This window comes from Pantoea sp. Mhis, from assembly GCF_009830015.1.
The window spans coordinates 57,672-115,342 of record NZ_SZZX01000001.1 but is presented as its reverse complement, the minus strand read 5'-3'; the positions used below and the strand labels follow the sequence as shown (position 1 = coordinate 115,342).

General features: G+C 25.4%; 43 protein-coding genes, 4 tRNA genes and 2 pseudogenes (1 of these 49 only partly in view). 21 read left to right on the top strand and 28 right to left on the bottom strand.

The features are described from left to right. Nucleotides 1-169: 169 nt before the first annotated feature. Nucleotides 170-733, bottom strand: coding sequence for an alkyl hydroperoxide reductase subunit C (gene ahpC, locus FD727_RS00460; RefSeq protein WP_159938210.1), 564 nt, complete (start codon nt 731-733; stop codon nt 170-172). A gap of 617 nt (nt 734-1,350) precedes the next feature. Here ahpC and metG point away from each other — a divergent pair. Then, a pseudogene (metG, locus tag FD727_RS00455) lies at nt 1,351-2,997 on the top strand (methionine--tRNA ligase); the annotation flags it as partial. Between the two features lie 171 nt (nt 2,998-3,168). On the opposite strand, the gene folE reads toward metG, so the two are convergent. The 6 genes from folE to FD727_RS00425 all read right to left on the bottom strand — a co-directional run bounded on the left by folE (nt 3,169) and on the right by FD727_RS00425 (nt 7,062). Further along, entirely contained in the window at nt 3,169-3,837 is a 669-nt protein-coding gene (gene folE / locus FD727_RS00450) for a GTP cyclohydrolase I FolE (protein ID WP_159938208.1), read from the bottom strand. 175 nt (nt 3,838-4,012) lie between these two features. After that, a tRNA-Leu gene (locus FD727_RS00445) sits at nt 4,013-4,097 on the bottom strand. A gap of 15 nt (nt 4,098-4,112) precedes the next feature. Then, nucleotides 4,113-4,183, bottom strand: a tRNA-Cys gene (locus tag FD727_RS00440). 241 nt (nt 4,184-4,424) lie between these two features. Further along, nucleotides 4,425-4,973 (bottom strand): CDP-diacylglycerol--glycerol-3-phosphate 3-phosphatidyltransferase, encoded by a 549-nt coding sequence (gene pgsA / locus FD727_RS00435; RefSeq protein ID WP_159938207.1) that lies wholly within the window; start codon nt 4,971-4,973, stop codon nt 4,425-4,427. A gap of 62 nt (nt 4,974-5,035) precedes the next feature. Then, nucleotides 5,036-6,898: an excinuclease ABC subunit UvrC gene (gene uvrC / locus FD727_RS00430; protein WP_159938206.1), complete on the bottom strand. Its 1,863-nt coding sequence runs from the start codon at nt 6,896-6,898 to the stop codon at nt 5,036-5,038. Nucleotides 6,899-6,977: 79 nt separating this feature from the next. Beyond that, nucleotides 6,978-7,062, bottom strand: a tRNA-Ser gene (locus FD727_RS00425). A gap of 194 nt (nt 7,063-7,256) precedes the next feature. Between FD727_RS00425 and yccA the strand changes: the two genes are divergently transcribed. The 7 genes from yccA to FD727_RS00390 all read left to right on the top strand — a co-directional run bounded on the left by yccA (nt 7,257) and on the right by FD727_RS00390 (nt 14,214). After that, nucleotides 7,257-7,910: an FtsH protease modulator YccA gene (gene yccA, locus FD727_RS00420; protein WP_159938205.1), complete on the top strand. Its 654-nt coding sequence runs from the start codon at nt 7,257-7,259 to the stop codon at nt 7,908-7,910. 42 nt (nt 7,911-7,952) lie between these two features. Then, nucleotides 7,953-8,279: a TusE/DsrC/DsvC family sulfur relay protein gene (locus FD727_RS00415; RefSeq protein ID WP_159938204.1), complete on the top strand. Its 327-nt coding sequence runs from the start codon at nt 7,953-7,955 to the stop codon at nt 8,277-8,279. Between the two features lie 322 nt (nt 8,280-8,601). Continuing rightward, nucleotides 8,602-8,919 (top strand): heat shock protein HspQ, encoded by a 318-nt coding sequence (gene hspQ / locus FD727_RS00410; protein WP_159938203.1) that lies wholly within the window; start codon nt 8,602-8,604, stop codon nt 8,917-8,919. A gap of 775 nt (nt 8,920-9,694) precedes the next feature. Beyond that, nucleotides 9,695-10,777: a porin OmpA gene (ompA, locus tag FD727_RS00405; protein ID WP_159938202.1), complete on the top strand. Its 1,083-nt coding sequence runs from the start codon at nt 9,695-9,697 to the stop codon at nt 10,775-10,777. Nucleotides 10,778-10,894: 117 nt separating this feature from the next. Then, nucleotides 10,895-12,643 (top strand): Lon protease family protein, encoded by a 1,749-nt coding sequence (locus FD727_RS00400; protein WP_159938201.1) that lies wholly within the window; start codon nt 10,895-10,897, stop codon nt 12,641-12,643. Between the two features lie 62 nt (nt 12,644-12,705). Then, nucleotides 12,706-13,224, top strand: coding sequence for a bifunctional 3-hydroxydecanoyl-ACP dehydratase/trans-2-decenoyl-ACP isomerase (gene fabA, locus FD727_RS00395; protein WP_159938200.1), 519 nt, complete (start codon nt 12,706-12,708; stop codon nt 13,222-13,224). A gap of 717 nt (nt 13,225-13,941) precedes the next feature. Further along, complete coding sequence (locus tag FD727_RS00390) at nt 13,942-14,214, top strand: 2Fe-2S iron-sulfur cluster-binding protein (RefSeq protein ID WP_370515947.1); 273 nt, start codon at nt 13,942-13,944, stop codon at nt 14,212-14,214. Nucleotides 14,215-14,311: 97 nt separating this feature from the next. Here the strand turns inward: FD727_RS00390 and pyrD are convergent, their stop codons facing one another. Beyond that, nucleotides 14,312-15,322, bottom strand: a complete 1,011-nt coding sequence (pyrD, locus tag FD727_RS00385) for a quinone-dependent dihydroorotate dehydrogenase (RefSeq protein WP_159938198.1) — start codon at nt 15,320-15,322, stop codon at nt 14,312-14,314. Nucleotides 15,323-16,218: 896 nt separating this feature from the next. On the opposite strand from pyrD, the gene asnS reads away from it, so the two are divergent. After that, on the top strand, nt 16,219-17,619 hold the full coding sequence (gene asnS, locus FD727_RS00380) for an asparagine--tRNA ligase (RefSeq protein WP_159938197.1): 1,401 nt from the start codon (nt 16,219-16,221) through the stop codon (nt 17,617-17,619). Nucleotides 17,620-17,762: 143 nt separating this feature from the next. Next, complete coding sequence (locus FD727_RS00375; protein ID WP_159938196.1) at nt 17,763-18,953, top strand: amino acid aminotransferase; 1,191 nt, start codon at nt 17,763-17,765, stop codon at nt 18,951-18,953. Between the two features lie 40 nt (nt 18,954-18,993). Here the strand turns inward: FD727_RS00375 and FD727_RS00370 are convergent, their stop codons facing one another. From FD727_RS00370 to lrp, 13 genes are all read right to left on the bottom strand, one after another. Further along, nucleotides 18,994-19,629 (bottom strand): MBL fold metallo-hydrolase, encoded by a 636-nt coding sequence (locus FD727_RS00370; protein ID WP_159938195.1) that lies wholly within the window; start codon nt 19,627-19,629, stop codon nt 18,994-18,996. A 275-nt stretch (nt 19,630-19,904) separates the two neighbouring features. After that, nucleotides 19,905-20,675 carry a 3-deoxy-manno-octulosonate cytidylyltransferase gene (gene kdsB / locus FD727_RS00365; protein ID WP_159938194.1) on the bottom strand — a complete coding sequence of 257 codons (771 nt, stop codon included), beginning with the start codon at nt 20,673-20,675 and terminating at the stop codon, nt 19,905-19,907. Continuing rightward, nucleotides 20,672-20,854 (bottom strand): Trm112 family protein, encoded by a 183-nt coding sequence (locus FD727_RS00360; protein ID WP_159938193.1) that lies wholly within the window; start codon nt 20,852-20,854, stop codon nt 20,672-20,674. The genes kdsB and FD727_RS00360 overlap by 4 nt, the downstream gene beginning before the upstream one ends. A 201-nt stretch (nt 20,855-21,055) precedes the next feature. Further along, a complete protein-coding gene (gene lpxK / locus FD727_RS00355) occupies nt 21,056-22,039 on the bottom strand; it encodes a tetraacyldisaccharide 4'-kinase (protein WP_236393551.1) in 984 nt (327 codons plus the stop codon). Next, complete coding sequence (gene msbA, locus FD727_RS00350) at nt 22,029-23,777, bottom strand: lipid A ABC transporter ATP-binding protein/permease MsbA (protein ID WP_159938191.1); 1,749 nt, start codon at nt 23,775-23,777, stop codon at nt 22,029-22,031. The genes lpxK and msbA overlap by 11 nt, the downstream gene beginning before the upstream one ends. A gap of 387 nt (nt 23,778-24,164) precedes the next feature. Then, nucleotides 24,165-24,446, bottom strand: a complete 282-nt coding sequence (gene ihfB, locus FD727_RS00345) for an integration host factor subunit beta (protein ID WP_159938190.1) — start codon at nt 24,444-24,446, stop codon at nt 24,165-24,167. Between the two features lie 35 nt (nt 24,447-24,481). Then, nucleotides 24,482-26,155, bottom strand: coding sequence for a 30S ribosomal protein S1 (gene rpsA, locus FD727_RS00340; protein WP_159938189.1), 1,674 nt, complete (start codon nt 26,153-26,155; stop codon nt 24,482-24,484). A 118-nt stretch (nt 26,156-26,273) separates the two neighbouring features. Next, complete coding sequence (gene cmk / locus FD727_RS00335) at nt 26,274-26,951, bottom strand: (d)CMP kinase (RefSeq protein ID WP_159938276.1); 678 nt, start codon at nt 26,949-26,951, stop codon at nt 26,274-26,276. Between the two features lie 172 nt (nt 26,952-27,123). Continuing rightward, a complete protein-coding gene (aroA, locus tag FD727_RS00330; protein ID WP_159938188.1) occupies nt 27,124-28,410 on the bottom strand; it encodes a 3-phosphoshikimate 1-carboxyvinyltransferase in 1,287 nt (428 codons plus the stop codon). Nucleotides 28,411-28,484: 74 nt separating this feature from the next. Further along, nucleotides 28,485-29,570, bottom strand: a complete 1,086-nt coding sequence (gene serC / locus FD727_RS00325; protein ID WP_159938187.1) for a 3-phosphoserine/phosphohydroxythreonine transaminase — start codon at nt 29,568-29,570, stop codon at nt 28,485-28,487. A gap of 67 nt (nt 29,571-29,637) precedes the next feature. Beyond that, nucleotides 29,638-30,930, bottom strand: a complete 1,293-nt coding sequence (serS, locus tag FD727_RS00320; RefSeq protein WP_159938186.1) for a serine--tRNA ligase — start codon at nt 30,928-30,930, stop codon at nt 29,638-29,640. A gap of 122 nt (nt 30,931-31,052) precedes the next feature. After that, nucleotides 31,053-31,661, bottom strand: a complete 609-nt coding sequence (gene lolA, locus FD727_RS00315) for an outer membrane lipoprotein chaperone LolA (protein WP_159938185.1) — start codon at nt 31,659-31,661, stop codon at nt 31,053-31,055. Nucleotides 31,662-32,581: 920 nt separating this feature from the next. Further along, on the bottom strand, nt 32,582-33,076 hold the full coding sequence (gene lrp, locus FD727_RS00310) for a leucine-responsive transcriptional regulator Lrp (RefSeq protein WP_159938184.1): 495 nt from the start codon (nt 33,074-33,076) through the stop codon (nt 32,582-32,584). 475 nt (nt 33,077-33,551) lie between these two features. On the opposite strand from lrp, the gene trxB reads away from it, so the two are divergent. After that, nucleotides 33,552-34,511: a thioredoxin-disulfide reductase gene (trxB, locus tag FD727_RS00305; RefSeq protein ID WP_159938183.1), complete on the top strand. Its 960-nt coding sequence runs from the start codon at nt 33,552-33,554 to the stop codon at nt 34,509-34,511. A 435-nt stretch (nt 34,512-34,946) separates the two neighbouring features. After that, nucleotides 34,947-35,165: a translation initiation factor IF-1 gene (gene infA / locus FD727_RS00300; protein ID WP_159938182.1), complete on the top strand. Its 219-nt coding sequence runs from the start codon at nt 34,947-34,949 to the stop codon at nt 35,163-35,165. A gap of 1,334 nt (nt 35,166-36,499) precedes the next feature. Here infA and FD727_RS00295 read toward each other — a convergent pair. Continuing rightward, the gene (locus tag FD727_RS00295; protein ID WP_159938181.1) at nt 36,500-36,901 is read right to left on the bottom strand and encodes an H-NS family nucleoid-associated regulatory protein; all 402 of its coding nucleotides are present in this window, start codon (nt 36,899-36,901) and stop codon (nt 36,500-36,502) included. 1,802 nt (nt 36,902-38,703) lie between these two features. Further along, entirely contained in the window at nt 38,704-39,123 is a 420-nt protein-coding gene (gene mntR / locus FD727_RS00290; protein ID WP_370515949.1) for a manganese-binding transcriptional regulator MntR, read from the bottom strand. Between the two features lie 828 nt (nt 39,124-39,951). On the opposite strand from mntR, the gene glnH reads away from it, so the two are divergent. From glnH to glnQ, 3 genes are all read left to right on the top strand, one after another. Beyond that, nucleotides 39,952-40,695, top strand: coding sequence for a glutamine ABC transporter substrate-binding protein GlnH (glnH, locus tag FD727_RS00285; RefSeq protein ID WP_159938179.1), 744 nt, complete (start codon nt 39,952-39,954; stop codon nt 40,693-40,695). A gap of 90 nt (nt 40,696-40,785) precedes the next feature. After that, on the top strand, nt 40,786-41,445 hold the full coding sequence (gene glnP / locus FD727_RS00280; protein WP_159938178.1) for a glutamine ABC transporter permease GlnP: 660 nt from the start codon (nt 40,786-40,788) through the stop codon (nt 41,443-41,445). Further along, nucleotides 41,442-42,164 carry a glutamine ABC transporter ATP-binding protein GlnQ gene (gene glnQ / locus FD727_RS00275; protein WP_159938177.1) on the top strand — a complete coding sequence of 241 codons (723 nt, stop codon included), beginning with the start codon at nt 41,442-41,444 and terminating at the stop codon, nt 42,162-42,164. The genes glnP and glnQ overlap by 4 nt, the downstream gene beginning before the upstream one ends. A gap of 142 nt (nt 42,165-42,306) precedes the next feature. Here the strand turns inward: glnQ and ybiB are convergent, their stop codons facing one another. The 3 genes from ybiB to FD727_RS00260 all read right to left on the bottom strand — a co-directional run bounded on the left by ybiB (nt 42,307) and on the right by FD727_RS00260 (nt 48,215). Then, nucleotides 42,307-43,281 carry a DNA-binding protein YbiB gene (gene ybiB / locus FD727_RS00270; RefSeq protein WP_159938275.1) on the bottom strand — a complete coding sequence of 325 codons (975 nt, stop codon included), beginning with the start codon at nt 43,279-43,281 and terminating at the stop codon, nt 42,307-42,309. 1,290 nt (nt 43,282-44,571) lie between these two features. Further along, on the bottom strand, nt 44,572-46,998 hold the full coding sequence (locus FD727_RS00265; RefSeq protein ID WP_159938176.1) for a mechanosensitive ion channel family protein: 2,427 nt from the start codon (nt 46,996-46,998) through the stop codon (nt 44,572-44,574). A 611-nt stretch (nt 46,999-47,609) separates the two neighbouring features. Next, entirely contained in the window at nt 47,610-48,215 is a 606-nt protein-coding gene (locus FD727_RS00260; protein WP_159938175.1) for a Yip1 family protein, read from the bottom strand. 166 nt (nt 48,216-48,381) lie between these two features. Between FD727_RS00260 and FD727_RS00255 the strand changes: the two genes are divergently transcribed. Together FD727_RS00255 and yvcK are read left to right on the top strand one after the other, a co-directional pair. Then, nucleotides 48,382-48,954 (top strand): DedA family protein, encoded by a 573-nt coding sequence (locus tag FD727_RS00255; protein ID WP_159938174.1) that lies wholly within the window; start codon nt 48,382-48,384, stop codon nt 48,952-48,954. Nucleotides 48,955-50,435: 1,481 nt separating this feature from the next. After that, nucleotides 50,436-51,342 (top strand): annotated as a pseudogene (yvcK, locus tag FD727_RS00250) (uridine diphosphate-N-acetylglucosamine-binding protein YvcK). 12 nt (nt 51,343-51,354) lie between these two features. Here the strand turns inward: yvcK and uvrB are convergent. Then, the gene (gene uvrB, locus FD727_RS00245) at nt 51,355-53,367 is read right to left on the bottom strand and encodes an excinuclease ABC subunit UvrB (RefSeq protein ID WP_159938173.1); all 2,013 of its coding nucleotides are present in this window, start codon (nt 53,365-53,367) and stop codon (nt 51,355-51,357) included. Between the two features lie 448 nt (nt 53,368-53,815). Here uvrB and nfo point away from each other — a divergent pair, with 448 nt between their 5' ends. The 4 genes from nfo (at nt 53,816) to FD727_RS00225 (ending at nt 56,448) form a co-directional block, all read left to right on the top strand. Next, a complete protein-coding gene (gene nfo, locus FD727_RS00240) occupies nt 53,816-54,679 on the top strand; it encodes a deoxyribonuclease IV (RefSeq protein ID WP_159938172.1) in 864 nt (287 codons plus the stop codon). Nucleotides 54,680-55,328: 649 nt separating this feature from the next. Beyond that, nucleotides 55,329-55,913 (top strand): bifunctional murein DD-endopeptidase/murein LD-carboxypeptidase, encoded by a 585-nt coding sequence (gene mepS / locus FD727_RS00235; RefSeq protein WP_159938171.1) that lies wholly within the window; start codon nt 55,329-55,331, stop codon nt 55,911-55,913. A gap of 121 nt (nt 55,914-56,034) precedes the next feature. Then, on the top strand, nt 56,035-56,319 hold the full coding sequence (gene rplY / locus FD727_RS00230; RefSeq protein ID WP_159938170.1) for a 50S ribosomal protein L25: 285 nt from the start codon (nt 56,035-56,037) through the stop codon (nt 56,317-56,319). 55 nt (nt 56,320-56,374) lie between these two features. Beyond that, nucleotides 56,375-56,448, top strand: a tRNA-Pro gene (locus tag FD727_RS00225). A gap of 908 nt (nt 56,449-57,356) precedes the next feature. Here the strand turns inward: FD727_RS00225 and FD727_RS00220 are convergent. Then, nucleotides 57,357-57,671, bottom strand: the 3' portion of a protein-coding gene (locus FD727_RS00220; RefSeq protein ID WP_159938169.1) for a porin. 825 nt of this gene lie beyond the right edge of the window; only the last 315 of its 1,140 coding nucleotides appear in the window; its start codon lies off the right edge, out of view; it ends in the stop codon at nt 57,357-57,359.

Here is a 57,671-nt window from a genome sequence, read left to right as displayed (position 1 = left end):
CAAGAATTTGCTATTCTTGCCAATGATTAAATAACAAAATTACTAATTATAATAGATAGTATTATGCACTTAATTAAGTATTTACATTTATATAAAATATCAATAAACTTTGTAATTATCATATAAAATCATAGTAAATTTAAATAAATTATGTATGTATTTTATACAATCACAATTTACCAACTAAGTTAATTGATGGAACTAATGTCGCATCTCCTTCTTTCCATGTAGCAGGGCAAACTTCATTTGGATGGGATGCAACATATTGAGCTGCTTTTACTTTACGCAATAAATCAGAAGCATCACGTCCTATTCCTTGAGCGGTAATTTCAATAGCTTGTATGATACCTTCTGGATCTATTATAAAAGTACCACGATCAGCTAGACCTTCATTTTCTTGCATAATTTCAAAATTACGAGTTAATGATCCTGTAGGATCTCCAATCATTGTGTATTTAACTTTCTCAAGAGATTTAGAACAACTATGCCAAGCTTTATGGGTAAAATGTGTATCTGTAGAAATAGAATAAATATCTACATTAATCCTTTGAAAATATTCATAATAATTTGCTAGATTACTCAATTCAGTTGGGCAAACAAAGGTAAAATCTGCAGGATAAAAGAAAAAAATATTCCATCTACCATGAATATTTTTTTCAGTTACTTCAATGAATTCACCATCTTTAAAGGCCATATTTTTAAATGATTTAATTTTAGTCTTAATAAGAGACATACTTAATTTCCTTATATAAAAAATTATAAATAATTTTCAGTTTAAATGTAATACATATAGTTATTACTAACTTGATTATATATATATATCCATACTAAAATGAAGTAAATTATTTTAATTTAATATTTTATATTTTAATTCATAAAATGACTAATATAAGCTAACTATCGTAAAATTTAACTAAATTATTAAATATTTAACATATATAATATTAATTATAGTAATTAATATTATAATAAAAATTTATTTTTTATATTTAATTTAAGTAATTAATAATATTTATTTAATATATTTTTATAATGAATAATTAACTGATAAGTTAATAATATTAAATTTTAATATTTTAAAATTTAATATTTTTCAGATAAAATTTATTAAATAATAAAATAAATAATATGATGACTTTATAAATTTTATTTAATTAAATTATATAGTTATATCTATAAGATAAATATTACTTAAATAAAGTTAATCTGTATTTACATATAAGAATATTGTTTAAATAATAAATCAGAATGATTAATAAAAGTATAAAGATAATAATTTTTATAGTTCAATGTAATTTGATTACAACGAATTAATAACTTTTCATAAAAATCGGAAATTTAATAAAATTAATGAACCAACTATCTAAAAAAATTTTAGTAACATGTGCTCTACCATACGCCAATGGACCTATTCATCTTGGTCATTTACTTGAGCATATTCAAGCAGATATTTGGGTACGTTATCAACGGATGCGAGGACACCAAGTATATTTTATATGTGCCGATGATGCTCATGGTACTGCTATTATGTTAAAAGCACAGCAATTAAATATCGAACCTGTACAAATGTTAAATAAGATTAAAAAAGAACATGAAACTGATTTTGCCAATTTTAGCATACAGTATGATAACTACCATTCAACAAATAGCAAAGAAAATCGTCAATTAACTGAATTAATTTATCAACAGTTAAAACAACAAGGTTTAATTACAACTAGTACTATTTGTCAACTTTATGATTCTAAAAAATCAATGTTTCTTCCAGATCGTTTTGTAAAAGGTTCCTGTCCAAAATGTAAATCTTTAAATCAATACGGAGATAATTGTGAAATATGTGGTGCAACCTACACTCCTATGGAATTACTTCAACCTAGATCAATGCTATCAAATAGTGTACCTAAGATACGTACTTCTAAGCATTTTTTCTTTAATCTTCCATTATTTAATGAATTCCTTATACAATGGATACATTCTGGTACGATACAGGATCAAGTATTAAAACCTATTCAAGAATGGTGTAAATCTGGCCTCCAACAATGGAATATTTCACGTGATGCTCCTTATTTTGGTTTTGAAATTCCTAATGAACCAGGTAAATATTTTTATGTGTGGTTAGATGCGCCCATAGGATATATGAGTGCATTCAAAAATTTATGTGCAAAAACACATAATACTATTAGTTTTAATGAATTTTGGGAAAAAGAATCTAGAACTGAACTATACCATTTTATTGGCAAAGATATAGTGTACTTCCATGGTTTATTTTGGCCAGCAATACTAGAAGCAAGTCGATTTCGCAAGCCAACTAACTTATTTGTTCACGGCCATATTAAAGTAAATGGTGTTAAAATGTCAAAATCACGTGGTAACTTTATTACAGCTAGAACTTGGATACAACACTTTGACTCAGATAGTTTACGTTATTATTATGCTACTAAGCTATCATCATCTATTGATGATATTGATTTAAATTTAAAAGATTTTGTGCAACGTGTAAATGCCGATATCGTTAATAAAGTAGTGAATTTGGCAGCACGCAATGCCAGTTTTGTAACTAAACATTTCAATGGAATACTGGCTAATCAATTATCAGATACTGTTCTGTATCAAAGATTTATTAATGAATCCGAAAAAATTGGTAATCATTGGCTCACACGAGAGTTTAATAAAGCTATTAATAACATTATGAATTTAACAAATTTAGCTAATCAGTATATTGATGCTCAAACTCCATGGATATTGGCAAAAGATTCTAAAAATGATATTGAACTACATATGATTTGTTCCATGGGAATCAATTTATTTAAGATAATTATGACTTACTTAAAACCTGTTTTACCTAAATTAAGTCAACTTACTGAAGATTTTTTACAATGCAAATTAAATTGGTCTACAATTCATAATCCATTACTAAATCATACTATTAAAAAATTTCAACCATTATATAGTCGTATCGATATAAGAAAAATTGATGCATTACTTACAATTTCTAAAGAAAATAATTTATTCGATAAATAATAATGTTCAATTTATTAAAGTTATAATATATTTAAGGTATTTTATATAATTTCATTAAATAATATTAATTATATATAATTTTTAATTAAAATTATATATATTTTTTATATAGATATTCTATTTATTGAATTATATTCAAAAAATTCATTTTTATCTGTTATGTATTACACGTAAAAATTCATGACGAGTATCTTGGCTGGTTTTAAATAAACCGCCAAGAGATGTAGTTATAGTAGTACTTGTAGTATCCTTTATACCTCGTGCTTTTACACAATAATGCATTGCATTAATTGAAACTGCAACATTAGTTGTTTGAAGTAATGTTTGAAATGCTATTAGCAATTGCTGAGTTAGGCGTTCTTGTATTTGGGGACGTTTGGCAAAAAATTGTACAATTCGATTGATTTTAGATAACCCAATAACTTTATTTTTAGGTATATAAGCTATAGTTGCTTTGCCATCAATAACTATAAAATGATGTTCACAGAACGTAAGGAGAGTAACATCACGAATAGCTATTATTTCATCTATGTTCATCTTATTATCAATAAGAGTAATCTTAGGAAAATTAATATAATTAAGACCTGAAAAAATTTCATCAATATACATTTTAGCTATTCGATGAGGTGTGTTTATTAGGCTATCATCTTTTAAATTTAAATTCAGAATATTCATAATTTCTGTTATATGACTACTAATTTTATATTTTAGATCAGTAGTATTACATTGATATAAAAAAGGTTCATATAAAGGAGTTTCTAGACCATGTGCTAGTAGCGCTTTATGAACTAAATTAGCTTCTTTACTCAAAGCGCTCATTTTATCTCTCTAATAATAATTATAATATTCATTAATGGTATTAAGAATAAATGTATATTGTATCTAGTAACTGTTAATTAAATTAATTAAGATAACTTGAATGAAATTTCTTATAGATTAATTTTAAAAATTAGATCTTTATTCAAAGATATTTATATCCATGCATATAATATAATGCCCGGAGCGGGACTTGAACCCGCATAGCTAATACAGCTGAGGGATTTTAAGTCCCTTGTGTCTACCAATTTCACCATCCGGGCTTAGCTATTATAAATAGGCGTGTCTCGGAATTGAACCGAGATGAGCGGATTTGCAATCCGCTGCATAACCACTCTGCCAACACGCCTTTAATTTCTTATCTAATTATTAAATAATATTGCATTAATAAATTTAACCTTATATTAATAATATTATTATAATTTATTCTAATTCAAACAACTTAAATATTAATGATTGCATTGCAGCTTAATTGCAAATTTTATTTATTTAATCACAATTATTTTCATCCTACTTATTTTACTAAACTTATATTATGAGTCAATAACATTATTCATATAATATATTTTATTTTTAATACAAAAAACATATTAACAAAAAAAATAATTATATGCTGCAATTATATATTGAAACATCGACCAAAATGTTAGAAATGTAGCTATATATAATGAGATAATACCAATATACACGATTATGGTATCCGGATGCCATAATAATGCTATTAATGATAACATTTGTATCATAGTTTTAATTTTACCAATTAATGAAACCGCTATATTATTACGTTTACCGATTTCTGCCATCCATTCCCGTAATGCAGAAATTATAATTTCACGAGCAATGATAATAACTGATGGTAAGGTTATTAACCACGAATGGAAATATTCAGTTAATAAAATTAATAGACTGCAGATCATAATTTTATCAGCTACTGGGTCTAAAAATGCACCAAAACGTGTAGTCTGTTTCCATCTTCGGGCTAAAAAGCCATCACACCAATCAGTTATAGCAGCAATTAAAAAGATCAATGTAGTGATACTAGATGAGTAATGAAATGGTAAATAAAAGGTTAATATAAAACAAGGAATCAAAATGACTCTAAATAAGGTCAAAAATATTGGAATATTAAATTGCTGCATATGCCAGTTATTACCTGGTAGAGTTTATAAAATATAGGTCATACCTTTATATGTTTAATTTATTAAAGTGATGAATTTTTAAGTGAAAAATAAATTTTTTTTGCTAAAGTACAAGAAATACCAGGTACTTTAACAAGATCTTCAATATTGGCGTTTATTAATGGTTGTAAACCACCCATATATTGTAATAATTGTCGTTTTCTTTTTGGACCAATTCCTTGAATCTTTTCTAGTATATTACTATTCTTTATTTTTGATTGTTTTTTTCGATGACCACAAATAGCATAATTATGAGCGTGGTTACGTATATGCTGAATAATCTGTAATACTAAAGAGTCGTTCGGTAAAGAGATACCTATACCTTTTGATTTTAAAAAAAGAGTTTCTAATCCTTTTTTTCTTTTTTTGTTCTTTGCAATTGCAATTAGTATTGGATGTTTTTTATTCCATATTTTTTCTAAAATAATCATAGTTTTTTGAGCTTGTGCTAATTGTCCTTTACCTCCATCAATTATAATTACATCTGGAATTTTATTTTTTGTTAATATATTTTTATAATGTTGCAATAATACTTGATTAATAGCTGCATAATCATTACCTGGAGTAATATCTTTAATATTATACCTTCGGTATTCAGAGTATAATGGACCATTACGATTAAATACTACGCAAGCTCCAGTAGTATTATCACCCATAGTATGACTAATATCAAAACATTCTATACGGTTAATTTTATTTATTTGAATAAATGATTCTAGGGCCAATATACGTTGTTGTATAATTGAATTTTGTAAAATGCGAGCTTTTAATGCTGCTAAAGCATTAGTATTAGCTAATTGAAGATAGTGTTCTTTTTCATTACTGTTTAATTTATTAATTATAGTAATTTTACGACCAGTTATTATCTCTAATGAATCTTGTAGCAATTTACGTTCTGGTAATTCATCATTTAATAAAATACTAACAGGCACAGTACGAGTATTATTTCCTTGTAAATAATATTGACCTAAAAATGTTTGTATTATTTCAGTAAAATCGGTACTGATGGGTATTTTAGGAAAAAAACTTTGACTACCTAATATTTTATTTTGTCGAATAAATAATAAATGTATACAGGCAATTCCAAAATCATAAGCCATACCTATAACATCAAGATCTTCACATTGACTATCAATATATTGTTTTGTAGTTAATTGACGAATTATTTTGATTTGGTTACGTAATTTTATTGCTTCTTCAAAATGTAATGATGTGCTGGCCTTTTCCATACGTTGTATTAATAACGTAATTATTTGATTATCTCTTCCTGAAAGAAATAAACGTACATATTGCACTTGTTGTGCGTATTCCTTATCACTTACTAGACCTTTTATACAAGGTGCAAGACAGCGATTTATTTGATACAACAAACATGGTCGTGAGCGATTTTGATATACATCGTTTTTACATTGACGAATTGGAAACACTTTTTGAAGTAATTTTAAAGCTTCTTTTATTGCAAAACCATTAGGAAATGGACCAAAAAATTCACCGTTTGGACATTTACCACGATATATAGTTAAACGTGGATGTATGTCATTACTTAAAAAAATATAAGGATAGGATTTATCATCACGTAATAGAACATTATATTTAGGTTGATAAAATTTGATATAATTATGTTCAAGTAATAGAGCTTCAATTTCAGTATGTGTAACGGTAATATCAATGTTTTGAATATAACTTATTAATAATTTAGTTTTTTCATTTTTAGAATTTAAATATGAATAACTGCTTAAGCGTTGTTTAAGATCTTTAGCTTTGCCTACATAAATTACTTTACCTAGTTTATCATACATACGATAAACACCAGGTTGATTAGTCGTACTATTCAAAAATGTTTTAAAATCAAAATTGCTACTTACTAATGGAGTTAATAACTTCATGTGAAATGGACTATAATAAATAATCACCAGTTATACATTCAGCAAATTAATATAGTTAGTTTAATAACTAAAATTAAAATGGAGGAGGAGAGATTCGAACTCTCGAACAGTTGCCCATTGACGGTTTTCAAGACCGTTGCCTTAAACCACTCGGCCACTCCTCCTAATATAATATAATATAAATTTTTCTCATCTCAATATAATGTATGTATTAATTATCTATTTTAAAGCAGTTACAAAATTTAAATTTTTAATTATTTAATTTTATCACATGAATGAAAAAAATCTATTTGCTATCTAGTAGGTAGTGTGTATTATTTAATATAATCTTTATTATATCTAGAATAAGGGGACTATTATGGATAAGATTATTAGTTCTTCACATCAACAATCATTGATTAGTACACATAAGGTACTTCGTAATACTTATTTTTTGCTTGGTTTAACGTTAGCTTTTTCGACTCTTACTGCTACTTTTAGTACATTTTATCATTTACCTCCTCCAGGATTAATTGTGATGTTGGTGGGTTTTTATGGTTTAATGTTTTTGACGAATAGTTTAGCTAATAAACCAAGTGGTATTTTAGCAGCGTTTGCTTTCACGGGTTTTTTAGGCTATTGTTTAGGTCCAATTCTCACTTCCTTATTATCAGCAGATATGGGTAGTGTAATTGCTATTACATTAGGAGCTACAACGCTGATATTTTTTTGCTGTTCTACTTATGTATTAACAACGCGTCGTGATATGTCATTTTTAAGTGGAGTGATGATGGCAGGTTTTATAGTAATATTATCAGCTATTATTGCAAACTTTTTTTTACATTTACCAGCACTCCAATTAACCATTAGTGTATTATTTACTCTTTTTTCTACAACAGCTATTTTATGGGAAACAAGTAATATAATTCATGGTGGAGAAACTAACTATATACGTGCAACTATTAGTTTATATGTATCACTTTATAATATTTTCGTTAGCCTTTTAGGCTTAGGAATAGCTAATAAAGATTAATTACTCATATTGGTTATACTATAAATAATAGGAGATAGTTATGTGATATCCATTGATGAAAATATCAAAACAGATCCAGAAGGATATCTAAAGAATAGTGCAAATTGGAACATAATATGGGCAAAAGCTACTGCTAAACAAGAAGAACTTATTATGAATGAAGAACATTGGGAAATTGTGTATTTTATACGTTCTTTTTATAAAAAGTATAATATAGTTCCTACAATGAGATTTTTAGTAAAAGCTATGATAAAAGAATATGGTAAAGTAAAAGGTAATAGCCATTATCTCTTTTATTTATTTCCTAAAGGTCCTATAAAACAAGCTACTAAAATTGCTGGATTGCCAAAATCAGTTAAATGTCTTTAAATAAACTATAAAATGGGTATTTCCTATGTAACTTATCATTTAGGAGTACCCATTTAGTTTAAAACTATCAAAAAAAATATTTTAAGTTTAAATAATATTTATAATAAATTTGCGTTAAAAATAAAATTCATCAAATCATTTAAATAATAACTATTAAAATTCTTTAGTTATATTAATTTATAGAATTAGAAGGTATATATATATATGGAAATAAATTTTAAAAGTAATTTTTTATCTAAAAAGATTTTATCTATATTTTTCTAATTTTAAAATGCTGTCCTTATCACTATATTGCTTGCAGAGCAAGTCGTGGGAGAACATAATGATTGACACTAAATTTGGAATTGGACAGCAGGTCCGACATCGTCTTTCTGGAGTACTTGGTGTAATTGTGGATGTTGATCCAGAATACTCATTAGATGAACCTAAACTTGAAGAAGTTGATACAACTGAATCATTGCGCACTGTACCTTGGTATCATGTGATTATAGAAGATGCAGAAGGAGAACAGATTCATACTTATGTTGCTGAAATTCAATTAACCGTTGAGACTTTATTTGAACATCCGGAACAACCATCTATGGATGAATTAGCTGCTTTAATTCGTCGGCAACTAAAAATTCCTCGTATGCGTCATTAAACAATGATTAATTATTATTTAATATATGTAATTATTATATATTTATTTTTTAAAATATAAATTCAATATATACATGTATATTTATGTATTAAAGATTCTAATCAAGACCTTAAATAATATTAATATATGTAATAAATATTAAAGGTGGTGTTTTTTAAAAGAATATTGATAATGATACTAAGTAATATTTAATATTAAAATATTTTTTATTTAAAATGACGAATAGTGTTAAAAAATTAAAAATTATATGTGTGAAACAAATAAATAATTTAGTTAATTTTATTTGTTAAATAAATTTAACTTTATATATTTAAATTAATCATTGCTAAAACTAAAATAAAATATAAAATGTTTGTATATCATGATATATTTTATTTAAAATAAAATATATTGAATATAATAAATATATTATAAAGTTTATTTTTATTTGAGAATAAATAAACTTTATAATATAATATGTATCTAGTTATTTTAAACAACAAAAAAATAATCTTTAAATAAATTTATTGATTATTTTAAGTTAATTAGGAAATTGTATAATTTGATTAAGTTTAATTTAAATATTCAGAAATTACATATCTCAATTTTACTGATTAGCATCAAATCATACTTGTAACTTTCCAATCTCGTTATAGAATTTAATTTGCTAGGGTGTTCAATAATCTCTGTTTATTTCGGTAGTTTTATAACTGAGCATTTTAACCCAGCAAAACATTACAACCAAGAGCAGCAACATTTGCTCATTACCTGTGTTTGGATGATAATGAGGCGGAAAATGAATAAAACAGCTATCGCAATTGCAATATCACTAATTGGTTATACTAGTGTTGCTCAATCTATGCCTAAAGATCATATCTGGTACAGCGGTGCTAAATTAAGTTGGTCTCGATACCATGATACTCTTTATTATGGTAATAATTACGAAAACAATGATGGCCCTACTCTTAAATCACAATTAGGTGCCGGTGCATTTTTAGGTTATAAAACAAAACATCGATACTTAGACTTTGAGCTTGGATATGATTGGTTAGGTCGTATGGCTTATAAAGGAGATGATGTTAATGGGGCCTTCAAAGCACAAGGAGTTCAATTAACTACTAAATTGAATTATCCAATTAATAGCAAGTTAGGTGTTTATACTCGTCTAGGTGGTATGGTTTGGCGTGCTGATTCAACCCAAAGTAATTTAGATTACAATCGTATTACTAACCATGACACTGGTATTTCTCCATTAGCCGCTGTTGGCATTGAATATGCATTAAATAAGCATTGGTCAACTCGTTTAGATTATCAATGGGTTAGTGATATAGGTGATATAAATACCGTTGGTACACAGCCTGATAATGGTTCTTTAACTATTGGTATTTCTTATCATTTTAGTAATGATGAAGAAAAAAATCCAATTATTACACCAGCAAGTATACCTGTTGTAAAAAATTCTACAGCAATTGCAAGTGTTAAACCTAAGCATTTTAATTCAAGATCAGATATTTTATTTAAGTTTAATAACACTACCTTAAGCATGAAAGGAAAACAAACTTTAGAAAAAGTATATAATCAATTCAAAACAATGGATTCAAAAAACGTACATATCATGATTGTAGGGTTTTCTGATCGTATTGGATCAAAGATCTATAATCAAAAGTTATCTAAGAAACGTTCGCAATCTGTAGTTAATTATTTAATATCTAAAGGTGTACCTTATAAAAACATTTCTTCAAGTAGCCAGGGTAAAATTAATCCAGTAACTGGTCATATTTGCGATAATATTAAAAGTCGTAACGTTCTGATTAAGTGTTTAGCACCGGATCGGCGTGTTGAAATTAATATGCAAGGTGTTAAAAATGTAGTAACTTAAACTAATGTTTAAGTATGTGTATCTTAAAACCTCGCTTTAGCGAGGTTTTAAGTTCATTTTTAATTTTTAAAATACAACGTATAATTATATTTAATATAGCTAAATAATATTAATATCTTGACTAATAATCGTCTTACATGGCGGGCTCTTCAGCCCAATAGCAGCCTTTACGAATCTACTTTTTCAGATATCTCTTTTTTAGAGCATAAAGATAGTTTTGCTGCAGTTCAACCACGTTTATTTAATGCATTAGCACATTTACATCATCAAACACAAAGTTTTCCACTGTTATTGCTGCGAAGTCAACAAAATAATAATTATTTAAGTTGGATTGCAAAAGCGGCACAACATTTTCTCCCAAGAAAAAAAATTTTATTTGGCGGAGAATATCAAATAATTAGAAATAATGTTAAACTTTTACCACCTAGTGATATTACATGTCCATTTACAACTCAAGGTGGTGTATATTACGCTAATTGGATTGAATCTAAACAATTTCTTGGTTGTATACGTAAATATAAAGACTGTATACAGCCAGAAGCTGGTTTAATTCATCAAGCTAATGGAGGAACTCTCATCTTATCAATAGATACACTATTAGCACAACCTTCTCTTTGGTTACGTTTACGTACATACCTTGAACAAGGTTACTTTAATTGGTATGCAGAAGATGAGTATCGACCATTTCCTATATTTATACCACCCTTACCTTTACAGTTACGTTTAGTACTATGTGGTGATCATAATGCTCTTGCTAATTTTCGAGAGTTGGATCCAGAAATATATAAAATAGCACTATATAGTGAATTCGAAGAAACTTTACAAATATTAGGTAAAAATGAGATGAAAGCCTGGTGTCAATGGACACTATCTCAAATAAAGATTTTAGGTGTTTCTAAACCAACATTAGATTTTTGGCCTGCATTTATTAACGAAGCAGTACGGATGACCGGTGATCAAAAATTATTACCACTTTGTCCTCGCTGGTTATCTCATCAATTACAAGAAACTGCTTTACATGGTATATTAAATTCTCAATCTTTGCAGGAATCACTAGAAACACGTATATGGCGTGAAAACTTTATTAGCGATCGTATATATAATGATATACTTTCTAATCAAATTATGATAGATACTAAAGGTAGTATAGTAGGTCAGATTAATAGTTTATCTGTAGTAGAAATACCAGGTCATCCTCGACCTTGGGGAGAGCCATGTCGTATCACCTGTGTAGTACATCCTGGTGATGGAGAGTGTGTTGATATTGAACGTAAATCTGAATTGGGAGGGGATATACATACAAAAGGCTTATTAATTATGCAATCTTACCTTATTTCAAAACTAAAATTAGGAGAACAACTACCTTTCTCTGCTTCCTTGGTTTTTGAACAATCTTATTCAGAAGTGAATGGAGATAGTGCTTCATTGGCTGAGCTCTGTGTATTAATTAGTGCTTTATCAAATCGACCATTAACACAACAAATTGCAGTAACTGGTTCAGTAGATCAATTTGGGAATGTACAATCTGTAGGTAGTCTCAATGAAAAAATAGAAAGTTTTTTCTATATATGTAACACAAGAGGACTTACTGGTAAACAAGGTGTTATTTTACCATCTAATAATGTATGTCATCTTAGTTTAAATCAAGCTGTGGTAAATGCCGTAAAACAAGAAAAATTTCATATTTGGGCAATTAAAAATGTAGATGAAGCACTATTATTACTTAGTGGTATAGTTTGGCAGAGTCAACAGGATGAATCGTTATTACATATTATTCTTGAACGTATTACTCAAATGAATAAAAATAGTAAAAATCAAAGTTTATGGTCCTTAAATTGTTTTAATTGGTTTAAGCGTCATGTATAACACTTTACTATATATATTTTTGATAATATTTACTTTTATTAATAAAAAGGTATATAAATAATATGCTAGATAGACGTGAATCTTATACTAAAGAGGATCTCATTGCTTCAAGCCATAGTAAATTATTTGGTAAAAATGGTCCTCCTCTTCCATCTGGAAATATGTTAATGATAGATCGCATAATTAAAATGACTCAAAACGGAGGGAAATTTGGAAAGGGATTTATAGAAGCTGAATTAGATATTAGACCTGATCTTTGGTTTTTTGATTGTCATTTTATTGGTGATCCAGTTATGCCAGGTTGTCTTGGTTTAGATGCAATGTGGCAATTAGTAGGATTTTATCTTGGTTGGTTAGGTTCAAAAGGTAAAGGTCGTGCTTTAGGTGTAAATGAAGTAAAATTTATTGGTCAAGTTTTACCAACTATGAAAAAAGTAACGTATAAAATACATTTTAAACGTGTAATTAAACGTAAGTTAGTTATGGGTATAGCAGACGGTGAAGTTTTTGCTGATGGTAATCCAATTTATACTTCTATTGATCTGAAAGTAGGTTTATTTAAAATAGATTATTCTATTTAATACCTTAAGAGATAAATTGCTATAAAAATTTATTTATGTAAATAGTTTTTTAATTGATTTTTATGTTAATAAAAATCAATTACATTTATATAAATAATTTAATCCAATTTTTAATGATCAATTAATTGATATAGTTAATAACTATTAACCTTAAATTATTTATTATACTATAAATATATAGTGATTTATAGTTAAGTTGGTTTTTTAAGTTTAAAAATATTTATTTATGTTTTTAAATAGAATGAGCAAAATTAAAATAATTCTATTATAAATAATTTAATTATTTATAATTATCATATAAATTTATATCCGATGAATATTTAAGTATGTTTAAAAGTAATATAATTATTTTAAGATGATTTATAATCATTTCATTTGTAAAAGTTGATTATTATAAATAATTGTATATTTTACATATATACTAAATATATAATTTTTATAATTTATATAACGTATGTATTATAATAATATTTTTAATAATTTATTTTTTATAAAAATTATAAATTGTATAAAAATATGCTTATTTATAATAATTAGATTATTATATTAATAATTAGTGATTATATTAAGAATACAACCTAACATAGTATATATACTATAATTGATCGCTATTACATATTACACTATTAAAATAATTAATCATAAAACATATGTGTTTAAATAAAACTACTATTTTGTAGTAGACATTATGACTACTCTTTATTTATGAATGACAAAATGTTTGTACCATATGATAATTATCATATGGTGGTTATTACTTATCTAGATAAAAAATTTTTTGGTAATAATCAGCAAATTTTACTTGAACAATTAGAGATACAAGGATTTAATATTCCTTATTCTTGTAGAGCTGGTATTTGTGGAATATGTAAGCTTGCTCTTATTGCAGGAAGAGTAAGAAAATTGACTGAACATTTAATATATAGAGATAATATAATACTTTGTTGTAGTTGTATTCCTGAGAGCGATATTAATTTAATTGAATTTTAAATTATATTATTTAAAATAAATTAAGAATTGTTGATATTGTTTTTTAAAACTATTTAATATTATTAATTAATATTTATAATGTAAAGATTCTTTATATTTAAAGAAAAGATACAATTTTTTTAATTAAAGATGGACCGTGATAAATTAAACCAGAATATATTTGAATTAATGTAGCTCCTGCATCAATTTTTTCACGTGCAGATACTAATGAATCTATACCTCCTACACCGATAATAGGTAATTTTCCTTTTAGTTCTTGAGATAAAAGATGAATAATTTTAGTACTTTTGGACTGTATGGGTCTCCCACTCAATCCTCCTTGTTGTTTAGCATATCTTAATCCTGTTACAAATTTACGATCTAAAGTGCTATTGGTAGCAATTACACCATCTATATGGTAACATACTAAACTATCTGCCAATTTAATTAATTCTTCTTCGCTAAGATCTGGTGCGATCTTTATTACTATTGGAACATATTTAATATATTTTTTCTGAAGTTCCTTTTGTTTTAATTTTATAGATGCAAGTAAATTATCTAAATTTTGACCACATTGTAGCATACGTAAATTTAATGTATTAGGTGAAGAAATATTAATTGCAATATATCCTGCATGCATATATACTTTTTCCATACAAGTTATATAATCTTCTTTCATTTTTTCTAAAGGTGTATTTTTATTTATACCGATATTAATTCCTAAAATACCTTTAAATTTTGATTTACTAATATTTTCTACTAAATAATCTACTCCTTGGTTATTAAATCCCATACTATTTATAATACCTTCTGCTTCTACTAAACGAAATACACGAGGCTTTACATTGCCCAATTGAGGTAATGGAGTTACAGTTCCAACTTCAATAAAACCAAATCCCATAATGCTAAAAATATCAATACATTCACCATTTTTATCTAAGCCAGCAGCAAGACCTAATGCATTAGGAAAATGCAATCCCATGCATTTAATCGGTCGAATAGGTAATGATTGATGAATTAATCTTTCTAGTAATGTACCTTTAATAAAACGTAATTGTTGAAGAATAAATCTATGTGCATGTTCTGGCTCAAGTCTAAATAAAATTGAACGAATTATTGTGTATAACATATCTATTCCTAAGTAGATAAATGATTCAAAATCATATATTATAGAAATTTAAATATAAAAGATGGAAAAATTAATTTTTAGCTATATATAGATATTTTGAAAATATTACATATTAATGTTATGTTATTTAATACTTATAAAGTTTATTATAGTTTATTAATGCAAAATTCATTTATACTGGAATGAATAATGATTATCTTATTTAAGAAGATAAGATATTTATAAAATTTTTAATATTACCATTACTGAATTATATATATATATGTGTGCGTTAACTGCTATGTGTTATTATATTGAGACTTATAATAATTTATGGTATTCATTAACAATTTTATAAAAGTTATGATAGTTTATAATATTAGGTAAAATAAAATTTATATTTATTCTATTATAAAAGAAAATTTAATTAAATTAATATGTAAAGCAATAAATTAAATGATTAAATAGCTTAGTAAGCTAACATGAATACAATATAAAAGATTATATTAAATATATTAAGATGAATAGATTTCTAAATTTTAATTCAAAATTTTTCTTTAACAAATATATGGAATATATCTTTAAACATATAGAATATTAATTATTCTATATTCTAATTTATAATGAATTAATTTTAGATTAAATAATAATAACTAATCTTATAATATAGTTAATCAATTATTTTTTTGTTTATAATGAACAAATTATATAATTAATATTGATACAATTTTTATTACTTATTAGCTAATATAAACATATTTAATTACATTGATAATACATATTAGATAATTAATTAATAGATAAATTTTTTAAAAACTAATTAAAATTAAATTTCAAGATCATATATTTATATTATATATTTTATTATCTATAACATTATAAAAATTATGATTATTTATTAATATAGAGAGATATTTATGAGAATCGTATCTATATCAGATATTATGTCTGGACATATATCTATTAATAGTAAAGTTACTATATGTGGATGGGTACGTAATAGAAGAGATTCTAAAACTGGAGTTTCGTTCATTAGTATTTATGATGGTTCATGTTTGAAGACTATTCAAGCTATAGCTAATAATGATCTAAATAATTATCAAGATGAAATATTAAAATTGACTACTGGTTGTTCAGTAAAGGTCACTGGGGTGATAGTAAACTCATTAGGTAAAGGTCAAACGATTGAATTACAAGCTAATATATTTAAAATAATTGGATGGATAGATGATCCTGAGACATATCCAATATCTGCAAAAAAACATAGTCTTGAATATCTACGTAAAGTAGCACATTTACGTCCACGAACTAATTTAATTAGTGCTATTTCTCGTATACGTCATACTTTAGCGCAAGCATTGCATCGATTTTTTCATGAAAATGGTTATTTTTGGGTACCTACTCCCCTAATTACCTTACTTGATACTGAAGGAACAGGTGAAATGTTTCGTGTTTCAACATTAAATATTAAGGAATTAGCACTTAGTTCACAAAATAATATTAACTTTAAACAAGATTTTTTTGGTAAAGAAGCTTTTTTATCAGTATCTGGACAGCTCAATGCTGAGACATACGCATGTGCATTGTCTAAAATATATACTTTTGGACCTACTTTTCGAGCAGAAAATTCTAATACTAGTCGACATTTAGCTGAATTCTGGATGGTAGAACCAGAAATAGCTTTTGCAACACTGGATGATGTAATCGTCTTAGCAGAAAATATGCTAAAATATGTATTTAAAGCAGCATTAGTAGAACGTATTGAGGATATGAGATTTTTTGCAGAAAATGTAAATAAAAATGTTGTTTCGCGTTTAGAAAAATTTATTGAAACTGATTTCATTCAGATAGAATATACAGACGCTATTAATATACTTTCAAAAAGTGGCCAGGAATTTAAATATCCTATTTCATGGGGCATGAATTTATCTTCTGAATATGAACGTTATTTGGCAGAAAAATATTTTAAAAGACCAGTAATCGTAAAAAATTATCCTAAAAATCTTAAAGCATTTTATATGCGATTAAATCAAGATGGTCAAACAGTAGCTGCAATGGATATTTTAATGCCAGGTATAGGTGAAATTATTGGAGGTTCACAACGTGAAGAACGTTTAGAAATATTAGATGCAAGATTAGTAACAATGGGATTAAATAAAGAAGATTATTGGTGGTATCGTGATTTACGTAGATATGGAACAGTTCCTCATTCAGGTTTTGGTTTAGGTTTTGAACGATTAATTGCTTATGTAAGCGGTGTACATAACGTACGGGATGTTATTCCTTTTCCAAGAACACCGAATAATGCAACTTTTTAATATGAATTAATATAAATTAATGTTTATTTAATAAACATATATAAAATATATTTATATATGTTTATTAAACTTAATTATGTTTACACATAAAAAGACTTATAAATATCTAGATGTATTAAATTTTATCTAAATGGACTTCAATTATGTTTGAATCTATTCCTGCTGCTTTGCCTGATCCTATTCTTAGTTTAGCTAATCTATTTTATGATGATAATCGAAGTACTAAAATTAATTTAGGAGTTGGAGTATATCAAGATGAAAGTAGTAGAACACCAATTCTTAATTGCGTAAGAGAAGCTGAAATAAATATTTTTAAAAAAGAAATCACTAAAAATTATCTTAACATCGATGGTTCCTTTGATTTCGCATATTATACTCAACAACTACTGTTTGGTAAAAACAGTTTATTTATATCTAGAAATCGTGTTTATACAGCACAAGTACCAGGTGGTACGGGAGCTCTACGTATAGCTGCAGATTTCATAGTTAATCAAACAAATGCAAAACGTGTTTGGATTAGTAATCCAAGTTGGCCGAACCATAAAAATATATTTAATGCAGTTGGATTAAAAGTATCCGAATATTTTTATTATAATCCAGATAATCATAGTTTTGATATTGATAGAATGATTAAATCTCTAAAAAACGCAGAAGCTGGTAATGTCATTCTATTTCATGGATGCTGTCATAACCCAACTGGGATTGATCCAACTATTGATCAATGGTATCAATTAGCACAATTATCACAAAAACGAGGTTGGTTACCTTTATTTGATTTTGCTTATCAAGGATTTGCTCATGGCATTGAAGAAGATGCAGAAGGATTACGTATTTTTACAAATTACCATCAAGAATTAATTATTGCTGGTTCTTATTCAAAAAATTTTGGTTTATATAATGAACGTGTAGGTGCATTAACATTAATTGCATCTAGTACTAATATACTTAAAAAAATATCTAGCCAAATAAAATATAGTATTCGTGCTAACTATTCTAATCCACCATCACATGGAGCTGCTATAGTAATAACTATTTTAAGTAGTAAATCATTACGTAATATGTGGGAAGAAGAATTAACTCACATGCGTAAACGTATTAAGTTTATGCGTCAATTATTCGTTAGTACATTAGAACAAAAAGGATGTACAGAAAAATTTGATTTTATTATTAAACAAAATGGTATGTTTTCTTTAAGTGGATTGACTGAAGATCAAGTAATTCTTTTACGTGAAAAGTTTGGTATATACATACTAAATTCTGGTAGAATGAATATAGCTGGTATAACTAAGGAAAATATATCTATGTTATGTGAAGCAGTCATTTCTATAATTTAATTATATATAGTTTTTAAAAATAATATTTTATAGGAATTTATTATTTTAAAAATAAATTATTTTTACGTTCATCTCCTAACGTTGATATCAATCCATGACCAGGTAAAAAAGTTACGTCATCCCCTAAAGGTATTAGTTTATTTTTTATACTATCAATTAATTTATTATAGTTTCCAGATGGAAAATCAGTACGTCCGATGCTTCCGTTGAAAATTACATCACCAGAAATTAATAAACGTCCTATACTATCAAAAAATACAATATGTCCTGGTGTATGTCCTGGACAGTGTAATACCTTCAGTATTATGTCTCTTCCTACATATATTTTCATTCCTTCTGATAACCATTGATTTGATAATATTGGCATACATTCTGGTAAACCAAACGCTTTACTTTGTATTGACAGATTATTTAACCAAAAAGCATCAAGCAAATGAGGGCCAAGAATTGGAATATGATAATAAGAGGATAGTTCATATACGGCACCCACATGATCAAGATGTCCATGAGTAAGCAGAATTTGTGATGGAATTAATTTGCGTTTTATTAAAATATCAATTATTTTTTCTGCATCTCCACCTGGATCAACTAGAGCAGCTTGTTCTTTATTATTGTTATCCCAAATAACGTAACAATTTTGTGAGAAACTAGTAACTGGAATGATGCAATAATTCATATTAACCTTTATTTTAAATAAATCTTGAAATATATTTAAAATACTAGCTATAGTATAAATATATCTAAATATTATGTAGATATTTAATTACTTATCGGAAAATTTAAAATTTGGATGTTAACTAATAATTATATAATAATTATTAGTTAAGTATAATACTTAAAGTGTTTCATTTATAAAATAAATTTATTTAAATTATCTCTTATTTATTGTTTCATATAAATAAAAGGTAATTATTGATTTATAAATATTTATTTTTTAATAAATATTAAGTATTAAAAGTTATTTTGTTGCATTTCTATACGAACACGTTCGAGATCTTCTATTGTATCTACACTTAAACTTGGTAATTTCTGTACTATATCAACATGAATTCTCTCATTATACCATAAAACTCGTAACTGTTCTAATAATTCAATTTGTTCTAACGGACAAGGTTTCCAAATTATATAACGTCGAAGAAAACCAGCACGATAAGCGTAAATACCAATATGACGAAGTAAAATATTTTTAATAAATTTATTATTATATGATTTTATATAGTATTCTTCTGTACTACACCATGGAATAGTTGCACGTGAAAAATAAAGCGCATATCCCTTGCTATTTATTACTACTTTTACCACATTAGGATTCAATGCTTCTTTAGCATTTTTAATAGCTACTGCTAGTGTAGTCATGTTAACATTCATTCGTTCTAAATTATTTGCTACTTGTTGCACTATATTTATTGGAATCATTGGTTCGTCTACTTGTAAATTTACAATGATAGTTTCATCAGAAAATTGATATTTGTTAATAACTTCAGCTATACGTTCAGTTCCAGACTGATGATGAATGCTTGTCATACATACTTCTCCACCAGCCGCATTAATAATCCTTGCTACATTAACATGATCAGTCGCAACAATAACACGATTGGCTCCCGATTTAAATGCACAATGCATAACATGTAAAACCATCGGTTTACCATTAATATCTACTAATGGTTTATTAGACAAACGTGTTGAGGAAAAACGAGCTGGTATAATAACAATAAAATTCATGGATGTATCTCTTCAATAGATAAGTTGCGTGCTTCAAGTTCTAATAAAATTGGAATACCGTTACGTACTGGAAACGCCAAGCCATCAGGTTTACAAATAAGTTCTTGTTTTATTGTATTAAAATATAATTTTCCATTGCAAAGTGGACAAGCAACAATCTCAAGTAAACGGTGATCCACTATCTTCTCCATTATCTTAATTTTATATATATATATATATATATAGTAAAGGTTATTTTAATATTAGAAATATTATTTAAAGAAATACATATATATGCTTAAATAATTTAACACATAATTTAAAATATTTGTAATATCATATTAATTATTTATAATAAGAACATTTGTTGTTATTTAACTCTGATAATTAAATAACAAGATTCATACGCATAATTTTGAAATATTATCCAATAAATCAGTTGCCTTGTTTCCATCATATATACATGCATATACAGGTAAATACCACCAATGAGGATAAGCAAAAGATCGGCATTTCACTGCATCTTTTTCTGTCATTAATAAAGATTCATTGTTTTGTGTAAGATTATATAATTCTGTTGAATCATAATTATAATGATCTTCAAAAGAAATTTCTACTTTTGGAGTAATGCCATGATTTTTAATCATATTAAAAAAACGTTGTGGATTTCCAATACCTGCTATAGCGATAATAGTGGATAATTGTTTTATAGGAACTGTTTGTCCTGTTAATAAATTTACTGCTAATCCAAATTGCAATGTCATACCAATCTCAGAATTTTGTCTTTTACCACCATTAATAATTACTGCATCTACTTCATTTAATCGTGAAATTCTTTCACGCATAGGGCCAGAAGGTAATAACCAACCATTTCCAAATCTACGTATTCCATCAATTACAATAATTTCAAAATCACGTTGTAATGCATAATGTTGTAAACCATCATCCATAATGATTAAATCAAGATCATATACATCCAGTAAGGCTTCTATTGCCAAACGCCTATTAGGCGCTACAGCTAATGCAACTTGTGTACGTTGTACAATTAAAATTGCTTCATCTCCAGCTTGATTAACAGGTGTTTCGTTTGTGACTAATACTGGATAATAGTTAGATTTTCCCTTATAGCCGCGTGATACCACTCCAACATTTAATCCTCGTGCTTTAAGTTGTTGGACGAGCCAAATAACCATTGGCGTTTTTCCACTCCCTCCTACTGTAATATTTCCTACTATAACTATTGGGCAAGGTGCTTGCCATTTTTTAAACCATCCACAATTAAAACTTAATCGAATTATCCATATGGTAAACTCGTATATCAAACTAAAAGGCCATAACAATAACCATAAAGGTAAATTTTTATTCCAAATGTACTTACTGACCAAATTGTAGCTTATGAAGTTGTGCATAAATTCCTCTTTTAAACAACAATAAATCATGAGTGCCTCTCTCAACAATACAACCATTTTCTACCACTATAATTTCATCAGCTTTTTCAATAGTTGATAAGCGATGAGCAATAATTATAGATGTACGATTTTTTTGTAATTTATATAATGCTGATTGAATGGCACGTTCTGATTCAGTATCTAAAGCAGATGTCGCTTCATCAAGAATTAGGATCGGACAATTACGCAATAATGCTCGTGCAATAGCAATACGCTGACGTTGACCACCTGAGAGGAGTACTCCATTTTCACCAATAATAGTATCTAAACCATTATCCATATTTTTAATAAAATCCATAAGATTTGCTATGGTTGCAACTTTCTCAATATTTTCTCGTGTATATTGATGATTTTGAGCATACGCTATATTATTAGCAATAGTATCATTAAATAGATGTACGTTTTGCGAAACTAATGCAATTTGATTACGTAATGAACGTAACGTATATTCACGTAAATCATAACCATCTAGCAAAATACAGCCTTGAGTAACATCGTAAAAACGTGTTATTAAACTTGCAATAGTAGATTTGCCACATCCAGAGCGACCTACTAATGCTATAGTTTTACCTGCTGATAATTGAAAATTAATATTTTGTAATGCTGGAATATATAATCCTGGATACATAAAAGTAACGTTACGAAATTCAATATTGCCTTTTGCACGATCCATGACGCGTACACCATTATCAATCTCTTGTTTACTATCTAATATAGTAAATAATATTTGACATGCGGACATACCGCGTTGAAATTGTGTATTAACGCTAGTTAAAGATTTTAATGGACGCATTAAAGCAATCATTGATGAAAATACTACAGTAATAGTACCTGCACTTAAAGTTTCAATTACTTTTGGAAAACTAGCTGCATACAGTATAAGAGCTAATGATATTGAAGCAATTAACTGAATAATTGTATCTGAAATTGATGATGCAGAAATTAACTTCATACTCTGTTGGCGTATTTTATTACTAATTTCTTTAAATCTCTTTACTTCTAAATCTTGCCCACCAAAAATTAATATTTCTTTATGACCTTTTAGCATTTGTTCAGTACTAGTGGTAATTTGTCCCATAGTGTTTTGCATACTATTACTAATAATACGAAAACGTTTAGAAACAGTAAAAATTGAAAAAGTAACAATAGGAGCTAAAAATATTAAAATAATTGATAGTTGCCAGCTATAATAGAACATCATCAAAAATAATCCAACAATAGAAGCACCTTCTCTTACCACTGTAACTAATGCGCTAGAAGATAAAGAGGCAACTTGTTCCGCATCGTAAGTAATACGTGATAACAATGTACCCGTTGATTGTTGATCAAAAAAAGAAACTGGCATACCCATTATATGAAGGAATAAACGACGACGCATATTCATTACAACATTACCTGATACCCAAGAAATACAATAACTAGATATATAGCTAGTTATACCACGCACTAACATTAAAGTAATAATAGCTATCGGCATCCATAATAAGACAGATTTATCAGTTTTGCCAAAACCATCGTCTAGTAAAGGTTGTAATAAAGAAAGCATTAAAGCATCAACTGCTGCATTGATTAATAGTGCAATAATAGATATAAATAAACCTATCTTGTGCAGTGTAATCATCGGCCATAATCGTTGAAATGTCATCCATGTTGAAATATCTTTATTTTGAAACATTATATAAATATACGCTATTTTAGCTAATTGCTTATTATATTTAATATCATTCGCAAAAATTTAATTTTTAATACCAATATAAATTGGTATGGTTAAGTCTAATTTAACCAAAATGTATTTAAAGTGCAATAATATAGTACTTATAGTAACTATTATAATTCCTAATTAACATACATGAATGATTTTGCTCAAAATACAATTAATTTATTTAAATATAAAATCTACATATATACTTTTTTCAAAAATTGAACTTATAATATTATTTATGTTATGATAAACCTGATAATTAGATAAGAATAAATTTTTAATGATTTGATTAAATTGAAATATAAAAACGACACTAAATTAAAATACGTAGTGCCGTTTTTATTTTTTATAAATGGAGCATTAATAAATATTAGCACGATCGCGTAATTCTTTTCCCGGTTTAAAATGAGGGACAAATTTTCCTTCTAGTTCTACTTTATCACCAGTTTTTGGGTTACGACCAGTACGTGGTGCACGGTAATGTAAAGAAAAGCTACCAAATCCACGAATTTCAATACGTTCTCCTTGAGCTAATGTTGTAACCATATATTCCAGCATTTCTTTAACTGCATCTTCAACAATTTTTGCCGAAATATGAGGATGTTTACTAGACAGCCTTTCAATTAGTTCTGATTTGGTCATGTAATCACACTCCAATTAGCTTTTAGTACTGAGATTTATTCACCTTTAGCTGCCTTGAATGCTTCTACCATAGCATTTGAAAATATGCTATCTTCTTCTTTATCGCTAATAGCATTAATTATTTCCTTTTCATCAAGTTGTTCTCTAACATTTACAGATAAAATTACTATACGGTTCTTACGATCAACTCCTGTGAACTTAGCTTCGATATTATCACCAACATTGGGAAATAAACTAACATCTTCAATGTTACCTATTGATGTTTCAGAAAAACGAATATAACCATCAATATTATCATTCAATTGTACGGTAATACCTTTGCTATCTACTGCAGTAACTACACCATTAACAATATTACCTTTTTTATTTACAGTAATATAATTGTTAAATGGATCATCAACTAATTGCTTAATACCTAAAGAGATACGTTCGCGCTCTGCATCAACTTGCAATACAACTGCAGCAATTTCATCTCCTTTTTTGTATTCGCGAACAGCTTCTTCACCAATCGTATTCCAAGATATATCTGATAGATGAACGAGACCATCTATTCCACCATCCAAACCAATGAAAATGCCAAAATCAGTAATGGATTTAATCTTACCTTCAACTCGATCCCCTTTATTATAAAGTTCTGCAAATTTCTGCCATGGATTAGATTTACATTGTTTTAATCCTAAGGAAATACGCCGTCTTTCTTCATCAATATCTAAAACCATAATTTCAACTACATCACCAATACTTACTACTTTAGAAGGATGAATGTTTTTATTAGTCCAATCCATTTCAGAAACATGAACTAAACCCTCTACACCTTCTTCAATTTCTACAAAACAGCCATAATCAGTTAAATTGGTCACACGACCATTTAATTTTGTAGATTCTGGATATCGTTTAGCAATAGCTATCCATGGATCTTCACCTAGTTGCTTTAATCCTAAAGATACACGAGTCCGTTCGCGATCAAATTTTAATATTTTAATTTTTATTTCATCACCTACACTAACAACTTCACTAGGATGTTTAACACGTTTCCATGCCATATCGGTAATATGCAATAGACCATCAACGCCGCCTAAATCCACAAATGCTCCGTAGTCAGTAAGATTTTTAACGACACCTTTAGCTTCCATTCCTTCTTGTAAATTTTCTAATAATTGATCACGTTCAGCACTATTTTCGGATTCAATTACTGCTCGACGGGATACTACAACATTATTACGTTTTTGATCTAATTTGATTACTTTAAATTCAAGATGCTTCCCTTCTAGATATAAAGTATCACGAACTGGACGTACATCAACTAATGATCCTGGAAGAAAAGCACGTATACCGTTAATTTCTACAGTAAAACCACCTTTAACTTTGCCGTTAATTATTCCAGTAACGCTTTCAATACCTTCATAAGCTTTTTCTAAAGAAATCCAAGCTTCATAACGTTTAGCTTTTTCACGAGATAGCAGAGTTTCTCCAAAACCATCTTCTACTGCATCCAGTGCAACATCAACTTCATCTCCTACCTGGATTTCTAATTCACCAATTATATTTTTAAATTGCTCTACAGGAATTGATGATTCAGATTTTAGGCCTGCATCTACTAAGACAATATCTTTGTCTATATCAATAATAACACCACGAACTATAGAACCAGGGCGAGTTTCAATCTTTTTTAAAGATTCTTCAAAAAGTTGAGCAAAAGATTCAGTCATATTAATTTTTTAAAATTATGCAATTTAACGACCATCTGACATCATGATCGGATGGAGTTGTTTAAAAAATTGTGTGCTATTCCATAGCACACTAAATTTATATAACTTAATTTATAAATTAAGTTATATTTAACTTTTTTTGAATATAGCTAAGTACTTTTTTAAACAATTGATTACTAGATATAAAAGTTGAATTCAAAATTAGAGCATCTTTTGCAGGAATTAATGGTGCAGTAAAACGGTTTATATCACGATTATCACGTTTCTTTATCTCAGACAAAATTTGGCTTAAATTAGCATCAAAGCCTTTTTCTTGCAACTGTAACATACGACGATATGCTCTTACTTCTAATGAAGCATCTAAAAAAATTTTAACGCATGCATCAGGAAAAATCACCGTTCCAACATCACGTCCATCAGCAATTAATCCTGGTGCTTTACGAAACATACGCTGATGATATAATATTGCTTGACGTATTCTCGGAAAAGTTGCAATGCATGATGCCATATTATCTATTTTTTGTGTACGAATTTCATTCGTAATATTTTTACCTGCAAAAATTACTTGAATTTCATTGTCTATTAGAAAAATATGGATGTCAAGATGGTTAGCAATAGCTAATAAGCTATTATCAGATTCAATATTGATGTTATCTTGAATTGCTGCTAAAGCAAGAATACGATAGAATATACCAGAATCTAATGCATGCCAATGCAAATATTGTGCTATTGATCTACATAATGTACCTTTACCTGCACTACTTGGACCATCGATAGCAATTACTGGTATACCCATTTTCACTAATAGATTCTCCTATCACTTCTTATTATCTATAAAATGATTAATTTTTTAGTATTTATTTAGTGTACTAATAGGTACTATTTATTTTATATATTTACTAGTATAGCAAAATTAATATCTATAAAGTTATCAAAATAACCTATTTAAATAATAATTTTTATAAAAATTATGAAACATGACTAATCTGTGCCAAACATTGGAAGTAATTAGGAAATGTTTTGGATGTACAATCTGGGTTTATAATTGTCACCGATACATCTGATAGTGCTAATAATGAAAAACACATCGCCATACGATGATCATTATAAGTATCAATTATTGCATGTTTTAGTTGCTTAGGTGGAGTAATACAAATAAAATCATGTCCTTCTTTTACTTTTGCGCCAACTTTACGTAATTCCGTAGCCATGGCAGCAAGACGATCAGTTTCTTTCACACGCCAATTATAAATGTTACGAATTATTGTAGTGCCTTTTGCAAATAACGCGATGATTGCTATTGTCATTGCTGCATCTGGAATATTATTCATGTCCATATCAATAGCATTTAATACATTTCGACTACAGATAATAGAATTATTTTCCCACTTAATTAGTGCACCCATTTTTTTTAAAATTTCAGCAAAATAAATATCTCCTTGTATACTATTATTATTAATACCATTTACTTTTACAGTACCACCTTTAATTGCAGCTGCTGCAAGAAAATATGAGGCTGAAGTAGCATCTCCCTCTATTAGATATTCTACTGGACTATGATATTGTTGTTTTCCTTTAATAATAAATTTTTTATAATTTTCATTGCTAATGTTAATATGAAAACATCGCATCAAGTTTAATGTAATATCAATATAAGGTTTAGATACTAAATCATTGTTAATAATAATAAAAGTATCTTTTTTTGCAAGTGGTGCAGCTATTAATAATGATGTTAAAAATTGACTGGAAATATTTCCATCAATATTAATTTCCCCTCCAATAAAACCACCATATAAATGTAACGGAGGATATCCAGTTTTTTCTAAATAATTAATTTTAGCTTTACCTTGACGTAATGAATCTACTAAATGTCCAATTGGACGCTCCAGCATGCGTTGTTCACCTGTTAGTATTACAGATTGTTCTACAAGAGAAAGAACAGCAGTTAACGGACGCATAACTGTGCCAGCATTGCCTAAAAATAATTCTATAGACTGCTCACTTTGTAAAGGACCTGAATTACCAAATATATCGCATATTGTACGATCATGTGAAAGTTTATAATTGATATTTAGTAATTTTAATGCATTTAGCATGTGTTTAACGTCATGACTATTAAGTAAATTTATTAAACGTGTTGTGCCTTTTGCCATTGCAGCAAGCAATAGTGCCCGATTTGAAATACTTTTTGAACCTGGTAAATTAATTGTACCGTGAACATAGGTGATTGGTGATAAGCGTAAATAATTTTGCATATATAAGATCTCCAAAAAAACCATTTTTTTATAAATATTCAATTAAGTAAGAATATTATTATATTAATAAAGGTTTATGCATGATAACGCTCAAAATCAATCATAAATTCACTTAACATTTGAACTCCTTTTAATGGCATTGCATTATAAATAGAAGCACGCATACCTCCAACGGCACGATGACCTTTTAGTGCATGTAAACCTGCTTTGAAAGCTTCTTTAAGAAAAAAATCTTCTAAACTAGTATCTATTAACTTGAAGGTGACGTTCATACAAGAACGGTTTTTAGGTGCAACATTATTATAGTAAAAACTACTATTATCAATAGTATTATATAATAATTCAGACTTTATTGTATTCAATTTGTTTATTGCACTTATACCACCTTTTTTTTTTAACCATTTAAAAACAAGACCACATAAATACCAAATAAAAGTTGGAGGGGTATTAAATAAAGAACGATGGTCAGATAATATTTGATAATTTAAAATCGATGGTATTGAATTTTTGGCTTTACCTAATAAATCGTTGCGTATCACTACAATTGTCAAACCAGCTGGACCAATATTTTTTTGCGAACTTGCGTAAAATGCTCCATATTTACTTACATCTATAGATTGTGATAGAATTACTGAGGATAGATCAGCTACTACAATTTTTTTACCAAAGTTAGGTTCTTCTTTTATAAAAATACCCTCAATAGTTTCATTAGAACAAAAATGAACATAGGAAGCATCATTATTTAGTTGCCATTTATTCATTGGTAATAAAGCTTGTTTACCATTGGATATAATTTTAATATCTATCACATGAGGAATACAAAATTTTTCTGCTTCTTTAATGGCGCTATATGACCAGTAACCGCTATTTACATAATCTGCTGTTGTGGATTGGCCTAATAAATTACCAGGAATTGCAGCAAATTGTCCTCTTGCACCACCATGACAAAATAAAACTTTATAATTAGATGGAATTTTCATTAAATCACAAAAATCTTTTTGTATTATTTCTACCATTTCGATAAAATTTTTACTACGATGACTAATTTCCATTACCGAAACACCCAATTTTTGCCAATTTAATAATTCTTGTTTTGCATAATTCATCACTTCTAATGGAAGCATTGCCGGTCCAGCACTGAAGTTATAAATATGTTTCATTTTTCTTGTACCAATTTTTTACAAAGTAAAAACATTTAAAATATATAACAATCATATGAAATAGATTTTATCTAATATAATCTATTTGATTCATATAAGGGCGTAGTACTTGTGGTATTTGAATACTACCATCAATTTGTTGATAATTTTCTAATATAGCAATTAATGTACGACCTACTGCTAAACCTGAACCGTTCAAAGTATGTACTAGTTTAGTTTTTTTACTATTTTTATTGCGATAACGAGCTTGCATTCTACGTGCTTGAAAATCCGTCATATTAGAACATGAAGAAATTTCTCTATATGTATTTTGTGCTGGTAACCAAACTTCTAAATCATAAGTTTTAGCTGCACTAAATCCCATATCACCAGTACATAATAAAACTTTACGATAAGGTAGATTTAGTAAACGTAAAACTTTCTCTGCATGTAATACTAGTTCTTCTAGTGCATTTACAGACATATCTGGGGTAGTAATATGCACCATTTCAACTTTATCAAATTGATGCATACGAATTAAACCACGTGTATCTTGTCCATAAGAACCGGCTTCAGAACGAAAGCACGGTGTATGTGCAGTCAATTTAACAGGTAGATCATCTTCTGTTAAAATTTTATCACGCACTAAGTTGGTTAATGGTACTTCGGCGGTAGGTATAAGAGCATATTCATGATTAATTGTAGTCTTATTTGAAAATTTAATATGAAACAAATCTTCACTGAATTTAGGAAGTTGACCGGTACCATAAAAAGCTTCATAGTTAACTATATATGGTACATAAACTTCAGTATATCCATGTTGTTGAACATGCAAATCAATCATAAATTGACTTAATGCTCGATGGAGTCGAGCAAATTGACCTTTTATAACAATAAAACGTGAACTAGTTAATTTTACTGCAGTAGTAAAATCAAATCCTTTGAATATTTCACCTAATTGAACATGATCCTTAATAGGAAAGTCGAAATTACGTGGTTTACCCCATCTACTTACTTCTTGATTATCATTATGGTTTTTACCTAAAGGAACGTCGTCCATGGGTAAATTAGGAATAATAAGAGAAAAATCTCGCATTTCTTTTAATATAAGATTTAATTCTGCTTTAAGCGAATTTAAATTAATATTTAATGTATTAACTTCTTGACATAATTGATTAATATTTTTTCCTTGCTGTTTTAATTTGCTAATTAATTTAGATTTGAAGTTGCGTTCAGCTTGCAATTTTTCAGTTTTTATTTGTAAATTTTTACGATTATTTTCCAATAGATATACTTTATTAATATCTAATTTAAATCCTCGATTAGCTAACTTTTCTGCAACTATTTTGGGTACATTACGTAAAAGATTGGGATCTAGCATGCATCTCCTATAAATGAGATATATATATAATAATATTATTTAAATTTAAATAAATGCTAATATATACTGGTATCTAATGTATTAGATACCAGTATATATTAGCATTTATAAAATATAAAATATTATAATTGTTCATCTATAGTTGTACCTTTTGGTACAATAAACGTAAATTTATTTGAACTTATTTTTTTATTTTTTTGTTTTGTTAATTTATATACACTATTTAGGCCGTTTTTTTCAATGATCTTAAACATCTTTACCTTACCTTTTAGAGTTATATTAATAATAATTTTAAAAAAATTGTTATTAATATGTTTTGGTATTAATTCAAATCTATTTCCTTGTTGCTTAATATCATAATTAATCCAATCACTTATTTTATTTTGTATAATTAAATTTAAGGGCGTATTTTTAATATTTTCTGTTACAGAATTTACAGTTACTTGTTTGAGTAAAGGAATGTAAATCCATAATTTTTGACCATTAGAAATAATAAAATTTTCTTCAGGTTTGATCATATGCCAATTAAATTGATTTGGACGACTTACCCATAATTCTCCTTCTCCATACTGTATGTTATTATTATTATTATCAGTTACTTTTTGATAAAAATAAGAATAAAAATAGTTTATTTTATTCAAACGCTGATATAAATTGCTTAAAGCATCTGCTTTAATTGATGTACATAAAAAATTGCTTAATAAGTAAAAAATAATAAAATTAAATTTCATTTATTAATTTCCATGATTATAACACCATATTAATTATAGATTAATTGAACTATAATTATTGATATAGATTTTTTGAAATTTATTTATTAAATCTAAACTAATATATTTAGAAAATTGTATTTAAGTTAAAATGTGAAATAAAAGTTATTAATGTTAATTATAGCTACTAAATAACATTTATACACATTAATAATATTTTTATATGTTGATGTAACATAAAAATAATTAAATATGTATTTATTGTTTAATAATTAAATTTAAATTAACATTTATATGTTATAAAAATTATTTATAACATATATTTTATATGTTTTTAAAATCATGATACAAAATAAATTTATTCAAAATATTTTAATGATGTTTGATTTTGTGTAATTCATTACTTAATGATTACTTACTAAAAGTGGTAAATAATAATTACCATTATACGGTTAATTTTTATTTGTTTTTTAATAAAAAAATTTAATTTTTTTATTAAAACCGTATTATTTATATAATGAAAATATGAAAATCAAAAAAAATTAGTTAAGATAAGAAATATTAACACAATATAGATTACTGAAGTTAATATTAACATATGTATATTACATACTAATTTATAATAAAATAATCTATTATATATTAATAATTAATAATTTATAATAGAATAATATAATAAAATATTATATCTAACATAAATTTTTACATATATTTTAAATATGAATAAATATTGTTATTAAGATTATATATAATAATATTATAGTAATTTATTTATATCAAATTATAGTAAAAAATTTGATATAATTAGCGGCAGGATTAAATAAATGACAATATTAATATATATAAATAACAATGCTTTTATAAAAACAAATGTAATAATATTAAATTTATTAAAACAATATTTAATATTTATATATTTTAAATCGAATAAGGATGTAACTTTATAACTCCTTAAGTAGTAATGTATTATTCTGTTTAACCTCTTCTATCACTATATAAGTAAGAGTATTATTGATTCCTGGCAATTGTAGTAAAGTTTTAGTCAATAATTGATTATAAGCTGATATATCAGAAACACGAGTTTTTAGTAAATAGTCAAATTTTCCAGAAATGAGATAACATTCTTGTATTTCATCTAATTTTTGTATCCTAGAATTAAATGTTTTAAATATGTTAGGTATATTACGATTTAAAGTAATTTCAATAAAAACTAATAACGAAGCATTAAGATAATGTGGATTTAATTTTGCTGTATAACCTAAAATAAAACTTTGTCGTTCTAGTCTTCTTACACGTTCGAGACAAGGTGTGGGTGATAGTCCTATTTGTTTTGAAAGTTCAACATTAGATATACGACCATTTTTTTGTAATTGATTTAAAATATTTTTATCAATACAATCTAATTTTTTTATTAAATGTTTGTTATTATCTACCATTAGTATGGTCTCTCTTACTTAAAGTTTTTATTGATTGTAATAATATAAATATATCTTTTAATGTATTTATAAAATTAAAATATAAATTTTATATAAACATAACTATAACATATAGTTATGTTTGACATATATAGTTATTATTTTAATAATATATATTTTAGTACAATTTTAAATCATCAAAAAGAAATTCTTTTTCAAAGAAAAGATTTTTAAAAATATTTTACAAGAAGATAAATATTAATTAAATTGTTGTATATATGTATATAATATTAAATATTAATTTGTAATGTTGGATTTGAATTGAATATATTTATTCAAATTATTAATAATATAGACATTCATTACTTTTTAAGTAATATGTGAATAAATATATATTTCAATGTTGTTTTTATCTAATAAAACATTTTAAAATAGCTAAAATTAAAACCTAATTTTAATTATTAACTAATATTAATCAAGATATTCTAAATAAAATATGAATAATATCAAGCATAGTAATTTATTGATTCTAGGTTCAGGTCCTGCTGGTTATACAGCTGCAATTTATGCTGCTCGAGCTAATTTAAGTCCATTATTGATTACAGGAATAGAAAAAGGTGGACAGTTAACTCGTACCAGTATAATAGAAAATTGGCCTGGAGATCCGCATGATTTAACTGGACCAGCACTAATGAACCGTATGTATGAACATGCTAAGAAATTTAATACTCAAATTATTTCGGATCATATTCATACTGTTGATTTTAAAAATCATCCATTATGTTTATTTGGGGACAATGGAAAATATACGACCAATGCATTAATTATTGCAACTGGTGCTTCTGCGCGTTATTTAGGTTTAGATTCTGAAGAAAAATTCAAAGGTAAAGGAGTATCAGCATGTGCAACCTGTGATGGCTTTTTTTATAAAAATCAAAAGATAGCAGTTGTTGGTGGCGGAAATACTGCAATAGAAGAAGCTTTGTATTTATCTAATATTGCGTCTAGAGTTCATTTAATTCATCGTAGTGATAAATTTCGTGCAGAAAAAATTCTTATTGATCGATTAATGAAAAAAGTTAATAATGGTGGTAATATCAAGTTACATACTAATCGAGTAATACAGGAAATACTTGGGGATGATATAGGTGTAGTAGGTTTGCAATTAACTTCTATTAATGATAGCACTCATGAATTACTTGAAGTAAAAGGGTTGTTTGTAGCTATTGGTCACATTCCAAATACTTCAATATTTAAAGATCAAATTGAATTAGAACGAGGTTATATTAAACTTAAATCAAATTTAGCTTTTAATAGAACACAAACTAGCAAACCAGGTGTTTTTGCAGCTGGAGATGTTGTAGATCATATTTATCGTCAAGCTATAACTTCTGCAGGCATGGGATGTATGGCTGCATTAGATGCAGAATATTATATACATAATGTATATAAATAGATTATTTATCTATATTAATATTTTTAATATTGACAGTGAGGTATTTAAATAAAATATTTAAATTTAATTTTCTCTAAGTTCGCAGCTATGATATATTATTTTATATGATAAATATATATTATTTATATAAAATTCTATTTATATAAACTTACTTAGTTTGTTATTTAAATGAAGTAAATTTAATAGTTATGTTAATTATATTAAAGGCCATAAGCTTTATATTTATATAAAGCTTATGGCCTTTAATATAAAATTTAGCTTTCATTTAATCAATTGAAAATATTTTATTTAAATAAATAAAAATATTTTATTATATAACATTACTATACATTTGTCAATATCAAAATATTACGTAAACAAATATAATATTAACATTATATAATAATGCTTAAATTATTTTTTCTTTATTAATTAGTATTTCATTTAGAGGATTCAATGGTTAAAGAAGATAATATTGAAATACAAGGAACCGTGCTAGATACATTACCCAATACTATGTTCCGTGTAGAACTTGAAAATGGACACGTAGTTACTGCTCATATTTCTGGGAAAATGCGCAAAAACTATATTCGCATATTAACTGGTGATAAAGTAACAGTTGAATTAACACCTTATGATTTAAGCAAAGGACGAATCATATTTCGTAGTCGTTAAATTTTCTTTTTAAATAAAATTAATAATTTTATTATAACAGGAAGACCAGGTACATTCTGGTCTTTTATATAATTATTATATGATGATATTTGTTTGTACTAAAACAAAAGTTTTATTAAAAAAAATAAAAATGTTAAACAATGTTTATTTTTAATGTAAAATTATAAAATTATCCCATAATTGTAAATTAATATATTCAAATATAAGTTTTACTTTAACATCATATTTATTTAGTGAATTTTGGAATCTTTTAGATTAAATATATATTTAATTATAATATATTAGTTTAATATATATTAAAAAATATCAGCTTTTATTAAAATAAATATTTAAAAATTTTTATTACCTATAAATTATATTGTTAATAATACATTATATATCAAATATAATATTCTGTACACTTATTTGGTTGCTTATAAGATTCTATAATCTATTCTTTAATAATATATTTTTTAAAAAATTTATCGTAAGTTAAATGTTCATCTTTATGATTTTTATAAATAAGTTTTTAAAATTGTGTTTTATTATCATATAATAGAAATTTTATAATGGATATAGTTAATATTTTAGAAGATAAACATTCAATATAATAAATTCATTAAATATTATTCCTAATGTAGATGTATAAAAAATAACTTATCTGATAATAAAATTATTAGATGTCCAATCATTATATTATAGTTATAAAAAAAGATTATTTATATAATGTTTATATTTTCAAAATATAAATTTTAAAATAATAAGGAAACACTATAAATACATTATTATATATAATGTATTTATAAATTTAATCATTAAATATGTAAATAATTAATCTATATATTAAATATAATATGTAGATATCAAAAGATTATTTAATCTATTTAATAATTTAATAATAAATTTTTGAATTTAACTTATTGATTTATATTAATTTAATTAATATTACTAAATTAATTTACTGTAGATTAAATCTATGTAACACGAAACAGATTATTCAATATTTATTTGTTAATTAAAACAAATCTAAATATTAAAATTTTAATAATTATTATTTATATTTAAATATATAAGATTAATTTTTAACTTAATAAATATTAATATTGAATTATAAAATGTGATTTACTTAAATAGTATTTAACCTATTAATTTTATCTGAATTAATTTGTTTTATTAAGAAAATAAATTAATTCAATGATCAATTATATAACATAATACTGTATTAAATTTGTTATATTAATATAATAATATTATGATTAATAATTTGATAAATATTATTAATTTATAATGTTAAACAAACAAAAGCCGAAGGCAATACTCTATCCCCCAGCTTCTACTTAATAAGATTACATGAGTTATTTAATTAAGAAATCATCTAAATTTTTACCCATATCTAGAGCTTTTTTAATTACAGCTGGTGTACGTCCTTGACCAGTCCAAAATTTTTCTTCACCATTTTCATCACTATATAAATATTTTGGTGGACGAGGTGCACGAATTCCACGTTTTTTGCTAACTTCTAAAACACCTAATAATTCATTGGGATTTATTCCATCAGCTAATAACATTTTCCTATACTTAGATAATTTTTCTTCTTTTTCACGATATTGAGCTTCTTCTGCTTCTATTTCTTCTCGCCGTTCTGTTACTACAACAGTTAATTTTTCTAAAATTTCTTCTAAATCGGTTAATGATAACTCACGTGCTTGAGCACGTAGCGAACGAATGTTGTTCAAAACTTTAAATACATCACTCATCACTATATCCTTAGTTTAAGAGTTTTAAATAAAACGTAGTGACAAGATTACCCAATTCAAATAAAAAAATAAATTAATTTTAAAAACTTACTTATTTTAATAAAAATAATTTATTTATATTTTTAAAAAACATCTAAATTTATTAAACATTTTATTATTAAAATTTAATCAACATAAATATTTCTATTAGCTAAAAAATAAAATTTATTATATCTTAAATTTCAAAAATATATAAAAGTATCTTCTTAGTAATTACTTTTACTTAAAAAGTAAATATATAATTATTTATAACTAAATCATAAATAATTATTATAACAAATATTGATGTGAATAAGACTTACCTTTAAAAAAAACAAACAACATAACCTTTGATTTAAATATCTTATTTAATGATATCTTATTAAATAAGATATTTAAAATTGAAATTAAGCTATCTATATGTTGTTTAAAGAACACTTATATCTATAATATAGAATATATTTTAATCAAATAATATTGTATTATTCACCAATAAAATATAAATCTAATTATAGAAAAATAAACTCCACTAATTAGATAGTTCTCATGACATTAAAATGTCAATTTAATAAAAATTGTATTTTTATAAAAAAAATATGAAATTTATTTAATAGATTTTAAATAAATATTAAATATTTTTAATATTTATATCTGTTAAAATTATTTATACCATATTGTTCCTTAATTTACTATTTTAATTAATTAAAACTAGCTACTTATGTAGTATAACATAAGTATTTTTTTTTAAAAGAAAACACTATAGCATTTTATAAATAAACAAATTATTCATTAATAGATACATACATAAAACATAAAATTATTACTATATATATATTAAAGATTCATTAGATAATCTAATTATATAATAAAGTAACGTTATTCTCATTAAAAATGATTGTTAACTATATATACCTTATATTTTTATAAAATATGAATATTTAATATTATATATCTTTGATTGTATCAATTTAATAATTTTATATTTAATATTTCTTGTTTTTAAATTTATTTTTATTAGTATATATCAATAAAAATTTAAAAATACAATGATATATTAATCTTCTTATCATTATTAATGATTGAAACAACTAATAATCTACATTCGTAGATTATTAGTTGTTTCAATATCACTAGAAATAAGATCAACAATCTAAAATCACCTAATCAATATATATTTTTATCTTAAAGATCAAATTTATACATCTTAATAATAATTTATTTATCTAACATGTATAGATTGAAATTTATTCTATTTTAAGATTTTTAAAATAAAATGTTGCTAATTATATAATGTTTAATTTAATTAGTATTAATAAACTTATTTATTAACTTTAAAATATTTAAATTTAAAAAAATAAAACTATTGTTTACATGATCGATAAAATTGTAAAACATACAATTTATATATATTAAATTTTAATATATATAAATATAAAAATTGTTTCAATAAATACTTACATTACTATAGTAAACTATACTTATATAGTTAAGTTATTATAACTAATGGGTTAGTTTCATTAGAAACTACAATATAATTTCATATTTTAGTGAAAATATGATTTATGAAAAACAGTTGATTTTAAAATTAAACTTTTAAAAAATTATATAAATTATTTAACTTAAAAAGTTTTTATAAAAAGTATTTTTTATAATATAAGATAACTAAATATCTTAGTTGTATGGAATTAATTAGATACCAATTATTTAAATAATTTTATCTTTATATAAATTATATATATTATTTAGTTATATTATTCTTTATATTTTAAACATATGTTAAATAACTATTTAACAGTCTCATAAAATTTTTGAAAAAGATTAAGTGTTTCATCGCTAACATGATGTTCTAATCCTTCAGAATCTCTACGAGCTGTTTGTGGGCTAACTCCTAATGCTAATAAAAAAGTTTCTACAATATGATGACGAATACGATTTAGTTCAGCTAATTTTTCTCCTTTTGCAGTTAAAAATACTCCACGATAAGGTATTTGTTCAATTAATCCAGTAGTATTTAATCTTTTAAGCATTTTAGCAACTGTAGGTTGTGATACACCTAAGCATATTGCCATATCCACTTGTCTTGCTTCACCAAACTCAGATATTAAATCAAATATTAGCTCTACATAATCATCAATAGTTTCACGACGATGTGCTGCACGTACTTGGCGAAAACCTTCAACATCCTGATCTTTATTTTTAGTCATTACTTGTGATATGTTAATGACATTCTTGGTACAATGATTCATTCAACTTTCTCTTAATTATTTAATTAACTGCATATATTGACAACGGCAATATATGCAGTTATTTTAATTAAACAGATATAATTACATATCAATATTTATTAGAAGTTAATATGTAATTATATTAATACATAAATTAAATTTTATTAATTTTCAACTATTTAAATGAGTTATAATTTTATATAAATAAAAGTATTTTAAATATAAATATAATCAAGCATGTATTTTACAAAAATATTTATATTAGATATTTTATCTTGATGTGCTTCATTATACATTATAATATAAAAATATTATCCAGCATTTCATATAAAAATATTAAAGTCTAAAAATTTTTTAATGTTAATTAGTACTGTGAGTATAATACATAACATTTAGTTTAATTTTAAAATATAAATTTATTTAATATGTATAATAATTTCCTAAAAGTTCACCTTAAAAAGTAATCACATTACTGATTGATAACTATATATAATAAAAGAGATAATTAAAACTTAATTATTTTAATCAATATTTAATTAATCTCAATACGTACTAAATATTATTGCTTATGTTTAATAACACTTATTGATTTATGTAATCAAACATTTGCATTATTTATAGTCTATATAATATTTACTTAGTTTATAATAACAGTTTGACAATTTAATTATTACACATTTTCTTGATTTGTAATAATCTGTTTTATCCTTTAATAATTTATTAATGGATTTAAAAATCAAGATTAAAGTAATATGTTATATTATATACTAGATAGTAATATCTAAAGTGTAATTTTAAGGGGAAATAATGAAATCACTATTTAAATATTTTATGGTTATTCTCACATTAGGATACTCTTTTTTATCCGTAGCGGCAGGTAAAAAACTAATAGTTGCTATAGATACTGCATTTGTTCCATTTGAATTCAAACAAGGTAATAAATATGTAGGTTTTGATATTGATTTATGGGATGCAATTGCGAAAAAACTTAGATTAAGTTATAATCTAAGACCTATGGACTTCAATGGTATCATACCAGCTTTACAAACTAAAAACATCGACGTAGCATTAGCAGCTATTACTATTACTAATAAACGAAAAGAAGCTATTGATTTTTCTAATGGTTACTATAAAAGTGGTTTATTAATTATGGTACGCAGCAATGAAAAAAACATAAAAAACATAAAAGATCTAACTAATAAAATAGTTGCTGTCAAAAGCGGTACTAATTCTGCTGATTATGTAAAAAATAATATTAAGATAAAGAATTTACATCAATTTCCAAATATAGATAATGCATATATGGAATTAAGTACTAATCGTGCTGATGCAGTTGTAAATGATGCTCCAAATATCTTATATTTTATGCACACTGTAGGTAAAGGTCGATTTAAAGTAATAGGTTCTACTATCGAGTTCCAGCAATATGGAATAGCCTTTCCCAAAAATAGCAACTTACGCAAAAAAGTAAATATTGCATTAAAAACTCTACATGATGACGGTACGTACAATGCCATCTATAAAAAATGGTTTGGAAAAGAACTAAAATAGTCTTATTTAGATTGCGCTTCCTTAATATAGCAGGGTACCGCATTTCCCTGCTTTTATATAATTATTATTATAAATAATGGGAGCTATATCATGGAATTTGATTGGAGTGTAATTTGGCCTGCTCTGCCAATTTTAATTGATGGTGCAAAAATGACCTTATTGATATCACTCCTTGGCTTAATAGGCGGTATAATTATTGGATTAATCACTGGTTTTGCTCGTACTTATGGAGGTTGGTTAATTAATAATATCGCACTGCTATTTATTGAATTAATTCGTGGAACACCAATTGTTGTACAAGTCATGTTTATTTATTTTTCTTTACCAACTTTATTTATAGGTCTACATATTGAACCCGTCATTGCAGCTTTTATTACTATAATGATCAATTCTGGAGCTTATATTGCAGAAATTACACGCGGAGCAATTTATTCGATCGATAAAGGTTTTATTGAAGCTAGTTTAGCATTAGGCTTATCATACAAAAAAACTGTATTCTTTGTTATTATGCCTCTAGCTTTTCGTCGAATGTTACCTTCATTAGGTAATCAATGGATTGTAAGTATCAAAGATACTTCATTATTTATTGTTATTGGGGTAGCTGAACTTACTCGTCAAGGTCAAGAGATCATTGCTAGTAATTTTCGTTCATTAGAAATATGGAGCACAGTTGCTGTTATTTATTTAGTTATAACTTCAACTTTAAGTTTTACGTTACGTTGTATTGAGAAAAGAGTAAAAATTCTGTGATTAAATTTAAAAAAGTCTTTAAAAGTTTTGGTCAAACATTAGTATTAAATAATATTAATTTGAGAATTAATAAAGGAGAAGTTGTAGTAATTATAGGACCATCAGGTTCTGGAAAATCTACTTTACTACGATGCATTAATAAGTTAGAACTAATAACGATGGGTGAACTTACTGTAAATGGTATTAAAATAAGTGATCCAGATGTTAATGAAAGTTTAATACGTCAAGAAGTAGGAATGGTATTCCAGCAATTTTATTTATTTCCTCAAATGAATGCATTAGAGAATGTAGCATTTGGTCTGATCCACGTACGAGGTATAAAGAAAAAAGTAGCTCACGAGCTAGCAAAACAATTATTAATTAAAGTAGGATTGAATGAAAGAATGGACTATTTCCCATCTGAATTATCTGGTGGACAACAGCAGCGAGTAGCAATTGCTCGTGCATTAGCAGTTAAACCAAAAATAATGTTATTTGATGAACCAACTTCTGCACTGGACCCTGAATTACGCCAGGAAGTATTCAAAGTAATGCAAAATCTTACTAAAGAAGGTATGACTATGATGATAGTAACACATGAATTTAGCTTTGCTAAAAAAGTTGCCTCTCGTCTTATTTTTATTGATAAAGGAATGATTATGGCTGATGGTATTCCAGATAAGCTTATTAATAATCAGACTAATTATCGATTACAAAAATATTTAAAATATGTATCTTGATTATTAATAGATACAAAAACTTTATAAAAGTAATTTAAATTAACATATAAAGATGGTCAAATCCTTTTAAAACAAATTGAACAATTAATATTTTATAAATAAATCATTACTTTTCATATTAGCAATATATGAAAGTTTCATCTTAGATTCCGCATTTCTGTAATCGCATTTCTGCATCTTCTATATTTGCTGCTTCTCCTGAAGCTATTAAGCAACAGATTAATTGTGTTCGTAAAGATGACGGTAAAAAATATGTATTTTCCAAAATTTTTATAATCCATTTAGCCGTATCTTTTGCTCTTTTACTAAAACATATGTTGTTTACTGATGTTATGGATTGATTTTTGTTAGCTTGCATTACTACTATATCTCCATTATTATTAATGATATTAATATTTGGACAATTCTGTGGATTAGCATATACTTCTCCTTCTGTTCCTTTCAGCACAATAGCAGGTGTTTTGCTTCTACAATAAAACTTAATTATGCGAGATAGATATTCTGGATGAGAAACACTACTAATACGCAATGCCGCTCCTTCCTCAAAAGGATTAGCTAATTTTATTAATGTATGAGCAATATTTCTTACTCCCATACGCCAACGTAGTGATAGTTGTTTTGCCATTGGTTTACAAAAGTGATCAGTTGTTATAAATGTTAATTGCCCTTTATTAAGTTGATCTTGTGCTTCATCAGATCCTTTAACTGATTTAATATCCATTGCTGTTAATATCTCTTTCGTAGTAACACGTGTATAATCAACATTAATACCATGAATTATTACTGGAAAACCTAATTTCACTAATAACAAACCTAATAATGGAGTTAGATTACCCAAACGTCTTGATCCATTATAACTAGGGATCACAATTGGCATAGGCTTACCAATTGGTGGGTATAATTGTATTATTTGTTTTTTCATTGCTTGATAAAAACCAGATATTTCTTCTATAGTTTCACCTTTTAAACGTAATGCAATTAATATACTACCTAACTCTAAATCAGGAATTTTATTGTCTAAAATCAATTTGTAAAGCAAAAATGCAGTATCATGATCAATATCATGTACATGAATTTTTCTGTATCCAAGGTTTTTAATGATTTTATCAAGTTCTATCATGAAATTTAATTTAAATTAAATCTATTATATGAACATAATTCATAGGTTAATTTACTACTATATAATTATAGTATTGAATATTTTAAAGTAAAGAAATATAATAACTCAAGTTACTATATTTAAAATAAAATAATTAAATATCATAAAATTTTATAAAATCAAATATTTTTATATTGTGTTAATGTATTAAAAACTATATAGATATCAAAAATTAAATTTATTTATGATTAATAAATTTAATCAAATAAAAAACTATATCAAATATTAATTATTATTTTTAAATTAATTCTATAAAAGTTGTATATATAATATCAAATAGCTAATAATATTAAATATTTATTAAGTTACCTATGTATAAATTTAATTTTTATATCTGATTTTTTATTTATATAAAATAATTATTTAATTGATTTTCTAAAAATAAAATAATAAATATATTTAAAGGTATGTAAAAACGATGGTGTAAAACATATTGAATTGTTTTTTATCTCTTCTTGAATGTCTTTAAGTAAATGATAACATTAATCATCGTCTTTATCTAAATTAAGAATTGGTTCTTTATGACTAATGATATAAAATATATGACTATACTCGTGTTCAAAAAAATTATGATCGAATAAGATTATAATAGCTGTTTTTAAATGCTGGATAAAGAACTAGATTTAAACACATTTCTTCGCATAAACGTCTCTCAGCAGCATAATGTATAATTCCGCTAGGATAGGGATATGATTACTAAAGCAAGTATTACTCCATAATTCTTTAAAATTATATTTATTCTTAGCACGACGCTATAACAACAATTGATAATATGAATTATAAACATAAACAATTACTGCAGAATGTAACAATTCTTGTTTATGTAATTTTATTTTTTCCATTTTACCTATTATTTAATCTAATTGATTAATAAGAATAACTTCAATAATAAGAATTATTATTCCTTAATGACAATCAAACTATTTAAATATATATATATAATAAATAGTAATCATATTGCTAATATAATTACTTTATCAATGATATTATATCTTCATTTTTTATAATAATACGAACCTATCTAGTAAAATAATAATTTAAAAAATTAAATAAATTTTCTTTTTTTAGTATTAACATAAAATTTTTAAATAAATAATTAACATTGTATCTGTAACTAAATGTAGTTTGTACTGTATATCAAATTTATTAATATTAATTAACTAGAAATTTAATATATTAAGCATTTCATTAGGAATGCTATAATAGTTAATACAATTAATATCTATATTAATATAATTACTGCTACTTTTATGATGAGTTTGTTGAGGGTATCCAATGTTCAATAATCATTGTTTGTTGCGATTTTGATAACATCATACCTTCTTTGCGAAGAGATATAAGAATATTAAATAATAAATCACTTTTAACAACAGCAACTTGTCTTTGATTAATAACGTTACCAGTAACACTTAATACTATACCGTTTGGTGTTAAATCCTTAAAAAGTACTGATGGCTCAGGTGTTTTTTGAATATATTCATTTGTCTGATATACTTGCAGTAAGATACTACGAACTTTAATAAGATCAATATCTAACGCAAAAGTGATAGTAATAGTTACTACACCTTGTGCATTTCTCATAGTAGCATTACGTACATTTTGTGCAATTAAATGCGAATTAGGAACAATAACGGTAGATTTATCACCTAGTTGAATTTCTGTAGCGCGTACATTAATGCGACGGATATCTCCTTCAATGCCATTAATACTTACTAGATCACCTACTTTTACAGGACGTTCAGTTAATAAAATCAAACCAGAAATAAAATTTTTGACTATTTCTTGTAAACCAAACCCTATACCTACAGAAAGAGCACTAACTATCCATGCTAGTTTATTCCATTGCAAACCCATAATTAAAAGAGTTAATAAAATAATTAAAACATAGCCAATATTACTGAATAGCGTTAGTAATGACATCCGCATTCCAATATCTATGTTTGTTTTTGGTAAAAAATCTTTTTCCAACCATGAACGTATTGAACGTAATATATAAATTTGTACCACTAGATAAAAAATAGCATTTACCATATGTGCAGGTACAATATCTAATGATTCTAATCCGTTGCCACTCCAAAATTCAATAATTTTCTGGATTAATTCAATTGGTGTTATTGATGTTGCAAAAGTACTATTTACTAAGGCTAATGTTACAAAACAAATTAATAACATTTTAGCCAAAGCATTAATTAGAGTTGCAGCTAACTGCAAATGACGTTGATCAATATTGAATGATTGTTGTATTCTATTGCTAGTAGCAGTTTGTGTTGAAAATAAAATTTCACATGCATCATCAATTAAATGACTAAGCAAATAATAATAGCCAAATAAAATACTAGACCAAATTATTTCATAACTAAGAAAACGAGCTAAAGTAATATAACCAATAAATAAAGCGATTAAAATTATAAGCGCAATACCTGTTAATAGTATTTGAATTAAACATATCAGAGGAGGATTATTGTTAACTTCTGATATTACTTCTTGATATTTTGTTTGGTGGCGTATACGATTAATAAATACACTACTTACCAATATAATATTACTAATTAATAGCGCAGTTATACCATTACTAAAAATGGTAGCATTTAAACTAGTGCCCATACTATTATTAAATGCTTCAATTATTTGAAAAATAAATACTAAAATAGCAACAATTACTGGAAGAGGCTTCAGTGTTAATACCAATGTATCGGGAATATTTAATAAACGCCAGCTTGGACGCTGTATAAATAAAAAAGCACGACCTAAACCATTAATTAAACCACAATATACACTAAGTTGAACTAAACGTTCAATGAAATGTCGTATATCTATAGAAATATTATCGTGTCTAGTAAATGCTAATGCTATACAATTTAAAGTTAATACCAACATTATTGGCGTAGTTATAGCAATAGATGCGGCAAGAAAACTTCGACGCAAGCGTCCTTCAGGAATTCTTTTGATACTAACCCAAATAAAAAATTTTTCGCTATAATAATAATCAAATGCAATCATTATCATTGCTACTAAAAGCCACATTATAGTACCAGATCGCCAACTTGTTTCCCATGAAAGTATAATTGATTGTTTTAACTCATAAAAAAAGTAATTAATCTTTTCAGAATCTAAATTTTTATAATTAATTAAAATTGACCAAAAATTTGGTCCAAAAATACTGCCAGAATTGATTTCTAATTGATTTTTTATTCGATCATGACGAAGAGTAACTATTTGTGATGATAAAACTAATGCATTATTTTTAATATAATTAAATTGTTTAATTTGATTATTTAACTTATTCCTTTTTATTATCAACTGTTTTCGTTTTTGTGTAATGTCATATCTTTCTTTAAAAGTGTTATTTACATTTATTTTTGATCCTATGGCTAGTAACTGTGTATCAATTTGATGACGTTTAGCTGTTAATAATTGACTGAATACATCAGCATTACTAGAAAGTTCTAATGTCATATCATTAAGTTCTCTTAATTGATTTTCATTAGTAGCACTAGCTACTTGATCTTTAAAATTATCAAGTATTTTTTGCATATTTGATAATGTAGCTGCTGGATGAGTGTTAGTTAAGGTATTTTTAAATTCATAAAAAGAATTTGCTTGAATTAATGTAGAAGAGCATGAAATTAATATTATTACAAAAATTGTAATACGAAAAAATTGACATTTATACATATAAATAATATTCCAATTGTAAATAACTTATTAATCTAAGTTTAGAACATCTAGTATTAAAAAATAAAATATGAAATATTATTAATATAATATATTTAGTTTATAAATCTTTATGTATTAATTTAAAGCAAAATAATTATAAAGTACGCATAATTTTAAATTATCTAGATTATATCTGTATAATTATTGTTATCAAAATAACATAATCATATTAATAATTAGGATATTATATTATGTTTACAATACTCTTAAATAAAAAGTTTTATTAATATCAAAATAATTTTATACATATTTTAGATTAAACAATCTAGGTATAGAATAAATTAGTTAGTTTAAATTATTTTATATATGTTTAATTTTTATGAAATCATTTACTTATTCTTTATTATATATAGTAATAATTATTGCTTAATCAATCAAATTTGCAAATATTTAAAATAAAATATCGTGACATAAATTAGCTAAATGTTAATATTTATTAAATTATATCTATATATTTTGATATAGGTTATAAATAAAAAATAATTATTTATTAATTGCACTAAAGATAGTAACTATCGTTATCCTAGTGCAAAACACATATATAATATATGCTTAGATATATAATTTTATTAGTTGTTATTAAAAAAATAACTTGGACCATAACTCCATAACATAATTATCAATGCAAGCAATACTTCAAATGCTAATATCCCAATTGCTAATATTGAACTAAATAAACGTAATTTCTTATTATAATCTATAGTAAAAAATATTGGGATACCTATGTATAACAAGTAACCTGTGTATGCTAACGATATCATATTAACTAATAAGTATAAGGATACTAGTGGATATAACGCTATAATTCCACTTATAAATAATGGTGTTGTAACATATCCAGAGAATATTATACATTGTTTTAAACCTAGTTTATTATTATTAGTACAATCATTTACCATTATATAAATAATTTGACCCATTATGGCTACAGCAGCTAGAAGCATCAAATATAAGATAATACCTAAGCTAATAGAAGTTAGTAAATTAATTTTAATATATTTTTCATTTCCAAAATTCCATCCTAGTTGAGTTGTTCCAATAAGGGCACAAATAATAGGAATTCCGGCTATTAGCAAAACATGATGTGTATAATGATGGAAAATACTTTCATTTTGTTGTTTAATATCATGTATTTCTTGTCTAGGATGTGTTAAAAGACCCCAGATATGATTCATATAATTATTCCTCTATACTATGGGATTTAAATTAAATTAACACGTAGTTCAATATAAATAACTTTTCTTAAATTATAATCCTTATTATGAATTTTGTAGACATTCTTTGAAGAACTAAAAATATATAGAGTGTTATGATATACATCTATCCAACAGGAGAGAAAATTTGAATCTCTATATCAACGGATTAATTAGTCAATACGGATATTTGTCGCTACTTATTGGCTGTATTGCTGAGGGAGAAACTTTTACATTATTAGGTGGTGTAGCAGTACATGAAGGTTTATTATGTTTTAGCGGTGTATTTTTAGCTTCTATGATTGGTGGAATAATTGGTGATCAATTACTTTTTTGGCTTGGTTATCGTTTTGGTCTACAAATTTTAAAATATTTTAACAAATATCAAAAAACTATTAAGAAAGCTAGTTTATTAATTAGAAAATGGCCTAGTTTATTTGTCATTGGAGTTCGCTTTATGTATGGATTTCGTATTATTGGACCGATTATTATCGGTACTAGTAGACTTAAACCATTGCGTTTTTTTATTCTTAATGTCATCGGATCTGCATTATGGGCATTAATTTTTGTAACATTAGGCTATTTTGCAGGAGAACTTGTAATGCCATTGTTCCACAATTTACATCAATATTGTAAACCTCTTTTATGGTCAGCAATATTAGTATTTTTCATTTTTATAATGCGTTATATTATTCGTAATTGTAATCGATATAATAATTAACATTATTAATAATTTATTTATTTATATATAATTAATCTTTTATATGAATTGTAAATTGAATGAGTTTAATAATTAGTTATATAAAAACTTTAATAAAATTATCTGTATTGATAAGTAATAAATATGTAGTTTATTTTATTTATATCATAGCAATATGAATACCTATACTTATATAGGTATCTTTAATATATTAATGCAAGTGCAAAATATAGTTATAAAACATATTTTTTATTTAAATTTTTATCTTAAAAATTATAAATTCGGTTTTATAAACCAATATATATGGAATAATTTTATTTAATTACTTGAATATTTTAAAAAATCGTCATATATTAATTTTATTTCTAAAATTAATATAATTAACTTTTTAAGTACTAAATCAATTAGTATTGGACCTACTAAAATCAATATAGTTGTTTCTAAACAATAATTGGAAATAATTTAGTTTTAAATAAAGTAAAGTAAAATACTTTATATATATAATATTATGAATATAATATTTTTTTAAATATCACTTAAATTAATTAAATATGAACATATCAATTCATATATGTAGAGTAATTTGTCGTGTAATAATTTTAACATAATAAAATTATCATATATTTTATGTTAATTAAATTTGACAAATTATATTAATATAATTTAAAAAAGCAATTTTTTATAAAAAATTTTAATTATTATTAATATAATAATAACTCATTAAGTTATGTTAGGTATATATACTTAGTTATATAACTCAATATATATATATATATATATATATAAGATTTATACTTATTTAAAATTAACTATTAGATAATTAATTTTTATCTTTTTATTACGAGACAATGAACAATATTATATACTTTATTTATAATTAATTATAGATATTTTAATTTTATTATGTATAACTAAACATAATGATGAATATCACTATATTATCTTATAATTTTAGGAGATTAATCCTATATAAAATAATTTAATTTATGTACACTAAAATATTTATTTAAAATTTAACTTTTTTAGTTAAAAACCTATGTATATAATTATAAGTATATAAATAACAATATTAACTATTTAATTATAACAAATCATTTAATTTTTTATTTATAAAAGTACACATAAATAATATAGAATTTTTAATTTTTATTGAATTATCAAACTTCATAGTATCTATGATTCAGGATGAATACATCATAATGAGTTTTTAAAACTATATTAACCCTGATATAGAAAATTAAGTATTAATATCTTTTAGTTGCAGAAGATATTTAAAATAATTAAATTATACTTAAATGTTATTAGTGATATTAAATCACTAATAATTACTCTAAATCTGATAAGATTTATATTTCACCAGTAGATTTTACTATCCATATATTAAATACTTTTTGATTTATATCATATGTTTATTATAACTATATTTCGTATAATATATAAATATTACATGTAGATCAATCAAAAGCATTATTAATGACAAACATATCTCCCAAAGTGTAAGTATGAATGTAACCTTAGCAGATTTAAATCATGTTGTAGCATTAGGTGGAGGACATGGGTTGGGTAGAGTTATGTCTACTCTAGCTTCACTTAGATCACGTTTAACCGGCGGCATTGTGACTACAAGTGATAACGGAGGTTATACTAGTCGTATACGGCTTTAAGAAGGAGGTATTGCTTGGGGAGATACACGTAATTGTATTAACCAACTAATCACAGAACCAAGCATTGCTTCTATGATGTTTGAATATCGCTTTAGTGATAATGGAGAATTATCTGGACATAATCTTGGCAACTTAATGCTTAAAGCACTTGACCATATTAGTGTACGTCCATTAGAAGTAATTAATATTATTAGAAATTTATTAAAAGTAAATGTTTTTTTAGTACCCATGTCAGAACAACCAGTTAATTTAGTTGCGCAAGATAATAAAGGTAATCTGATATATGGGGAGACTGAAATTGATGCTATGAATTTTCCTTTACAGACTCTAAAACTTGGAACCTAATGTTCAACCAACATCTGAAGCATTATCGGCCATTACAGATGCAGATTTAATACTTATCAGCCCTGGTAGTTTTTATACCAGCTTAATGCCTATTTTACTCATGAAAGAAATGGCCTATGCTTTATACAAAACCTCAGCCTATGTAATTTTTATAGCAAATTTAGGTAGAGAACATAGTATAACTGCAGCTAATATGACCATTTTTGAAAAAATATCAATAATAGAAAGAACAATTGGAAAAAAAGTAATTAATGCTATTATAGTCGCTCCTACAGTTAATGTTTTAAACATTCAAGATCGCTTAATTATACGTAAACCTTTAGAAGATCTTGATATTCAATATTATCATGATCGAAAATTACTAAAAATTGCTTTAGAAAATGCTATTGAAGCACTCTAATGCCATTAAGATTTAGTTATCAGACATTTTTAATTGTTCCAAACAATCACGAATTAATAAAGCTTCTTCAAACTCTAAATTTTGTGCATGATACTGCATTTTTTTTTCTAAATTATAAATTTTATTTTTTAATTCATGAGATGTCATTATTAGATGACTATCTTTTATTTCGTTTACAACATGTATTTTGCTACTATTTTTAATGTTCACTTTAATAAATTTTTCTTTAAATCCAAGAATATCAGTAATTTTTTTATTAATTCCTTGTGGAATAATTCGATATTTTTGATTATAAAGTTTTTGTTTATTACGTCGTCTCTCAATTTCATTGATAGCGTTTGTTATTGATTCTGTCATTATATCAGCATAAAGAATTGCTTTACCATTTATATTACGTGCAGCACGTCCAATAGTTTGAATTAAAGAACGTTCAGAACGTAAAAATCCAGCTTTATCAGCATCCAAAATGGCAACTAATGCTACTTCTGGAATATCTAAACCTTCACGTAAAAGATTAATTCCAACTAATACATTGAACTTTCCAAGTCGAAGATCACGTATAATTTCTGTACGCTCAATCATATCAATATCAGAATGTAAATAACGTACTTTCATATCATACTCGTTAAAATATTCAGTTAAACTTTCTGCCATACGCTTAGTTATTGCTGTAACTAAAATTCTTTCATTGATTACAATACGTTTAGATATTTCTAAACGTAAATCTTCTACTTGTGTTACAAGTGGACGAATTTCTACGATAGGATCAAGTAATCCTGTGGGGCGAACAACTTGTTCGACTATTGAATTACCCATTTTTTGTAATTCATAGTTACCTGGTGTAGATGAGACATAGATAGTTTGTGGAGATAATGTTTCAAATTCTTCAAAACGTAGTGGACGGTTATCAAGTGCGGAAGGTAGACGAAAGCCATGTTTTATTAATGTTTCTTTCCGTGAAAGGTCTCCTCTATACATACCTACAATTTGAGGGATTGTAACATGAGATTCATCTATAACTAATAGTCCATCATTAGGTAAATAATTAAATAAAGTTGGTGGTGGTTCACCGGACTTTCGTCCGGAAAAATAACGCGAATAATTTTCAATTCCAGAACAATAACCAAGTTCATTCATCATTTCTAAATCAAAATGTGTTCGTTCAGTTATACGTTGCTCTTCTAATCGCTTATCTTTTTTTAAAAACTCTTTCCTGCAATACTTTAATTCTATTTCGATTTTTTTTATAGCTTCTACTATATGCTCCCTTGGTATTACATAATGATTTTTAGGATAAATAGTAAATTTGTAAATAATAGAACATATTTGACCAGATAATGCATCGAATAAAGATAAACGTTGAATTTCCTTATCAAATAACTCAATTCTAAGTGCAATATCATTTGATTCAGCTAAAAAAACATCAATAACGTCACCACGTACTCTAAAAATACCACGCTTATCAAAATTATCATTACGAACATATTGTAATTCAGCTAAACAATGCAAAATATTACGTTGATCAATAATCATACCGCTAGATAAATGTAACCTCATTTTAAAACATAGTTTAGGGTCACTAAGACCATATATAGCTGATACTGAAGCAATAACAATAACATCTCGTCGTTCTAACATTGATTTTGTTGCAGATAAACGCATTTGATCAATACGTTCATTAACAGAAGAATTTTTTTCTATAAAGGTATCTGAACTAGGAATATAAGCTTCTGGTTGATAATAATCGTAATAAGAAACAAAAAGTTCGATTGCATTTTCAGGGAAAAACTCTTTCATTTCTCCATATAGCTGTGCAGCTAATGTTTTATTTGGTGCTAATATTATAGTTGGACGATTAACATTTGCAATAACATTAGCAATCGTAAAAGTTTTTCCTGAACCCGTAACGCCTAATAAAGTTTGATGCATTAAGCCATTATTTAATCCAGTTTCTAGATATCTAATAGCTTCAGGCTGATCTCCTGAAGGTTTAAAATCAGCAAATAACTTAAAAAGTTTTTTCATAAATGCATAATCCCTATTAAAAAGTTAATTAGTTTTAATAACTTACTTATTTAGCTTATTATACATTTTGAAACTAAATACTAATTTATGTACTTAAATAAATCTTATGTGCAATAAACAATTATTGTTTATTATATTAACTATAATCTTAAAATATAATTTTACATTTTTATATATAAATCATACATAAATTTAATGATAAAGTATTTTAATAATTATTTAAATACTAATTTAAAATCAATTAATTAATTAAATTGTATAAAAATAGTACATTTAACATTATTAAATAATATTTAAATAGTTAATTTAGCTTTTCATAAAGACCTAATAGTATTTTAAAAGTAAAATTTATATATATATGCAATATTATATTTTTATATAAATAATTAATTATATTAAATTAATTGTTATCCAGTTTATATAAATGTTTTCTTTATAGAAGGAAGCTATGAAATATATAGGTGCGCATATGAGTATAGCAGATGGTTTAGAGCAAACTGTTATTCGTGCATATCAGATTAAAGCAACAGCCTTTTCATTATTTCTTAACAATCCAAGATGTTGGACTACAAAACCATTATCAAATAAAGTTATAGATATGTTTAAAAACAATTGTGAAAAATATAAATTTACTAGCGATCAAATTTTGCCACATAGTAGTTTTATAATCAATCTTGGACATCCTTTAACAGAAATGCTTGAAAAATCTCGTAATGCTTTACTCAATGAAATGCAGAGAGCTGCCCAGTTAGGTTTAACTATGTTAAATTTTCATCCAGGTAGTCATTTACAATTAATTAAGGAAAATGATTGTCTTAAACGTATTGCAGAATCTATTAACATCATATTGGATAAAACAAATAACGTTACTGCCGTTATTGAAAATACAGCTGGTCAAGGTAGTAATTTAGGATTTTGTTTTGAGCATCTTGCTAATATCATTGAATACGTAGAAGATAAATTACGTATAGGCGTATGTATTGATACTTGTCATGCTTTTGCTAGTGGATATGATTTACGTACAGAAGAATCCTGTATTAAAACTTTTGAATTGTTTGAACATATTATCGGATTTAAGTATTTAAAAGGTATGCACTTAAACGATGCAAAATGTAAAATTGGTAATCGAATAGATCGTCATCATAGTTTAGGTGAAGGAAATATTGGTAAAACAGTATTTAGTTGGTTAATGAAAGATAAACGTTTTAATGGTATTCCATTTATTTTGGAAACTATTAATCCTATGATCTGGATAGATGAAATTATGTGGTTAAAATTACAAGAAAAAAGATTACAACATAAATTTAAATAATATATTTAATTAAGGTGCATATACTAAGATTTTTATTTTTTAATTGATAGAGTAATATTAACAATAACTTATTAATGTATTTATATAATATAATATTGATTATTTTTATCTGCTATGATAATTTACAACATATATTATATAAATTAAAATTATTTTCATTTAAAATGGATGAACTTTATAAAATACAAGTTATATAACTTATAATTAATTATATAATTAAGTTCTATTCTTTATTAGAAAGTCAAAGCTAAAATAAATACTAATTTTTATCTAAAATATAGTTCAATAAATCATAATGAATTAATTTAATTAAGTTAATTGATTATGATTAGATATCTGACATAACTTTCACGTATGAAAAAAACTTTATTTATATTTATGAATATTTATTCTAAATAAACTAATTATCTAATTTATAACTATTTTAAAATTAATCCAAGGATTTTCTATTTATCCACAACACTATATTTCTCTTTTAGAGAAAGAAAAGGTTATTCATATATTCATATCAGTTTATAAATATAAAAATAATTTATTTACCAAATAATCTCTGAATATACAAATGCATATTTGTATAATTGGATATACTATACAAATTTTACAGTTAAATTAATGATCTTTAGATCATTATAAAGGAAAATCTATAAAAATGTTCGTATCTCAATCCATAGTGAGACATATTAAAAATATAGCTTTTATTTTAGTCTTAGGAACATTTTTATCAGGATGTAGTAATAATAATTATAAAAAAAAAAATACAAATAATAAAAATAATAACAATTATAGTGTATCGCTTTATTCTTATCAAAGTTCATTTGAACGTATAGTTCACACTAAGTATATTAAGTTAAGTATTATAAAACAATATATTGATTGGAAAGGTGTTCATTATCTTTTAGGTGGTACTACTAGAAATGGTATTGATTGCTCCGCTTTTGTTCAACTAACTTTTAAAGAAAAATTTGGATTAAAAATACCTCGTTCAACATTCAAACAAAAAGATGTTGGCAAACGAATTAAACGTAATAAATTGTATCCAGGAGATTTAGTATTATTTAAAATGAATAATAATGATCGTCATATTGGTATTTATTTAGGGAATAATCACTTCTTACACGTATCTACTAGTAATGGCGTAATGATTTCTAGTTTAAATAATAATTATTGGAAGTTACACTATCGTACAGCTCGCAGACTTTTAGTTAGAAAATCTATTATAACATTTAGTTTTTAACTTATCTTAATATATATTATACATACTTTAAACTAAATTAATTTGTTTTTTACTTATATTTTAAATATAATGTAATGTGTTTATGTTTTAAATTACACTTAAATAATTGAAGAAATACAAAATGTTTATAATTAATGCAGTATTACGTAAAAAACAAGGAAAAAGTGCAAATCGACAATTACATATAGCAAATAAATTCCCAGCTATAATTTATGGAGGTAAAAAAAATCCAGTGTCTATTGAATTAGATCGTGATCAAATTATAAATTTGCATAATAAATTTAATTTATATGGAAAAATCTGTATTTTACTTATTAATTCTCAAGAAAACAAAGTTAAAGTTCAAGCAATCCAATTTCATTCTTTTAAACTTCAATTTCAACATATTGATTTTTTGCGTGTTTAATATGTTTGATTATGATAATAAATCAATGATTTTATATTCTTAATTATTTTAAATGCGGCACGTAGCGCAGTTTGGCAGCGCACTGTCATGGGGTGTCAGTGGTCGGAGGTTCAAATCCTCCCGTGCCGATTAAAATTATATTTTTTATGTTCATAATTACTATGAAGTATTTAAATTACATAACTAACTAATATGTAATATCTTTTATTTGATAACATATATATTTAAATGTTCATATAAAAACTTAATATTATATAAATTAAGAATTATCAATGTGTTTCAAATATGACATTACTGTATTTGTATTAAAAATACAGTAATAACATTCTTATATTAGAAGTTCACTATTCTTAATGTAATAAAAAATTAACAATAGATATTTAGATCAATACGTAACTTAATGAATTCTAGATATTAACATTATGATTAGCTTTCATTTATTATATCATCACAAATAAATAATTAATTATTATTAATATTTTTTATATTTGAAAATATTAATATACAAATCTATTAAATTTTTATAACCATTCATGTTTAAAACCTTAAATTATACATGAAGCTTCACTAATAATTTTAGCTATACTAACAATAAGTAGTTATTAGTTAATTGACTAGTCATTAAATATAATCAATGCTTTGATATTAAGTAAATTAACATCAAAATCAAGTTCTCTATAAGATAGAAAGCTAATTATTATTTAGTTATTTTTATTGGTAAAAATTTTTATCTAACATCTATGGTATATATTAAAAACATTAACTATCTATCTCTGCATTCAAAAGTGCTCATTATTTTCCTTTTGTTAACCTAATTATTTTAAGAGAAAATAATTAATTCCTATTATTGTGTAAATAATTAATAATTTATTAGTGATATTTAAAATGAATGATTGCTATGCTATTTAGTTAAATTAACTATAAATTTTAGTAATTTAATTTTATTATAGATCAGTATTATAGATCTTAACTGTTATATAAAAACACGAGCGTAATCTTCATATAATTATATAGATCACGCTCGACGCTTTTAGTTATTAGAAACGATAAACTAAGCCTACTGATATTACGTTATCTGTCGCAACACCCATTGCATCAGTGAAACTATTACTATTTAATAGGTTTATTTGATAAGCAATATGAGTTGACAAGTTCTTACTAAAATTATAAGTGGCACCAACACTAATATATTTCTTCATATTTCGAATGCCATATCCTTGAATATAGCCTTTTGAAGAAACAAAACCGAGAGATGGACATAGACCAAAATCAGATTTATATTGTGCAACTAATTCTATGTTATTTGCTGTAGCTGCATATCCATAAATGCCAGTATTGTCAATATTAGGATT

Coding starts and splice junctions, on each gene's coding strand:
- ahpC (WP_159938210.1), bottom strand. CDS start 733: ATGTCTCTTATTAAGACTAAAATTAAATCATTTAAAAATATGGCCTTT.
- folE (WP_159938208.1), bottom strand. CDS start 3,837: ATGAGCGCTTTGAGTAAAGAAGCTAATTTAGTTCATAAAGCGCTACTA.
- pgsA (WP_159938207.1), bottom strand. CDS start 4,973: ATGCAGCAATTTAATATTCCAATATTTTTGACCTTATTTAGAGTCATT.
- uvrC (WP_159938206.1), bottom strand. CDS start 6,898: ATGAAGTTATTAACTCCATTAGTAAGTAGCAATTTTGATTTTAAAACA.
- yccA (WP_159938205.1), top strand. CDS start 7,257: ATGGATAAGATTATTAGTTCTTCACATCAACAATCATTGATTAGTACA.
- hspQ (WP_159938203.1), top strand. CDS start 8,602: ATGATTGACACTAAATTTGGAATTGGACAGCAGGTCCGACATCGTCTT.
- ompA (WP_159938202.1), top strand. CDS start 9,695: ATGAATAAAACAGCTATCGCAATTGCAATATCACTAATTGGTTATACT.
- fabA (WP_159938200.1), top strand. CDS start 12,706: ATGCTAGATAGACGTGAATCTTATACTAAAGAGGATCTCATTGCTTCA.
- FD727_RS00390 (WP_370515947.1), top strand. CDS start 13,942: ATGTTTGTACCATATGATAATTATCATATGGTGGTTATTACTTATCTA.
- pyrD (WP_159938198.1), bottom strand. CDS start 15,322: ATGTTATACACAATAATTCGTTCAATTTTATTTAGACTTGAGCCAGAA.
- asnS (WP_159938197.1), top strand. CDS start 16,219: ATGAGAATCGTATCTATATCAGATATTATGTCTGGACATATATCTATT.
- FD727_RS00375 (WP_159938196.1), top strand. CDS start 17,763: ATGTTTGAATCTATTCCTGCTGCTTTGCCTGATCCTATTCTTAGTTTA.
- FD727_RS00370 (WP_159938195.1), bottom strand. CDS start 19,629: ATGAATTATTGCATCATTCCAGTTACTAGTTTCTCACAAAATTGTTAC.
- kdsB (WP_159938194.1), bottom strand. CDS start 20,675: ATGAATTTTATTGTTATTATACCAGCTCGTTTTTCCTCAACACGTTTG.
- msbA (WP_159938191.1), bottom strand. CDS start 23,777: ATGTTTCAAAATAAAGATATTTCAACATGGATGACATTTCAACGATTA.
- ihfB (WP_159938190.1), bottom strand. CDS start 24,446: ATGACCAAATCAGAACTAATTGAAAGGCTGTCTAGTAAACATCCTCAT.
- rpsA (WP_159938189.1), bottom strand. CDS start 26,155: ATGACTGAATCTTTTGCTCAACTTTTTGAAGAATCTTTAAAAAAGATT.
- cmk (WP_159938276.1), bottom strand. CDS start 26,951: ATGGGTATACCAGTAATTGCTATCGATGGTCCAAGTAGTGCAGGTAAA.
- aroA (WP_159938188.1), bottom strand. CDS start 28,410: ATGCAAAATTATTTACGCTTATCACCAATCACCTATGTTCACGGTACA.
- serC (WP_159938187.1), bottom strand. CDS start 29,570: ATGAAACATATTTATAACTTCAGTGCTGGACCGGCAATGCTTCCATTA.
- serS (WP_159938186.1), bottom strand. CDS start 30,930: ATGCTAGATCCCAATCTTTTACGTAATGTACCCAAAATAGTTGCAGAA.
- lolA (WP_159938185.1), bottom strand. CDS start 31,661: ATGAAATTTAATTTTATTATTTTTTACTTATTAAGCAATTTTTTATGT.
- lrp (WP_159938184.1), bottom strand. CDS start 33,076: ATGGTAGATAATAACAAACATTTAATAAAAAAATTAGATTGTATTGAT.
- trxB (WP_159938183.1), top strand. CDS start 33,552: ATGAATAATATCAAGCATAGTAATTTATTGATTCTAGGTTCAGGTCCT.
- infA (WP_159938182.1), top strand. CDS start 34,947: ATGGTTAAAGAAGATAATATTGAAATACAAGGAACCGTGCTAGATACA.
- FD727_RS00295 (WP_159938181.1), bottom strand. CDS start 36,901: ATGAGTGATGTATTTAAAGTTTTGAACAACATTCGTTCGCTACGTGCT.
- mntR (WP_370515949.1), bottom strand. CDS start 39,123: ATGACTAAAAATAAAGATCAGGATGTTGAAGGTTTTCGCCAAGTACGT.
- glnH (WP_159938179.1), top strand. CDS start 39,952: ATGAAATCACTATTTAAATATTTTATGGTTATTCTCACATTAGGATAC.
- glnP (WP_159938178.1), top strand. CDS start 40,786: ATGGAATTTGATTGGAGTGTAATTTGGCCTGCTCTGCCAATTTTAATT.
- FD727_RS00265 (WP_159938176.1), bottom strand. CDS start 46,998: ATGTATAAATGTCAATTTTTTCGTATTACAATTTTTGTAATAATATTA.
- FD727_RS00260 (WP_159938175.1), bottom strand. CDS start 48,215: ATGAATCATATCTGGGGTCTTTTAACACATCCTAGACAAGAAATACAT.
- uvrB (WP_159938173.1), bottom strand. CDS start 53,367: ATGAAAAAACTTTTTAAGTTATTTGCTGATTTTAAACCTTCAGGAGAT.
- nfo (WP_159938172.1), top strand. CDS start 53,816: ATGAAATATATAGGTGCGCATATGAGTATAGCAGATGGTTTAGAGCAA.
- mepS (WP_159938171.1), top strand. CDS start 55,329: ATGTTCGTATCTCAATCCATAGTGAGACATATTAAAAATATAGCTTTT.
- rplY (WP_159938170.1), top strand. CDS start 56,035: ATGTTTATAATTAATGCAGTATTACGTAAAAAACAAGGAAAAAGTGCA.